At 67.4% G+C, this 57,671-nt stretch carries 46 protein-coding genes and 1 riboswitch (1 of these 47 running past the window's edge); of the genes, 25 read left to right on the top strand and 21 right to left on the bottom strand.

Features of this window, described 5'->3' with window-relative positions; translation table 11 throughout:
• On the bottom strand, window positions 1-1,590 hold the 5' end (the start) of the coding sequence (locus AB9O74_RS16720; RefSeq protein ID WP_369349965.1) for a GH92 family glycosyl hydrolase. 1,761 nt of this gene lie to the left of the window's left edge; only the first 1,590 of its 3,351 coding nucleotides appear in the window; it begins with the start codon at window positions 1,588-1,590; its stop codon lies off the left edge, out of view.
• 388 nt (window positions 1,591-1,978) lie between these two features.
• Between AB9O74_RS16720 and AB9O74_RS16715 the strand changes: the two genes are divergently transcribed.
• Genes AB9O74_RS16715 through AB9O74_RS16705 form a run of 3 tightly spaced genes read left to right on the top strand, consistent with a single transcriptional unit; the run spans window position 1,979 to window position 4,607 of the window.
• Window positions 1,979-2,176: a zinc-finger domain-containing protein gene (locus AB9O74_RS16715; RefSeq protein WP_019183790.1), complete on the top strand. Its 198-nt coding sequence runs from the start codon at window positions 1,979-1,981 to the stop codon at window positions 2,174-2,176.
• 15 nt (window positions 2,177-2,191) lie between these two features.
• The gene (locus tag AB9O74_RS16710; protein WP_369349964.1) at window positions 2,192-3,304 is read left to right on the top strand and encodes a glycosyltransferase; all 1,113 of its coding nucleotides are present in this window, start codon (window positions 2,192-2,194) and stop codon (window positions 3,302-3,304) included.
• On the top strand, window positions 3,285-4,607 hold the full coding sequence (locus AB9O74_RS16705; RefSeq protein WP_369349974.1) for an O-antigen ligase family protein: 1,323 nt from the start codon (window positions 3,285-3,287) through the stop codon (window positions 4,605-4,607). The genes AB9O74_RS16710 and AB9O74_RS16705 overlap by 20 nt, the downstream gene beginning before the upstream one ends.
• A 135-nt stretch (window positions 4,608-4,742) precedes the next feature.
• On the opposite strand, the gene AB9O74_RS16700 is transcribed toward AB9O74_RS16705, so the two are convergent.
• Window positions 4,743-5,663, bottom strand: a complete 921-nt coding sequence (locus AB9O74_RS16700; RefSeq protein ID WP_346478890.1) for an LpxL/LpxP family Kdo(2)-lipid IV(A) lauroyl/palmitoleoyl acyltransferase — start codon at window positions 5,661-5,663, stop codon at window positions 4,743-4,745.
• A 94-nt stretch (window positions 5,664-5,757) separates the two neighbouring features.
• Between AB9O74_RS16700 and waaA the strand changes: the two genes are divergently transcribed.
• Entirely contained in the window at window positions 5,758-7,056 is a 1,299-nt protein-coding gene (waaA, locus tag AB9O74_RS16695; protein ID WP_369349963.1) for a lipid IV(A) 3-deoxy-D-manno-octulosonic acid transferase, read from the top strand.
• 48 nt (window positions 7,057-7,104) lie between these two features.
• Here the strand turns inward: waaA and mgtE are convergent, their stop codons facing one another.
• The 5 genes from mgtE to AB9O74_RS16670 form a co-directional block, all read right to left on the bottom strand.
• Window positions 7,105-8,487 carry a magnesium transporter gene (mgtE, locus tag AB9O74_RS16690; RefSeq protein ID WP_369349962.1) on the bottom strand — a complete coding sequence of 461 codons (1,383 nt, stop codon included), beginning with the start codon at window positions 8,485-8,487 and terminating at the stop codon, window positions 7,105-7,107.
• A 95-nt stretch (window positions 8,488-8,582) separates the two neighbouring features.
• A complete protein-coding gene (locus AB9O74_RS16685; RefSeq protein ID WP_369349961.1) occupies window positions 8,583-9,251 on the bottom strand; it encodes a hypothetical protein in 669 nt (222 codons plus the stop codon).
• Window positions 9,252-9,713: 462 nt separating this feature from the next.
• Window positions 9,714-11,072, bottom strand: coding sequence for a TolC family outer membrane protein (locus tag AB9O74_RS16680; protein WP_176988260.1), 1,359 nt, complete (start codon window positions 11,070-11,072; stop codon window positions 9,714-9,716).
• A 16-nt stretch (window positions 11,073-11,088) separates the two neighbouring features.
• Complete coding sequence (locus AB9O74_RS16675) at window positions 11,089-11,736, bottom strand: protein-L-isoaspartate O-methyltransferase (protein WP_179460114.1); 648 nt, start codon at window positions 11,734-11,736, stop codon at window positions 11,089-11,091.
• A 131-nt stretch (window positions 11,737-11,867) separates the two neighbouring features.
• A complete protein-coding gene (locus AB9O74_RS16670; RefSeq protein ID WP_346491630.1) occupies window positions 11,868-12,533 on the bottom strand; it encodes a TetR/AcrR family transcriptional regulator in 666 nt (221 codons plus the stop codon).
• A gap of 122 nt (window positions 12,534-12,655) precedes the next feature.
• Between AB9O74_RS16670 and AB9O74_RS16665 the strand changes: the two genes are divergently transcribed.
• The 3 genes from AB9O74_RS16665 to AB9O74_RS16655 all read left to right on the top strand — a co-directional run bounded on the left by AB9O74_RS16665 (window position 12,656) and on the right by AB9O74_RS16655 (window position 18,125).
• Entirely contained in the window at window positions 12,656-13,792 is a 1,137-nt protein-coding gene (locus AB9O74_RS16665; protein WP_354274749.1) for an efflux RND transporter periplasmic adaptor subunit, read from the top strand.
• A 4-nt stretch (window positions 13,793-13,796) separates the two neighbouring features.
• Window positions 13,797-16,967 carry an efflux RND transporter permease subunit gene (locus AB9O74_RS16660; RefSeq protein WP_369349960.1) on the top strand — a complete coding sequence of 1,057 codons (3,171 nt, stop codon included), beginning with the start codon at window positions 13,797-13,799 and terminating at the stop codon, window positions 16,965-16,967.
• Between the two features lie 114 nt (window positions 16,968-17,081).
• Entirely contained in the window at window positions 17,082-18,125 is a 1,044-nt protein-coding gene (locus AB9O74_RS16655; protein ID WP_369349959.1) for a hypothetical protein, read from the top strand.
• 27 nt (window positions 18,126-18,152) lie between these two features.
• Here the strand turns inward: AB9O74_RS16655 and gdhA are convergent, their stop codons facing one another.
• From gdhA to ilvC, 9 genes are all read right to left on the bottom strand, one after another.
• Complete coding sequence (gene gdhA / locus AB9O74_RS16650; protein WP_369349958.1) at window positions 18,153-19,496, bottom strand: NADP-specific glutamate dehydrogenase; 1,344 nt, start codon at window positions 19,494-19,496, stop codon at window positions 18,153-18,155.
• Between the two features lie 108 nt (window positions 19,497-19,604).
• A complete protein-coding gene (gene leuB / locus AB9O74_RS16645; protein ID WP_369349957.1) occupies window positions 19,605-20,666 on the bottom strand; it encodes a 3-isopropylmalate dehydrogenase in 1,062 nt (353 codons plus the stop codon).
• Entirely contained in the window at window positions 20,656-21,234 is a 579-nt protein-coding gene (leuD, locus tag AB9O74_RS16640; RefSeq protein ID WP_369349956.1) for a 3-isopropylmalate dehydratase small subunit, read from the bottom strand. Before leuD ends, leuB begins: the two co-directional genes overlap by 11 nt.
• On the bottom strand, window positions 21,234-22,655 hold the full coding sequence (gene leuC, locus AB9O74_RS16635; protein ID WP_369349955.1) for a 3-isopropylmalate dehydratase large subunit: 1,422 nt from the start codon (window positions 22,653-22,655) through the stop codon (window positions 21,234-21,236). The genes leuD and leuC overlap by 1 nt, the downstream gene beginning before the upstream one ends.
• 39 nt (window positions 22,656-22,694) lie before the next feature.
• Window positions 22,695-24,242: a 2-isopropylmalate synthase gene (locus AB9O74_RS16630; protein ID WP_176988269.1), complete on the bottom strand. Its 1,548-nt coding sequence runs from the start codon at window positions 24,240-24,242 to the stop codon at window positions 22,695-22,697.
• 2 nt (window positions 24,243-24,244) lie between these two features.
• Window positions 24,245-25,342, bottom strand: a complete 1,098-nt coding sequence (locus AB9O74_RS16625) for a threonine dehydratase (protein WP_369349973.1) — start codon at window positions 25,340-25,342, stop codon at window positions 24,245-24,247.
• 114 nt (window positions 25,343-25,456) lie between these two features.
• The gene (locus AB9O74_RS16620) at window positions 25,457-25,711 is read right to left on the bottom strand and encodes an ACT domain-containing protein (protein WP_019183810.1); all 255 of its coding nucleotides are present in this window, start codon (window positions 25,709-25,711) and stop codon (window positions 25,457-25,459) included.
• Window positions 25,695-27,428, bottom strand: coding sequence for an acetolactate synthase 2 catalytic subunit (ilvG, locus tag AB9O74_RS16615; protein WP_176988270.1), 1,734 nt, complete (start codon window positions 27,426-27,428; stop codon window positions 25,695-25,697). Before ilvG ends, AB9O74_RS16620 begins: the two co-directional genes overlap by 17 nt.
• A 40-nt stretch (window positions 27,429-27,468) precedes the next feature.
• Window positions 27,469-28,443, bottom strand: coding sequence for a ketol-acid reductoisomerase (gene ilvC / locus AB9O74_RS16610; protein WP_070473592.1), 975 nt, complete (start codon window positions 28,441-28,443; stop codon window positions 27,469-27,471).
• Window positions 28,444-29,098: 655 nt separating this feature from the next.
• Between ilvC and ggt the strand changes: the two genes are divergently transcribed.
• On the top strand, window positions 29,099-30,817 hold the full coding sequence (gene ggt, locus AB9O74_RS16605; RefSeq protein ID WP_369349954.1) for a gamma-glutamyltransferase: 1,719 nt from the start codon (window positions 29,099-29,101) through the stop codon (window positions 30,815-30,817).
• Window positions 30,818-31,414: 597 nt separating this feature from the next.
• Here the strand turns inward: ggt and AB9O74_RS16600 are convergent.
• On the bottom strand, window positions 31,415-32,983 hold the full coding sequence (locus AB9O74_RS16600; protein WP_102788207.1) for a BCCT family transporter: 1,569 nt from the start codon (window positions 32,981-32,983) through the stop codon (window positions 31,415-31,417).
• Between the two features lie 292 nt (window positions 32,984-33,275).
• A riboswitch (TPP riboswitch) is annotated at window positions 33,276-33,377 on the top strand.
• A gap of 141 nt (window positions 33,378-33,518) precedes the next feature.
• On the opposite strand from AB9O74_RS16600, the gene thiC reads away from it, so the two are divergent.
• The 6 genes from thiC (at window position 33,519) to AB9O74_RS16570 (ending at window position 43,052) form a co-directional block, all read left to right on the top strand.
• Window positions 33,519-35,396, top strand: coding sequence for a phosphomethylpyrimidine synthase ThiC (gene thiC / locus AB9O74_RS16595; RefSeq protein ID WP_369349953.1), 1,878 nt, complete (start codon window positions 33,519-33,521; stop codon window positions 35,394-35,396).
• 97 nt (window positions 35,397-35,493) lie between these two features.
• Window positions 35,494-36,171 carry an ion channel gene (locus AB9O74_RS16590; protein ID WP_176988273.1) on the top strand — a complete coding sequence of 226 codons (678 nt, stop codon included), beginning with the start codon at window positions 35,494-35,496 and terminating at the stop codon, window positions 36,169-36,171.
• 250 nt (window positions 36,172-36,421) lie between these two features.
• The gene (locus AB9O74_RS16585) at window positions 36,422-38,755 is read left to right on the top strand and encodes a winged helix-turn-helix domain-containing protein (RefSeq protein ID WP_369349952.1); all 2,334 of its coding nucleotides are present in this window, start codon (window positions 36,422-36,424) and stop codon (window positions 38,753-38,755) included.
• A 114-nt stretch (window positions 38,756-38,869) separates the two neighbouring features.
• Entirely contained in the window at window positions 38,870-39,751 is an 882-nt protein-coding gene (locus tag AB9O74_RS16580) for a helix-turn-helix transcriptional regulator (protein ID WP_176988275.1), read from the top strand.
• A gap of 68 nt (window positions 39,752-39,819) precedes the next feature.
• A complete protein-coding gene (locus AB9O74_RS16575; protein WP_176988276.1) occupies window positions 39,820-42,672 on the top strand; it encodes a TonB-dependent siderophore receptor in 2,853 nt (950 codons plus the stop codon).
• Window positions 42,673-42,845: 173 nt separating this feature from the next.
• Window positions 42,846-43,052: a hypothetical protein gene (locus AB9O74_RS16570; RefSeq protein ID WP_176988277.1), complete on the top strand. Its 207-nt coding sequence runs from the start codon at window positions 42,846-42,848 to the stop codon at window positions 43,050-43,052.
• A 55-nt stretch (window positions 43,053-43,107) separates the two neighbouring features.
• Here the strand turns inward: AB9O74_RS16570 and AB9O74_RS16565 are convergent, their stop codons facing one another.
• Window positions 43,108-44,226, bottom strand: a complete 1,119-nt coding sequence (locus AB9O74_RS16565; RefSeq protein WP_176988278.1) for an HDOD domain-containing protein — start codon at window positions 44,224-44,226, stop codon at window positions 43,108-43,110.
• Between the two features lie 153 nt (window positions 44,227-44,379).
• The gene (gene ppa / locus AB9O74_RS16560; RefSeq protein WP_019183821.1) at window positions 44,380-44,916 is read right to left on the bottom strand and encodes an inorganic diphosphatase; all 537 of its coding nucleotides are present in this window, start codon (window positions 44,914-44,916) and stop codon (window positions 44,380-44,382) included.
• Between the two features lie 168 nt (window positions 44,917-45,084).
• Here ppa and AB9O74_RS16555 point away from each other — a divergent pair, with 168 nt between their 5' ends.
• From AB9O74_RS16555 to AB9O74_RS16535, 5 genes are all read left to right on the top strand, one after another.
• Entirely contained in the window at window positions 45,085-45,636 is a 552-nt protein-coding gene (locus AB9O74_RS16555; protein ID WP_369349951.1) for a hypothetical protein, read from the top strand.
• 42 nt (window positions 45,637-45,678) lie between these two features.
• Complete coding sequence (locus AB9O74_RS16550) at window positions 45,679-46,155, top strand: hypothetical protein (RefSeq protein ID WP_369349950.1); 477 nt, start codon at window positions 45,679-45,681, stop codon at window positions 46,153-46,155.
• A 99-nt stretch (window positions 46,156-46,254) separates the two neighbouring features.
• Window positions 46,255-46,755 carry an RNA polymerase sigma factor gene (locus AB9O74_RS16545; RefSeq protein ID WP_176988280.1) on the top strand — a complete coding sequence of 167 codons (501 nt, stop codon included), beginning with the start codon at window positions 46,255-46,257 and terminating at the stop codon, window positions 46,753-46,755.
• Between the two features lie 142 nt (window positions 46,756-46,897).
• On the top strand, window positions 46,898-47,854 hold the full coding sequence (locus AB9O74_RS16540; RefSeq protein WP_369349949.1) for a FecR domain-containing protein: 957 nt from the start codon (window positions 46,898-46,900) through the stop codon (window positions 47,852-47,854).
• Window positions 47,855-48,045: 191 nt separating this feature from the next.
• Entirely contained in the window at window positions 48,046-50,961 is a 2,916-nt protein-coding gene (locus AB9O74_RS16535) for a TonB-dependent receptor (RefSeq protein WP_369349948.1), read from the top strand.
• 93 nt (window positions 50,962-51,054) lie between these two features.
• Here the strand turns inward: AB9O74_RS16535 and AB9O74_RS16530 are convergent, their stop codons facing one another.
• Window positions 51,055-51,312, bottom strand: coding sequence for a DUF2789 domain-containing protein (locus tag AB9O74_RS16530; protein ID WP_369349947.1), 258 nt, complete (start codon window positions 51,310-51,312; stop codon window positions 51,055-51,057).
• A 163-nt stretch (window positions 51,313-51,475) separates the two neighbouring features.
• Here AB9O74_RS16530 and AB9O74_RS16525 point away from each other — a divergent pair, with 163 nt between their 5' ends.
• The 5 genes from AB9O74_RS16525 to AB9O74_RS16505 all read left to right on the top strand — a co-directional run bounded on the left by AB9O74_RS16525 (window position 51,476) and on the right by AB9O74_RS16505 (window position 54,521).
• Window positions 51,476-52,063, top strand: a complete 588-nt coding sequence (locus AB9O74_RS16525) for a biliverdin-producing heme oxygenase (RefSeq protein WP_176988284.1) — start codon at window positions 51,476-51,478, stop codon at window positions 52,061-52,063.
• Window positions 52,064-52,112: 49 nt separating this feature from the next.
• Complete coding sequence (locus AB9O74_RS16520; RefSeq protein ID WP_319208444.1) at window positions 52,113-52,505, top strand: YbaN family protein; 393 nt, start codon at window positions 52,113-52,115, stop codon at window positions 52,503-52,505.
• Between the two features lie 124 nt (window positions 52,506-52,629).
• The gene (gene exbB, locus AB9O74_RS16515) at window positions 52,630-53,361 is read left to right on the top strand and encodes a tonB-system energizer ExbB (RefSeq protein WP_369349946.1); all 732 of its coding nucleotides are present in this window, start codon (window positions 52,630-52,632) and stop codon (window positions 53,359-53,361) included.
• A 9-nt stretch (window positions 53,362-53,370) separates the two neighbouring features.
• Entirely contained in the window at window positions 53,371-53,796 is a 426-nt protein-coding gene (gene exbD / locus AB9O74_RS16510; protein ID WP_369349945.1) for a TonB system transport protein ExbD, read from the top strand.
• Entirely contained in the window at window positions 53,793-54,521 is a 729-nt protein-coding gene (locus tag AB9O74_RS16505; RefSeq protein WP_369349944.1) for an energy transducer TonB, read from the top strand. Before exbD ends, AB9O74_RS16505 begins: the two co-directional genes overlap by 4 nt.
• Window positions 54,522-54,584: 63 nt before the next feature.
• Here the strand turns inward: AB9O74_RS16505 and AB9O74_RS16500 are convergent, their stop codons facing one another.
• On the bottom strand, window positions 54,585-56,612 hold the full coding sequence (locus AB9O74_RS16500) for a sodium-translocating pyrophosphatase (RefSeq protein WP_346478920.1): 2,028 nt from the start codon (window positions 56,610-56,612) through the stop codon (window positions 54,585-54,587).
• 362 nt (window positions 56,613-56,974) lie between these two features.
• Here AB9O74_RS16500 and AB9O74_RS16495 point away from each other — a divergent pair, with 362 nt between their 5' ends.
• Window positions 56,975-57,478, top strand: coding sequence for a hypothetical protein (locus tag AB9O74_RS16495; protein ID WP_346478921.1), 504 nt, complete (start codon window positions 56,975-56,977; stop codon window positions 57,476-57,478).
• The last annotated feature ends 193 nt before the right edge of the window (window positions 57,479-57,671 follow it).

Raw genomic sequence — 57,671 nt, 5'->3', positions numbered from 1 at the left:
ATCCGAGGCGCTGGCCTGGCTGGCGTAGCGCCAGTCCGGCGCGGCCGCGGTACCGGCGTTCTCGTGCCCGGAGTTGGGGTAGAGGTAGAGGCGGTACAGGTTGGAGTACAGGGTGGTTTTCTGGTCGTCGGTGGCATCGCCCACGTCGAAGCGGGCCAGACGCTGGTCCCAGGCATCCTGGGCGCGCGCCGCCACGCGATCCACATCGTCGGCGGCGGCCAGTTCCAGCGCGAGGTTGTGGCGGGCCTGCTCGACCGAGATCAGCGAGGTGGCGATGCGCATGGCGACGCGGCGGTCGGTGCCGGCGTCGAACTTGATGTAGCCGGTCGGGCGGCCGGTCTTCACCGTCCCGCTGCTGCGCCACGGGCGGTCGAAGCTGGCCACCACGTACATGCGGGTGGCGCCGGTGGACAGGCCGCTGCGCGTGTCGGTGTAGCCGGAGAGCGTCTGCGTCGCCGCATCGAGGGTCAGCCCGCCGCGCGCGTCGACGTTGTCGAACAGCAGGTTGGCATCACCGCCTTCGGGGAACTCGAAGCGGAAGATCGCGGCGTGGTCGGTCGGTGCGATCGCGGCGGCGATGCCGTTGTCGAAGCGCACGTCATAGCGGTACGGGCGGGCGTGCTCGTTGTCGCGGGAAAACGTGAGGGCGCGTTTGCTGCGGCCGGCCTCGGGCACGCCCCGGCTCGCCGACGGCATCACCTGGAAGGTCTGGCGGTCGCCCATCCACGGACTGGGCTGGTGGCTCAGCGCCAGCGCCTGCAGGCGAGGGCGGTTGGCGGCATCGTTCTGTTCATTCCAGCGGTACAGCCAGGTCAGCGAGCCGGCATCGGTCACCGGCGTCCAGAAATTGAAGCCGTGCGGCACGGCCGTGGCCGGGAAGTTGTTGCCGCGCGAGAAGGTACCGTTGGCCTGCGTGCCGCGGGTGGTCAGCACCCAGTCCGAGGGCCGCTGTGGCGTGCTGCGCGGCTGCGCTTCCAGGCGGACATCGTCGATCCAGCCGGCCACCGGTGCGCCGTCGGCGCTGGCGACCTCCAGCTCCAGCGCGACCACGCGGCGACCGCGCAGGGCCGGGACATCGCCCAGACGGACGGCTTTGCGTGCCCATTGCTGCGGGTACAGCGTCTTCGAGTCGCCCTGTGCCCGCGCACCCAGCGCAACGCCGTGGTGGTCGCGCGCGGCACTGGCCGAGACGCGGGTGCCGTCATCGAGCACCAGGTCGAGCGAGACGTAGGTGGAGGCCACGGTGTCCTTGCCGACGATCTCGGGCAGCACCAGCCAGGAGAGGGTGGTATCGGCGTCGATGGTCAGGTCGGTCTGGAACAGCGCGCGCCGCGCCGCGCCACCGGCGCTGGCGTAGTGCAGCGCGTGCAGCCCGCTGTAACCGACGCCGGGCTTGGCGGCGTAGGGGGAGGTGGGGCCATTGCCGATCCGCACCTGCAGCGCGCCGTCGCTGGCGGCCGGAGCCGGTTGGCCCGGCTCGAAGGAGGTCTGCAGGCCCTGCGCGGCGGCCGGCAGGGCGATCGATGCGCAGGCCAGCGCCAGGGCGAGGGGAAGGGCGCGGCGGGCGGGGCGCAGGTCGGACAGGGTCATGCAAGGGTCTCCCGGGAAGGGCAGGCGGCAGGCAGGACCCGCATCGATGGCCACGGCGGACGGCGTCGCCCCAGCCATCGGCAGACGGCAGGAAAGAGGCGATGCATGTCCGGTGGGGGTCGGGCAGGCGATCGGGTCGATGATCGGTACCCGACTGATCCTGCATCACGACAACTGGCCCTGACAAGTGCAATTAGTTCGATCTAAATCCGGCAAATTCGTTTCATATCGAATTGTTGACAATGCATTTGGATCGATTTAAAAACAGCGGTGGTCCGTGTCGACGCTGCGTCCGGTCCTGCACCGTGGCATGCCGCGTCCGGCGGCCTTCCCCGGCCGCCAGATGCTAGAATCGGCGGTCTCGCAACCCCCTTTGTGTGTCCACGCCATGAGCCATACCGCCACCGCGCCCGCCAATGCCGAGAAGCGTTACACCGTGCACCGCAGCGACCTGCCGCTGAGCTGCCCGACGCCGGAAATGGCGCTGTGGAACTCGCACCCGCGCGTGTACCTGCCGATCGAAGACGAGCCGAACTGCGAGGCCGCGTGCCCGTACTGCGGCGCCGTGTTCGTGCTCGCCGACTGATCTGCGGACCACACTGTGCGCCGACTGACCGTGGTGCAGCTGCTGCCGGCGCTGCACTCCGGCGGGGTCGAACGCTCCACCCTTGAGATCGCCTCCGCCCTGGTTGCCGCCGGCCACCGGGCCATTGTCGTGTCCGCCGGTGGGCGCCTGGTCGAGCCCCTGCTCGCCAGTGGCGCCGAACACCTGACCCTGGACATCGGCCGCAAATCGCTGCTGACGCTGCGTCACGTGCTGACCCTGCGCAATCTGTTCAACGAGGTGGGCGCGGACATCGTGCATGCGCGTTCGCGGCTGCCGGCCTGGCTGGGGCTGTATGCCGTGCGCAACCTGCCGGTCGCCACCCGCCCGCACTGGGTCACCACCGTGCACGGGCTCAACTCGCCCGGCCGCTACAGTGCGGTGATGACCAGTGGCGAGCGCGTGATCTGCGTGTCCAACAGCGTGCGTGAGTTCGTGCAGACGCATTACCCCAGCGTTCCGGCCGAGCGCCTGCAGGTGATACCGCGCGGTGTCGATGTCGCACAGTTCCCGCGCGTGGGTCGGCAGGATCGGCGTGCGCGCCTGGCCGTGGCCGAGCAGCATCCCGCGCTGGCCGGCGACGCACCGTTGCTGTTGTTGCCTGGCCGTGGCACCCGCCTGAAGGGGCATCGCCACGCGCTGACGCTGCTCGCCGGGCTGCACGCTGCCGGTGTGCCGGCCAAGCTGTGGATGCCCGGCACGCGCGAGCCGGGCCGCGAATCCTATGTGGCCGAGCTGGAAGCGCAGGCGCGCACCCTTGGCGTGTTCGATGCGGTGCTGATGACCGCGCCGACCTCGCGCATCGCGCAGGCCTATGCGGCCAGCGATCTGGTGCTGCAGCTCTCGGACAAGGCCGAAGCGTTCGGCCGCACCGTGGTCGAAGCGCTGTCGGTGGGCCGCCCGGTGCTGGGCTGGAACCATGGCGGCGTCGGCGAGTTGTTGACTCAGCTGCAACCCTCCGGCGCGGTACCCTTGGGCGACGCCGATGCACTGCTGGCGCGCGCGCAGCAGTTGCTGCTGCAGCCGCCCTCACTGCCGACGCGGATCCCGTTTACCTTGCAGGCAATGCAGCGTGACACGCTCCAGCTCTATACCTCCCTCATCGGCTGAGCCCACCCTCGCACCGGGTTCGCCAGGCTCCCGCGCGGGCCGCTGGGCCCCGTGGTGGGTGATTGCGTTTGTCGCGTTGTGGCCGCTGCCCGGCATCGCCGAGGGCGTGCTCGTGCTTGGCGCGCTGTACGCGGCGGTACGCATGGTGCAGCTGCGCCTGCAGGGGAAACAGCGTCTGCTCAGCAGCCCTGCGTGGGCACTGACCAGCATCCTGTTCCTGGGCTACTGGCTGCCGCAGGCATTTTCCGCCTTCGATGCGATCGATCCCGGCACCGCATGGCGCAAAGCCGCCGCCGGCCTGCGCTATCTGCCCTTCATGTGGCTGGTCGCGATTGCCGTGGCGACGCCACAGCGACGCGCGCTGACACTGGGCGGCCTGGCGCTGATCACCGGGCTGTGGACAGTGGATGCGCTCGCCCAGGCAATCGTCGGCACCAGCCCCTTGTTCTGGTCGATGGACCAGCTCAAGTGGGCGTTCAGCGGGCACGGCCTGTGCGCGCCCGAAGAGATGGCGTTGGTGGATCGCCTCAGCGGCGTCCTCGGCCCGTGCAATCTCAAGTTCGGCCAGGTGCTGGCCAGTCTGTCGCCGTTCCTGCTGTTCGCCGCCTCACGCCGCGCCGGCATCCTCGGCTGGTCGCTGGTGGCGGCCGCGGTCGGTGTGGTGCTGGTATTGGCCGGCTCACGCGCGGCGTGGCTGACCTATGCGCTGGTGCTGGTGTTCTCCGGTTGGCGCCTGATCGGCGTACGCGGGCTGTTGGCCTGCCTCGCCGTCGGTGCGGTGGCGGCGGTCGTGCTCACCGTGAGCGTGCCGCAGGTCGGGGACCGCGTGGCGCGCACTGCCATGGCCTGGGAAGGCGAGAGCGATGGCGTCAACCAGGCCTTGTCTGGTCGCGCGCAGATCTGGTCGGCGGCCACCTGCATGATCGAGGCGCACCCGATCAACGGTGTCGGCGCGCGTGGGTTCCGCGATGCCTACCCGGGCTGCAACCCGGACCCGGCCGCGCAGGAAGTCTGGGGCGCGGGACCGGCATTGCATGCGCACCAGATCCTGCTCGAGATCCTCTCCGAAACCGGCATCCTCGGCCTGCTGCTGTGGTTGGCGGCCGTGGCCCAGGCCTGGCGCGCGTGGCGCTTCGCACCGCCCGAGGCCCGCGAACGTGCGCGCCCGGCGATGCTGGCGCTAGCGGTGACCGTATTCCCGCTCAACACCCATCTGGCGTTCTACTCCACCTTCTGGGGCGGCCTCACGCTGCTGCTGGCCGCGCTGTACGCGGGCAGTCTGTTGGCACGCGACGACGGGTAGAGCCACGCCATGCGTGGCTGCTTGTGGCCCGGGTATGGGGACATACCGACGCACATGCGCGCCATCCACCGATGGGCTCCACGCCCCGGCCAACGCACTCTCGTGCGAAAGCGTAGAGCCACCCATGGAGTGCCTTTACCGGTAGTAATCGCTCCGCCCACCGGGCTGGCGCTTGAACCGGCGGTGGATCCACAGGTACTGGTCAGGCGCCTCGCGCACCATCGCTTCGATGGCCTGGTTGACGCGCGCGGTGTCGGCCTCGACATCCTCGCTGGGGAAATTCTCCAGCGGTGCGCCGATCTTCAGGAAATACTTCCCGCCTTCGCGACGGTGGAAATACGGGATCACCGCACAGCCGGTCATCCGGGCCAGCTGGTGCGTGGCCGTGATGGTCGAAGCGGTGTGGCCGAAGAACGGCACGAACACGGTGTCCTTGCCGCGCATGTCCTGGTCCGGCGCATACCAGAGGAAGCCGCCCTTCTTGAGGTGCCGCACCGTCGCGCGGATGTCCTCGTTGGCGTACATCGCCTTGGCGTAGCGCAGACGGCCGAACTTCACCGCCCACTCGTACACCGGGTTGCGGTGCTTGCGGTACATGCCGGACAGCTCGACGTGGTCGCACAGCAGGCGGCCACACATCTCCAGCGTCATGAAGTGGCCGGACACCAGCAGGACGCCGCGGCCCTCGGCCTGCATGCGGTGCAGGTGCTCCAGCCCTTCGATCTGCACCTGCGGGCGGATGCTGTCGATGCTGCCCCACCAGGCCCGCGCGAACTCGAAGATGCCGACGCCCAGGGCGTCGAAGGAGTCGCGCAGCAGGCGCTGGCGCCAGGCGTCGTCCTTCTCCGGGAAGCACAGCTTCAGATTGACCTCGGCGGCGCGCCGGCGGCTGCTGGCCAGCCGGTAGGCGACCGTGCCGACACCCCGGCCGAGCGCGCGCTGCAGCATCCACGGCAGGCGGGCGATCGCGAAGGCGAACAGCATGAAGGCGAAGGTCGGCCAGTGGCGCGGGTTGCGCAGGGACGGCCGGGTGGCGGTGGAAGCGTTATCGGACATGCCTCGATTCTAATGGATGCGCCCGGATGCGTCCCGGCGGGCCCTCACGGCGGCGCGGCGTGTCTTCCCCGCGCCGCTCCCGTATCCTTTGCGCATGCGTAAAAGCCCTGTCGAATGGATCCTGCGCGGCCTGTACTCGGCCGTGCTGTACCTGCTGTTGCCGATCACCGTGTACCACCTGGTCTGGCGGGGCTTCCGGGTGCGCGAGTACTTCCAGCGCTGGGATGAGCGCTATGCCTCCTATCCGCACTCCAGCGGCCAGCCGCGGGTATGGCTGCACGCGGTCTCGGTGGGCGAGGTGAACGCCGCCGCGCCGCTGGTGAACGCCCTGCGCGCGCTGCGTCCCGACATCCGCTGGGTGATCACCACCATCACCCCGACCGGCTCCGAGCGCGTCCGCGCGCTGTGGGGCGATGCGGTCGACCACGTGTACCTGCCTTACGACGTGCCGGGCAGCGTCGGTCGTTTCCTGGGCCACTTCAAGCCCAGCCTGGCCCTGATCCTGGAAACCGAACTGTGGCCGAACCTGCTGTTCGGCTGCCGCGACCGCCGGATTCCGGTCTACATCCTCAACGCCCGGCTGTCGGCGCGTTCGCTGCGCGGCTATCGCCTGCTGCGGCCGTTGATCGGTCGCGCGCTGCGCACCGTGACCTGCGTGGCCGCGCAGTCGGCCGACGATGCCGATCGCTTCATCCAGCTCGGCGCCCGTCCGGATCAGGTGCAGCCGCTGGGCAATCTGAAATTCGATATCGCCACGCCGAACGTGCAGGAGTTCATCGCGCGCTTCCACGACCTGGTGCCCGCCGAGCGCCCGGTCTGGATTGCCGCCAGCACGCACGAGGGCGAGGAGCAGGCCACCATCGATCTGCATCGCCGCCTGCGCGAGGCGGTGCCGGGGCTGCTGCTGTTGTGGGCGCCACGGCATCCCGAGCGCTTCCCGCGGGTGGAGGCGCTGGCCCGCGAGCAGGGCTGGAAGGTCGCCACGCGCCGCCAGCAGCAGTGGCCGCAGGCCGATACCGATGTGTTCGTGATCGATACCCTCGGTGAGCTGATGTCGTTCTATGGCTGCGCACAGGTGGCCTTCGTCGGTGGCAGCCTGCAGGCCATCGGCGGGCACAACCTGCTGGAACCGGCGGCGATGGGCACCGCTGCGGTCACCGGGCCGCACCTGCACAACTTCGCCGAGATTTCCCGGCGCATGCGCGAAGCAGGGGCCGTGGTGATCGCGGAGGATGCCAACGGTGTCGGCGACGCGTTGCTGGCCCTGCTGCGCGATCCCCAGGCGCGCGAAGACATGGCCCGCGCCGGCTGTGCCCTGGTGAGCAACGGCCGCGGCGCGTTGAAGCGCACCGTGGCCCTGATCGCGCCGCAGCTGCCGCCGCCGGTGGCCTGACCGGCGCAGGCCTGATCGCCCTGCCGGGCGACCCCGCCTGACCACGCCTCAGCCCGCCGCGACGAGCAGATCGCCCAGGAAGGCGTACGCAAAGCCGAAGTAGATGAACACCCCGATCAGATCCATGACCGAGGTGATCATCGGTGCCGACAGCGTGGCCGGGTCCGCGCCGATGCGGCGTGCGGCGAATGGCAGCAGCGCGCCGATGATGCCGCCCAGCGCGGTGCACACCAGCATGCTCGAGCCCACCACCAGCAGAACGTCCATGCCCACGCCTTTGCTGAAGTACGCCAGGATCGCTTCGAGCAGGGCGATGGTGATGCCCAGCGCCGCGGCCACCGGCAGTTCGCGCTTGATGACGAAGCCCACATCGCGCCAGCGCAGTTTCAGCTCGCCCAGCGCCATGCTGCGGATCACCAGCGTGGCCGACTGGCTGCCGGTGTTGCCGCCCATGTCCACGATCGGGGCGATGAAGGCGGCGAGCACGATCACCTGCGACAGCAGTTCCTCCTGCGCGGCGACAAAGGTGCTGGTGACGATGCCGAAGCAGGTCAGGATCGCCAGCCAGAACACACGCACGCGGAACATCTGCTTCAGCGGCGTGCTGCGCACGTCCAGATCGTTGCCATGCGCACTTACCGTGCCGCCGAAGCGGGCCAGCTGCGAAGCATCCTGTTCCTTCTCGATGTCCATCGCATCGTCGACGGTGACGATGCCGATCATGCGATCGCCGCCGTTGGTCACCGGCAGGGCGAGCAGATCGTAGCGGCGGATCAGCTCGGCGGCCTGCAGCCGTGGCCAGTGCGCCTGCGCGGACACCGGCTGCTTCTGCATGATCGAGGCCACCGTACTGTTCTCGTTGGCCAGTACCAGGTCGCGCAGCGCCACGGTGCCGCGCAGGCGCAGCGTGCGGTCGAGCACGAACAGGGTGTTCACCGTTTCGCTGTGCAGCGCGGTGGCGCGGATATGCGTGAGAGCCTGCGCCACGGTCATTTCCGGAGATACCCAGACATAGTCGGAGGTGGTCGCCGAGCCGACCGTGCCTTCGGGATAGGACGCCATCTTGAGGATGTCATCGCGTTCCGCCTTGGTGAGCGCGGGCAGCAGTTTCTGCTTGGCGTCATCCCCCAGCCGGTTGAACAGATCGGCGCGATCATCCGATGGCATGTGCTCGAACAACTGCACCACCGCCTCGCGCGTCATCGCGGCCAGCAGCTGATCCTGGCGGATCTCGGCGAAGTGCGCGAACAGCTCGGCGCGTGCCTGGGGATCGAGCAGCATCAGCAATGGCAGTGTCTTCTCCACGCTCAGTGCATCGAATGCATCGACCAGATCGGAGGGGTGCGTGGTCGCGGCGATGCTGACGAAACCAGCCGCGTCGAGGGAGAGCGAGAGGGTGCGGATCGAGAACAGGAGGTCTTCGCGGTTCATGGTGGTGCTCCAACAGGCGGCGCAGTGCAGTAGCGATGCGCGGTAAACACGGATGCGGTTGTGTCAGTCGATGAGCTCAGCCGGCAGTCACGGCGTCACGGCGCAGCGGCGAGAGTGATGCCGAGCGTGATCCAGTGGCCGTCGCGCTGGTGATGGACGCGTCCAGCGAGCAGGTCCACGCTGGCACCCCGCCAGAGCGCATGGCGCACGCCGAACTGACTGCTGCGCTGGCGCGTGGCATCGCGCGCAGTTTCAGCCAGCAGCGACCACTGCGGGGCGGTGTTGATTTCCATGCCGATGCCCTCGGTGCGACCGCGTGCCGCGGCCGTGCGCGCCCAGCCCAGGTTGACGTGCAGCAGGGTGTGATCGCTGGCCCCGAGTGCGATGGTCAACGGTGCATTGATGCCCCAGTCGTCGCCACGCAGGCGGTGCCAGTCGTTGCCGACACCGGCACTGAGCGCCATGCCCCAGCGTCGCTGGTCGATGTCGCGCAGCACGCGCTTGGCACCCAGCGCCCATTGCGTGTCGGAGGCAGCGCGTTGATGGCTGACACCGAGCGACCATTCGGTATCGGCGAAGGTGCAGGCCGGTACGGCGGTCCACTCGGCCCCGGCATGGGTATGACGGCCCCAGCTTTCCAGCTGGCAACGACCGGCATCGGTGATGGAGGCGTCGTCCACCATCAGGCTGGCGGCGGCGCGGGTGTCGAACGGAAGCATCGCCACGGCCACGAGCGGCAGGGCGAACAGACGGGAAGCGTGCATGGGCAATCTCCAGGCAATCGGAAACGCCAGCGGCACCCCTCTCTTGGGGTCGGATGGAACTGCGGTGCGGATGATGCGAGGCGGGCGAGCGTGTCAGCTGCGCCGGAAGGCCCCGTCCTGTGCGGACGGAACCGACCTTGGGGTCAGTGGGTCCGTCGGCTCAGGAGCAGCAACGAGATCGACTATGACTGTCCAAGGAGGGAGCCTCTGGAGGGAAAGGGAAGGTGGTGCGGGGCGGACCATAGTCGTCCCCCGCCGAAGGGTCAAGCCATTTTCCACGGCAGGTGCCGGGCGGTGGACCGGTTCACGGCGGAGAGTGTGCACGGGCAGGTGTTGCACGCGGCATCCTGCGTGGCGTTGATCGCGTGTGCGCCGCGTGCGGTGTGTCGCGATCGGCATGTTGCACGCAAAAAAAAACCACCCGCACGCGGGTGGTTTTTCTGTCTCGCCGTGCGCCGTCGATCAGTTGACGGTGGTGCTCGGCGTGGCGGCCTTCTGCGTCAGCAGGCGGTTGATGTCCTGCAGTTCGGCGATGTCCAGCGTGCCGACGGCCTGGCCCAGCTGCAGGCGGTTCTGCAGGAAGGTGTAGCGGGCGTTGGCGTAGTCCAGCTGCGCGGAGAACAGGATGCGCTGGTTCTGGATCACGTCCAGCACGGTACGCGTACCGACTTCCAGGCCGACCTGCGAGGCGTCATAGGCGCTCTGCGCCGAGACCACCGCCAGGCGACGCGCTTCCACTTCGCTGATGCCCGCGACCAGGGTCTGGTAGGCATTGCGGGTGTTGCGGTCCAGGGCACGCTTCTGCTGCTCGTAACCGTCCTGGGCGATGTCGCGCTGGGCCAGGGCCTGGCGCACGCCGGACTGGGTGGCGCCACCGGAGAAGATCGGCACGTTCAAGGTCAGGCCGACGCTGTTGGTGCGACGGTCCGGGCTGAAGCTGTCAGCGCCGACCACATCACCCCAGCTGGCCGACTTGCCGGCGGTGGCACCGAGCGACAGCGTCGGGTAGTGCGCGCCGCGGGCGGCCGAGACGCCGGATTCGGCGGCGTTGACCTTCAGTTCCTGCGCCTTCAGCGCCGGGTTCTGCGCGACGGCTTCGGACACCAGCGTATCGATGGTGGCGTACTTGGCCGGCAGCTCCGGACGGAAATCGGCGGGCAGGGCGCGCAGGTCGGTGACCGGCTGGCCGGTCAGCTCGGTCAGCGCCTGGTAGGCGTCGGCCAGCGTGTTCTGCGCGATGATCGTGTTGGCGCGTGCCTGGTCGTACTGGGCGCGGGCTTCGTGCACGTCGGTGATCGGGGCCAGGCCCACTTCCAGGCGCTTGTCGGCGAAGTCGAACTGCTTCTTCGCCGCCGCTTCGTTGGTCTGCGCGGCCGACAGCGATTCGATGCCCACCAGCACGTTGAAGTACGCCGCCGAGGTGCGCACGATCAGGTCGTCGTTGGCCGAATCCAGGGTGAAGTCGGCCGCCTGGCTCAGCTCGCGCTGCGAACGCAGGTTGGCGAACTGGGTGAAGTTGAAGACCGTCTGGCTGCCGTTGATCGTGTAGTTCCGGCTCTTGGTGGTGAACGAGCTGGAGGTCAGATCATGGTTCGGGTTGGTGCGGGTGCGGTTGAGCGAGGCCTCGCCGTTGAGCTGCGGCAGCAGGGCGGCACGCGCCTGCACGGCGCCTTCCTTGTCGTACAGGCGGGTCGACTCGGCAGCCGAGAGCTGCGGATCGCCATTGCGCGCCATTTCGTAGACCTGCAGCAGGTCGGCGGCAGAGGCGGTCATCGGCAGCAGGGCGGCGGCCAGCGCAAGGGCGAGGGATCGGCGGATCATTGCGGCTTCCTTGGACTCAGAGTTGGAACTGGGGTGCCGGGGCGGCACCGCGCAGGTAATCGATATCGGTTTCGAACAGCGATTCAGTGGTGCCGTCCGCCTTGACCAGCACCGCTTCCATGACCGGCGACAGGCCACGGATCACGAACAGTCGACCGCCGGGACGCAGCCACTGGGTGAAACGTGACGGGATGACATCCACCGCGCCGGTGACGCAGATCGCATCGAAGCGTCGCTCGGTGTCCCAGGTCAGGGCGTCGGCGGTTTCGATGCGGACGTTGTTGCCCAGGCCGGCCGCGTCCAGGCGCGCGCGCGCGGTCGTGGCCAGGTCGGCATCGATTTCCAGGCTCAGCACTTCGCGGGCCAGCTCGCCCATGCAGGCGCTCAGGTAGCCGCTGCCGGTGCCGATTTCCAGCACTTCATCACCCGGCTGCAGATCCAGCGCCTGCAGGGTGCGGCCTTCGATGACCGGCTTCATCATCTTCTGGCCGTTGCCCAGCGGCAGCTCGATATCGGCGTAGGCCAGGGCCCGGTGCGATTCAGCGACGAACGCCTCCCGCGGCAAGCGTGCCAGTACATCGAGCACGCGGATTTCCAGCACATCCCAGGGGCGGATCTGCTGTTCGACCATCAGTTCGCGGGCGTGGGAGTAATCGATCGTCATGAGGTTCTATATCCAGCGCAGTGGGCCGGCCATTTTACCGGTGCCGGGAGCCGGCGGCGCGCTGAGAGCATCGCTGCCGTCGCGCCGGGGTCGCAGTGCCGGAAGTCACCGCGACCTCCGGTCCATTCAGTTTAGTGCCGCCGGGCATACGCCCGCAGGAAAAAGTCGACGCTGGCGCTCACGTGGGCGTCGGCATCGCACTCGGCCGGGGCCGGCCGCAACCCGCACATCATATGCGTATGCAGCTCGCCCTTGATCAAGGTCAGGAACTGGATCGCGGCGGTCGGGAAGTCGGTGATCTCCAGCTCGCCGCGGGCGGTACGGGCACGCAGGAACTCGGCCAGCGCATCGGTGGTCCGCTGCGGGCCGGCCAGCCAGAACATCTCGCGGATCCGGTCGTCGGTATCGGGCGACATCATCACCCGCTGCACGGCCACCGCCGCATCGGAGGTGATCAGGCCGAAAAAGGCGTGGCCAATGCCCATCAACTGGTCGCGCAGCGGGCCTTCGATGTCGGTGACGAACAGTTCGTCAGGCAGCATCTCGGCGCACTTGGACTGCACAGCTTCGGTGAACAAGGTCTCTTTGTCGCCGAAATGGCTGTAAACGGTCAGTTTGGAGACGCCAGCCTGGGCCGCGATGCTGTCCATGCTCACGCCGTTGTAGCCTTGGTCGACGAACAGGGATTTCGCTGCCTCGAGGATGGCCGCACGCTTGCCCAGATCCTTCGGGCGCCCCGGTCCGGCGGCCTTGGCGGCCGGCTTGGAGGGCGATGTGGAGGAGGTCGGATCAGTCATCCAATCAATACTAGACCAATCGGTTCGATATTTATACTATACCGGCTGGTTCAATATTGAAGCGTTTGGAACAGAGCGTTTCCAGCCGCTTTTCCCGGGTTACTTTTCAGGTCCAGGACCTCATGAACAACATGCGATGGATGGGTGGTGGGTTGCTGGCGATCGCGCTGGCAGCATGTGGCAAGCAGGACGCCGAGCCGGTGGCGCCGATCCCGGTGCTGGTGGTCCACCCCGGCACCGTGGCCGGACAGGAACTCGCCGCGTTTCCCGGTGAGATCCGGGCCCGCCAGGAGAGCCCGCTGTCGTTCCGGGTCGGGGGCAACCTGATCAAGCGTCATGTCGATGCCGGCCAGCGCGTGCGCAAGGGGCAGCTGCTGGCCGAGCTGGATGCCGCCGACTACGCCTCCCAGGCCAGTGCCTCGCAGGCCCAGCTCGCTGCCGCCGAAGCCGATCTGATCCGCGCCCGCGATGATCAGAAGCGTTACGCGACACTTGCCGAGCAGCAGCTGGTCAGCCAATCCGCGCTGGACAGCCAGACCGCCGCGTTCAAGGCCGCGCAGGGCCAGGCCAATGCCGCCCGCGCGAATCTGGCCGTGGCGCGCAACCAGGCCGAGTACGCGCAGCTGCGCGCGCCGGCCGACGGCGTGATCGCCAGCCGCCAGGCCGAAGCCGGGCAGGTGGTCAGTGCCGGGCAGACCGTGTTCACCCTGGCCGCCGATGGTGGACGCGAAGTCGTGATCGCCCTGCCGGAAAGCAACATCCGCGATTACCAGGTTGGCCAGCCTGTGCAGGTGGAACTGTGGAACCGCCCGGGCCAGCTGCTGGCCGGCACGATCCGTGAGATCGCCCCGGCCGCCGATGCGCAGGCGCGGACCTACGCCGCCCGCGTCAGCCTGGCGCCCGAAGCACTGACCGAAGTAGAGCTGGGCCAGAGCGCACGCGTGTTCGCCGCGGCCGGCCGCCAGGGCACGCTGCAGTTGCCGCTGGCGGCAGTACAGCGCGGCGCCGATGGACGCAGCAGTGTGTGGGTGGTCGATCCGGCCAAGCGCACGTTGAAGGCCACGCCGGTGACGGTCGGGGCGTATGCCGTGGAATCCGTTCCGGTGCTGAGCGGGGTGAACGCGAATGATTGGGTGGTGGCCGCCGGCGGCCACCTGCTGCGCGAGGGCCAGCCGGTGACGGCGGTGGACCGTCAGAACCGCCCGGTGCTGGCACCGGCCGCCAAGCCTGCCGCGCCTGCCGCCGGCAAGGGGAACTGATCCCGTGCGCCGCTTCAATCTCTCCGAATGGGCGCTGGGCAACCGGCCACTGGTGCTGTTTGCGATGCTGGCCTTCGCGATCATCGGCGCGTGGTCGTACAAGCACCTGGGCCAGTCCGAGGATCCACCGTTCACCTTCAAAGTGATGGTGGTGCGCACGAATTGGCCCGGCGCGACCGCCGAACAGGTCTCACGCCAGGTCACCGAACCGATCGAGAAGGCACTGCTGAACACCGGGCAGTACGAGTTCATCCGTTCCTACTCGCGCCCGGGCGAATCGCAGGTCATCTTCGTGGCGCGCGACAGCCTGCGTTCCAAGGCGATTCCCGACCTGTGGTACCAGGTGCGCAAACGCGTGGGCGACATCAAGCCGACCCTGCCGCGCGAAATCGTCGGGCCCTTCTTCAACGACGAGTTCGGCGACACCTTCGGCAACATCTACGCGCTGACCGGGCAGGGCTTCGACTACGCGGTGATGCGCGACTACGCCGATCGCATCCAGCTGGAACTGCAGCGCGTGCCCGACGTGGGCAAGATCGAGCTGGAAGGCCTGCAGGACGAGAAGGTCTGGATCGAGCTGTCCAACACCAAGCTGGCCACCCTGGGCGTGTCGCTGCAGCAGGTGCAACAGGCATTGGCCGACCAGAATGCCATTGCCGCCACCAGCTTCTTTGAAACCCCGACCGACCGGGTGCAGCTGCGCGTCACCGGCCAGTTCCAGAGCGTGGAGGAGATCCGCAGCTTCCCGATCCAGGCCGGCGACCGCACCGTGCACCTGGGCGACATCGCCGAGATCAAACGCGGTTTTGCCGATCCGGCGTCGCCGAAGATGCGCTTCATGGGTGAAGACGCGATCGGCATCGCCGTGGCGATGAAAGACGGCGGCGACATCCTCAAGCTGGGCAGTACCCTGGATGCCGAGTTCGAACGACTGCAGAAGACGCTGCCGGCCGGCATGCAGCTGCGCAAGGTCTCCGACCAGCCGCATGCGGTGGAGGAGTCCGTCGGCGAGTTCGTGCAGGTGCTGACCGAAGCGGTGGTGATCGTGCTGCTGGTGAGCTTCTTCTCGCTCGGCCTGCGCACCGGCCTGGTGGTGGGCGTGACCATTCCGCTGGTGCTGGCGATGACGTTCTTCGTCATGCATTACTTCGGCATCGGCCTGCACAAGATTTCCCTCGGCGCGCTGGTGCTGGCGCTGGGCCTGCTGGTGGACGATGCGATCATCGCGGTGGAGATGATGGCCACCAAGATGGAGCAGGGCTACGACCGCCTGCGCGCGGCCAGCTTCGCGTGGGAGTCGACCGCGTTCCCGATGCTGACCGGCACGCTGATCACCGCGGCCGGCTTCCTGCCGATCGCCACGGCCGCCTCCAGCACGGGCGAATACACCCGCTCGCTGTTCCAGGTGGTGACCATCGCGCTGGTGGTGTCGTGGATCGCCGCGGTGCTGTTCATCCCGTACCTGGGCGACAAGATGTTGCCGGACCTGTTCAACCCGCAGCCGCCCAAGCCGGACAGCCTGGCGGGGCGCTGGCATGCCCGTCGCCTGCGGTGGGCCGACCGCCATCCCGCGTTCGCGCGCTGGATCGCGCCGAAGGTGCATGCGCACGACCACGATCCGTACCAGCGACCTTTCTACGTGCGCTTCCGCGGTTTCCTCGATGTCTGCCTGCGCCATCGCTGGTGGGTGATCGCTGCGACGGCCGCCCTGTTCGTGTTCTCGTTGCTGATCTTCCGCTTCGTGCCCCAGCAGTTCTTCCCGGATTCGACCCGCCCGGAACTGATGGTGGACATCGAACTGGCCGAGGGTGCCTCGTTGCAGGCGACCCAGGCCCAGGCGGCCAAGCTGGAAAAGCTGCTCAAGGACCGCGAGGGCATCAGCAACTATGTGGCCTACGTCGGCACCGGCTCGCCGCGCTTCTACCTGCCGTTGGACCAGCAGCTGCCGGCCACCAACTTCTCGCAGTTCGTGGTGCTGACTGAAGATGCCAAAGCCCGCGAAGCGACCCGCGACTGGTTGCTCAAGGACGTGATTCCGCAGTTCCCGGACGTGCAGATGCGCGTGACCCGTCTGGAGAACGGCCCTCCGGTCGGCTACCCGGTGCAAATGCGCATCTCCGGCGAGCATATCGCGCAGGTGCAGGCCATTGCCCGGCAGGTGGAAGCCAAGGTGCGCGCAAACCCGCACGTGATGAACGTCAACCTGGACTGGAGCGAGCCGAGCAAAGTGGTACGGCTGGTGATCGACCAGGACCGTGCACGCGCACTGGGTGTGAGCAGCGCGCAGGTGAGCCAGTTGCTGGGCACCTCGTTGTCAGGCATGAGCGTGAGCACCTACCGGGAGGGCAACCGCCTGATCGAGATGCTGCTGCGTGGCCCGGACAACGAGCGTGTGCGGCTGGACATGCTGGGCAGCCTGGCCATTCCGACCGCCAGCGGCACCTCGGTGACGCTGTCGCAGGTGGCGCGCCTGGAGTACGTGTTCGAGGACGGCATCATCTGGCACCGCAACCGCCTGCCGACGGTGACCGTGCGCGCCGACATTGCCGACGCGAAGCAGCCGCTGGACGTGGTGCAGCAGATCCTGCCGACACTGGAGGGCATCCGTGCCGAGCTGCCGTCCGGCTACCTGCTTGAAACCGGCGGCACAGTGGAGGATTCCACCCGCGGCCAGGATTCGATCAAGGCCGGCATGCCGCTGTTCCTGATCGTGGTGGCCACGCTGCTGATGCTGCAGCTGCGCAGCTTCTCGCGTGCGGCGATGGTGCTGGTCACCGCGCCGCTGGGCATCATCGGCGCGACCCTGTTCCTGCTGCTGTTCCGCGCGCCGTTCGGCTTCGTGGCGCTGCTGGGGACGATCGCGCTGGCCGGCATGATCATGCGCAACTCGGTGATCCTGATCGATCAGATCCAGCAGGACATCGATGCCGGGCATGACCGCTGGCACGCAATCATCGATGCCACTGTGCGTCGCTTCCGCCCGATCGTACTGACCGCGCTCGCCGCGGTGCTGGCGATGATCCCGCTGTCGCGCAGCGCGTTCTACGGCTCGATGGCGATCTCGATCATGGGCGGTCTGATCGTCGGCACCGTGCTGACCCTGGTGTTCCTGCCGGCGCTGTACGCCGCGTGGTTCCGGGTGAAGCCGGACGAGGCGAAGACCAGCGAAGGCTGAGGGACGATGAAGCCGGCCGATGGCCGGCTTCATTCTTTCGGCGCGCCGGGACTGCCTGCCGTCTTCGCGATAGTGGCAAGCGTAAAATGCACATCGGATTCTCTTCGGTCGCGCATGATGCTGCTACGTTTTTTCTCTCCGCTCGCTGCTGCCGCGGCCGTCGCCATGTCGATGGCCGGTGCGCCGCCAGCGCAGGCGAACACCGCTGCCAGCTTCCAGCGCGATCTCATCGAGCTGCTCGAATGCCGCGCCTCACCGGCGGCAATGCAGGCGGTGACGACGGCGCTGCGTGGCGCACTGTACGGAACGCCGCGGGAGCGTCCGGCCCATCTGCAGGGCTGGGACTTCACGCGCAGCGGTGACGGGGACGACACGACGACTTTGATCGACATGCCGGACGCGTTGACGGTGCACGGCATCACAACGCACCGCGTGGTGGCCGATGATACGGGCTTCTCGATTCCCGTCGACGCCGGGCAGCGTGCGCGCATCGTCAGCGGGAACGGGCTGCGGCTGCGGTCGAGCAACCTGCGTGAGCCGTTCCAGGTCTGGTCGGCACCAGAGGCATCGGGCGATGCGTCATTGCCTGCCGCACTCGTGGTGCGCAGCGATGGGGAGGGCTATCGGGTGGGATGTGACTACCCCGGTCCGATGCGCGAGGCGCGTGTTCCATCGCGATTGCTCGAGACGGCCACGGCCAGTGATATTGGCGCGGCGCTCGAGTGTCGGGCGGACGACGCTGCCATGCAGCGCATCGCGAACACGTGGGAGCGTGTTTCGGAACTGTCGCCGCTGGCGTGGCCGGACAATGTCAGCGCGGTGGCCGAGCGTGAGTACGGTGTCGGCGGACAGACGATGTCCCTCCTCGCCGTCACGCTGGACCACCCTGTGATGCTGCAGGGGCTGCCCGTACAGTCGCTCGGCATCGCCCAAGGGGGCTATTTCGCGGCGGACATGGGCGATGCGCCGCTGAAGGCGGTGCTCGATGCCACGCGCCTGGGGGTGGCGGAGCGACAGGTAGAGGGGTATTGGATGCGCGAAGCAACGCGGGAGGCGTCCTCCGGATACACGCGCGTGCGGGCATTCAGCGTGATACCCACCGACAGCGGTGCCGTGCTGGCCGGCTGCATGACGAGCGAGGTCCGCTCGGCGGACTGATCGCTGCGCCCGTTCATCGGTCTGCCCTCAGTAAACACCCTGCGCCAGCATCGCGTCGGCCACCTTCACGAAACCGGCGATATTGGCGCCGTCCACGTAGTTCACGCTGCCGTCGGCGCGCTTGCCGTGGCGCACGCAGTTGGCGTGGATGTCCTTCATGATCCCGTGCAGGCGCTCGTCGACATCGGCGTGATGCCAGGACAGGCGCTGCGCGTTCTGGCTCATTTCCAGCCCCGAGGTGGCCACGCCGCCGGCATTGCTGGCCTTGCCCGGTGCGTACAGGGTGCCGGACGCGAGGAAGACGTCCACCGCCTCCAGCGTGGCGGGCATGTTGGCGCCTTCGGCCACGCACAGCACACCGTTGTCGACCAGGGCGCGGGCATCATCTTCGTCCAGTTCATTCTGGGTGGCGCAGGGCAGGGCGATCTCGGCCGGGATGTGCCAGGGACGCTTGCCCTCCAGGTACTCGAAGCGTTTGTCGTCGGCCAGCTCGGACAGGCAACCACGGCGCTCGTTGCGCAGTTCCACCACCTCCTGCAGCGCCGCTTCATCGTAGCCATCGCGGGCGTACAGCGTGCCGCCGGAATCGGAGAGCGTGAGCACTGTCGCGCCCAGCTCGATGGCCTTGATCGCGGCATGCTGGGCGACGTTGCCGGCGCCGGAAATCAACACCTTCGCACCATCGGTATCGCGACGGGCATGGTGCAGCATCTGCTCGACGAAGTAGACGGTGCCGAAGCCGGTCGCTTCCGGACGCATCAGGCTGCCACCGTAGGAGAGGCCCTTGCCGGTGAACACGCAGGAGGCATCGTTGGTGATCTTCTTCATCATGCCGGTCATGTAGCCGACCTCGCGCGCGCCGACGCCGATGTCGCCGGCCGGCACGTCAGTATCGGCACCGAGGTGACGGTGCAGTTCCAGCATCAAGGCCTGGCAGAAGCGCATCACTTCGGTGTCGCTGCGGCCCTTGGGATTGAAGTCCGAGCCGCCCTTGCCACCGCCCATCGGCAGGGTCGTCAGCGCGTTCTTCAGGGTCTGCTCGAAGGCAAGGAACTTCAGGATCGACTGGTTGACCGACGGATGGAAGCGCATGCCGCCCTTGAACGGGCCGATCGCCGAACTGTGCTGCACGCGCCAGCCGCGATTCACATGGGTCCTGCCGGCGTCATCAGCCCAGGCCACGCGGAACTGGATCACCCGCTCCGGCTCCACCAGCCGCTCCAGCAGCCCTTGTTCGAAGTAGCGGGGATGACGCTCCAGGAACGGCCACAGGCTCTGGATCACTTCTTTCACGGCCTGCAGGAATTCCGGCTGATGCGGATCGCGCTGGGCCACGTGGTTGAGAAATTCGGCAGCGGAACGAGAGTTCAAAGGCTTTCCTTGTTGGGGGCCAGCCGCTGGCAGCGACGTGGCCGACGGGACAGGGAGGCCGTGCGGGATGTACAGACAGGAACGCGGCCTCAGGCCGCGTTCGTAGGGTCATTGCAACTTGGCAAGGACCGCGTCGGTGGCTGCGGCGGTACTCACCGCAAAACCCTTGGCGGCGAGATCGGCGGTGAACACGCCGTCATCCAGCACGGCATATACCGCTGCCTCGACCGTAGCAGCCTCTTCGTCCAGCCCCAGTGAATGGCGCAGCAGCATCGCCGCGCTGAAGATGGTGGCGTAGGGATTGGCGATGCCCTTGCCGGCGATGTCCGGCGCGGATCCGTGGATCGGTTCGTAGATGCCGACCGCGCCGGGCTCGCCCAGCGAGGCCGAGGGCAGCAGGCCGAGCGAGCCGGCCAGCATCGAGGCTTCGTCGGTGAGGATGTCGCCGAACATGTTCTCGGTCACGATCACGTCGTACTCGCGCGGCTTGGCCAGCAGGTGCATGGCCATCGAATCGACCAGCTGGTGCTCCAGCGCGATCTCCGGGAATTCTTCGCGGCCGATCCGCGCGGCGACGTCGCGCCACAGGCGCGAGGTTTCCAGCACGTTGGCCTTGTCCACCGAGGTGAGCTTGCCGCGGCGGGTCTGTGCCAGCCGGAACGCGGTGCGCATGACGCGCTCGATCTCGTCCACGCTGTAGCTGCACAGGTCGCTGGCGGTGTCGGCGGTGCGGGTCTTCTCACCGAAATAGATGCCGCCGGTCAGTTCGCGTACGACGACGAAGTCCACGCCTTCCAGCAGTTCGGCCTTGATCGGCGAGGCGCCGAGCGCGGCCGCGTGCGTGCGCACCGGGCGCAGGTTGGCGTACAGCCCCAACGCCTTGCGGATCGCCAGCAGTCCTTGTTCCGGCCGGACCTTGGCGTTGGGATCGGACCACTTCGGCCCGCCCACCGCACCGAGCAGGATGGCGTCCGCCTTGCGGCAGGCCTCCAGCGTGGTGGCCGGCAGCGGCTCGCCGTGGCGATCGATGGCGATGCCACCGATGTCGTGTTCCTGGAACCCGAAGGTGTGCCCGAAACGGGTGGCGACGGCCTCCAGCACCGCCACGGCGGCGGCGGCGACTTCCGGACCGATGCCGTCACCCGGCAATACGACAATCTCAGCGTGCATGTTCACTCTCGTAACGTTCAATGTCAGGGGTACGGCCCAACAGATACCCCAATTGGTCCACGCCTTCCAGCAGGCAGGTCTGCGAGAAGCCATCCAGCGGGAAGACATACACGCGCCCATCGGGCGTGCGCAGTTCGCGCGCGGCCACATCGATGGTCAGTGCGTCATCCGGGCGCTGCATCAGCGTCTGCACATCGGCTTCGTCCAGCACGATCGGCAGCAGGCCGTTCTTCAGCGAATTGCCGCGGAAGATGTCGGCGATCTCGCTGCTGACGATGGCGCGCAGACCCAGGTCGGTCAGTGCCCACGGTGCATGCTCGCGCGAGGAGCCGCAGCCGAAGTTGCGCCCGGCCAGCAGGATGCTGCGGCCGGCGTTGTGCGGCTGGCTGAAGGCGAACGCCGGGTTCGGCACGCCCTCGCTCTGCCAGCGCCAATCATTGAAGGCGTACTTGCCCAGGCCGACGCGTTCGGTGGTGGACAGAAAGCGCGCCGGAATGATCTGGTCGGTATCGATGTTGGTCTCGCGCAGCACCACGCTGGTCGAGGTCAGGGTACGGAAGCCGCTCATCAGGCCACCTCCAGCGTGGCATACAGTTCGCGTGGGTCGGCCACGCGGCCGTTCACCGCCGCCCAGGCGGCCGTCATCGGCGAGGCCAGCAGGGTGCGAGAACCGGGCCCTTGGCGGCCTTCGAAATTGCGGTTGCTGGTGCTGACCGCCAGTTGGCCCGGCGCGACCAGATCGCCGTTCATGGCGATGCACATCGAGCAGCCCGGCTCGCGCCATTCGGCACCGGCCGCGCGCACGATCACATCGATGCCTTCGGCTTCGGCCTGGCGCTTGACGATTTCCGAGCCCGGCACCACCAGCATGCGTACGCTCAGGGCGACGCGGCGGCCCTGCAGCACCTGCGCCACTTCGCGCATGTCGCTCAGGCGGCCGTTGGTGCAGGAGCCGACGAAGACCACATCCACCGGCGTGCCGGCCAGGGTCTGCCCGGCGTGGAAGTGCATGTAGTCCAGGCCCTTCTGCGCGGCAGCGTCGTTGGACGCCGGGATCGGCTGGTCCACGGCGATGGCGGTACCGGGGTGGGTGCCCCAGGTCAGGGTCGGGCGGATGTCGGCGGCCTCGATGTGGACCTCCACGTCGAAGCGCGCACCGGCATCGCTGCGCAGCTGCGACCACGCGTTGACGGCGGCATCGAAGTCGGCGCCCTTGGGACCACGCGGGGTGGCGGCCACCCAGTCGAAGGTGATCTGGTCGGGGGCGACCATGCCGGCACGCGCGCCAGCTTCGATGGACATGTTGCACAACGTCATGCGCTGCTCCATGTCCATCGCTTCGATCGCGCTGCCGCGGAACTCCAGCACATGACCGGTGCCGCCGTTGACGCCGATCACGCCGATGATGTGCAGCACCACATCCTTGGCGCCGACGCCCTGGGCCAGCACGCCATCCACGGTGATCGCCATGGTCCTGGCTTTGCGTTGCAGCAGGCACTGGGTGGCCAGCACATGGCCGACCTCGCTGGTGCCGATACCGAAGGCCAGTGCGCCGAACGCCCCATGCGTGGACGTGTGGCTGTCGCCGCAGACGATGGTCATGCCCGGCTGGGTGAAGCCCTGCTCGGGGGCGATCACGTGCACGATGCCGCGGCTGGCCGACTGCAGGTCGAACAGTTCGATGCCATGTTCCGCGCAGTTGGCGGCCAGCATCGCCACCTGTGCTTCGGAGGCGGCGCTGGCGTAGGGCAGCTTGCCGTCGGCACCGGCCGGCAGGGTCGGGGTGGAGTGGTCCATCGTCGCCTTGGTCCGGTCCGGCCGGCGCGGGGAGAGGCCGCGCTCGCGCAGTTCGGTGAAGGCCTGCGGGGAGGTCACTTCATGGATCAGGTGCAGGTCGATGTACAGCACGGCGGGCGCGCTGTCGGTCTCGGGAACGACGACGTGGGCATCCCACAGTTTGTCGTACAGGGTGCGGGGAGCTGGGGTCATGGACTGGCCTTGCTGCGGTTCGGGGTGCTTCATGGGTGCTCAGGCCGCGGCGGTCGCCGCGGGCTGTTCGGTCGTCGCGTTGCGCTGGCGCAGCAGGCGGTTGGCCACTTCCAGCCACGCCAGCGCGGAGGCTTCGATGATGTCGCGGCTGGTGCCGGTGCCTTCGTACTCCACGCCCTCGTGGCGCACGCTCAGGTTGGCTTCGCCGCGCGCATCGGCGCCGATGCCCACACTGTGCACGTGGTAGCTGTCCAGCATCAACTGCACGCCGGTGGCGGCCGACAGTGCACCGAACAACGCATCGACCGGACCATCGCCCTGCGCCGTCTCGGCAACGCGGTTGCCCTCCGGGTCGGACAGCTCGACCAGCGCATTGGCGCGGCTGCCGACATCGCTGATCGTCATCGAGGCCAGGCGGTAGCCGTTCTGGGTGGCGCTACCCTGCATCAGGGTCTGCAGGTCGGCATCGGTCACCACGCGCTGCTGCTCGCACAGCGCCTTGAACTGCTCGAAGACCAGCTTCAGTTCTTCCTCTTCCAGCCAGAAGCCCAGCGCACGCAGGCGCTGGTCGACCGCGGCGCGGCCACTGTGGCGGCCCAGCACCATCTGCGAGGACTCCCAGCCCACGTCTTCCGGGCGCATGATTTCGTAGGTGCCACGGTGGCGCAGCATGCCGTGCTGGTGGATGCCCGACTCATGCGCGAAGGCGTTGGCGCCGACGATCGCCTTGTTGCGCTGGACCGGCATGCCGACCAGGCGCTGCAGCAGCTGCGAGGTGCCGACGATGCGCGGCGTATTGATCCGCGTGTCTTCTTCGTAGAAGGCGTTGCGTACCTTCAGCACCATGGCGATCTCTTCCAGCGAGCAGTTGCCCGCGCGCTCGCCGATGCCGTTGATGGTGCATTCGACCTGGCGCGCGCCGCCTTCGATGGCGGCCAGCGAGTTGGCCACGGCCAGGCCCAGATCGTTGTGGCAGTGTGCGCTGAAGATGATGCGGTCGCTGTCCGGCACGCCGGCGATCACGCGCTGGAACATCCCGCGGATCTCTTCCGGCGTGGTGAAGCCGACGGTGTCGGGCAGGTTGATGGTGGTCGCGCCGGCGGCCACGGCCACGCGGGCGACCTCGATCAGGAAGTCCTCCTCGGTGCGCGTGGCGTCTTCCGCGGAGAACTCGACGTCATCCACATAGCCACGGGCCAGGCTGACGTGCCTGTGCACCGATTCCAGCACCTGCTCGCGGCTCATGCGCAGCTTGTGCTCGCGATGCAGCGGGCTGGTCGACAGGAACACATGCAGGCGCGCGTTCGCCGCGGCCTCCAGCGCCTTGGCCGAGGTTTCGATGTCGGCGGCCAGGCAGCGCGACAGCACGGCCAGGGTCGGGCGGCGCACTTCGCGGGCGATCATCGCCATGGCTTCGCGGTCGGACTGGGAGCTGGCCGGGAAGCCGGTTTCCATAACATCCACGCCCAGTTCGTCCAGTGCGCGGGCCATCACCAGCTTCTGCTGCGGGCTCATGCTGCAGCCGGGCGATTGCTCGCCATCGCGCAGGGTGGTGTCGAAAATTCTAATTCGGGGGGAGTTGGGCATGGTCACCAGGAGGTCTCCTCGACAGCAATGTCGGATGGAATGGCAGAGGTAGGAATCGAAACGGATATCGGGGGTGTCGCGAGCACGGTTGGTAGGGGCGGGCGTGTTCGCTCGCTGGCGCGGCGGCGCGGTTTGCGCGGGGGACGGGGACGGATGTCGGCCAGCAGCTGGGCCAGTACCAGTGCATCGATGTTGCCGCCGGAGACCACCGCGCACTTGCGCTTGCCGGCGACGCGCCGGCCGGCGGCCAGCGCCAGTGCGCCAGCCCCTTCGGCGATCACGTGTTCTTCCAGCGCCAGCCGCACCAGGGTTTCGCGCAGCTCGGCTTCACGCACGATCACCACGTCGTCCAGCAGCGCACTGCAGAGCCGGCGGGTCAGGAAACCGGGGATCTTTACCTTGACGCCGTCGGCCAGGGTGGGGACCGGGGCGATCTCGCGTACGTCGCCGCGCATGGCGCGGGCCATCGAATCGACGCCCTCGACCTGCGCACCGACGATACGCACGCCCTGCGATTTCAGGGCCAGCGCCACGCCGGACGCCAATCCACCGCCGCCGATCGGCACGATCACCACGTCCGGTGCGTGCGGCGCCAGCTCGATGCCCAGGGTGCCCTGGCCGGCGATCACGTCGGGGTCGTCGAAGGCGGACAGGAAGCGGTAGCCATGCTGGTCGGCCAGCGCGCGGGCGAAGGCGTAAGCCTCGTCGTAGCTCTCGCCATGCTGGCGGACGGTGGCGCCCCAGTGCGCCACGCCGGCGATCTTGGTGGCCGGCGCGCCGTGCGGCATCACTGTGATCGCGGGGATGTTCAAGCGGTAGGCGGCCCAGGCCACGCCCTGGGCGTGGTTGCCGGCCGAGGCACAGATGACCGGGCGGTCATCGCCGCGTTCACGGCCGGCCAGCAGGGCATTCAGTGCGCCGCGTACCTTGTAGGAGCCGGTGCGCTGCAGGTTTTCCAGCTTCAGCCACACGCCGAAGCGCTCGGCGTAATGCAGCGGCGTGGGCGGCAGGAAGCGGCGCAGCCGTGCCTGCGCGGCCAGCACATCGGCGACGCTTACGTCGCCTACATCCGGTTCCTGCGGGGTACGGCTAGCCGGCATCACACACCCGGCCATGGCCATCGTCGCGGAGCGGCGCGCGCTGCCACGGCGCACGGTGCGACGCACGACCAAGAAGACACCTCCGTACCGGCACCGATGCAACGGTGCGGGCGTTCATGCGGATACTCCGGGTTCCAGCGCGCTGATGCGCACCGAAACACAGTCGTAGATCTTCTCGATCTGGCGGCGCAGCGTTTCCGGCGGACGCGTGCTGTCCACCACCAGCTGCAGGTGCCAGCGGCCGTCATCGGCGGCATTGGGCGCACCGGCGATCGCGCGCGGCGCGAAGCCGCGGCGTTCGGCCATGCCGATCACGCGCAGCAGGGCGCCTTCGGCGGGGGTCAGCACCAGGTCAAGCCGGTATTGCATTGGGGAACTCCTGGGACTGATGGGCGGGGTTGCTTTCCAGCATCGTGCTGTTGGCGTTGTTGGGCGGCACCAGCGGCCACACGTTGGCACGCGCATCGATGGCGACATGCAGCAGCGCCGGGCCGGGCTGGGCCAGCATCGCGGCCAGGCCACCTTCGACATCGTCACGCGCTTCGATGCGCGTGGCCGGAATGCCGAACACCTGGGCCAGCGCGGCGAAGTCCGGGTTGTCGGACAGATCGATCTCGCTGTAGCGCTCGGCGAAGAACAGCTCCTGCCACTGGCGGACCATGCCCAGCGAGCTGTTGTCCAGCAGCACGATCTTCACCGGCAGGCGGCAGCGGGCGATGGTGACCAGCTCCTGCACGTTCATCATGAAACTGCCGTCACCGGAGACCAGCACCACGGTGCGGTCGGGGCAGGCGAACTGCGCGCCCATCGCCGCCGGCAGGCCGAAGCCCATGGTGCCCAGCGCGCCGCTGGTCAGGTGGTTGCGCGGATGGTTGAAGCGGCAATGCTGGGCGACCCACATCTGATGCTGGCCGACATCGCAGGCGATGATCGCGTCGCTCGGCGCCAGCTCGCTCAGGCGCTTCAGCAGCGCCGGGGCGTAGATGTGCTTGCCCGGTGCGTCGTAGCGCGGGGCGAAGCGTTCACGATGACCCTGGCAGCGCTGGCGCCAGGCGTCCTGCGCGGCCGGTACCGTGGCGGCCGCCGTCAGCGCACGCAATGCGGTGCCGACGTTGCCGGGCACCGCGATGTCGGCGGTGCGCAGCTTGGAGATCTCGTAGGCATCGGCATCGATGTGCACGACGCGCGCGAACGGGGCGAACTCGTTCAACTTGCCGGTGGCGCGGTCATCGAACCGCGCGCCGACCACGACCAGCAGATCGCTTTCCTGCACGGCCATGTTGGCCGCGCGGGTGCCGTGCATGCCCAGCATGCCCAGGTAATGCGGATGCTGCGGCGGCAGCGCGCCCAGCCCACGCAGGGTCAGCACGGTCGGAATACGGGTCGCCTCGACGAAGGCACGGAAGTCCTCCACCGCATCGCCCAGCGCCACCCCACCACCGGCATAGATCACCGGCTTCTCTGCCTCGGCGATCGCGGCGATGGTCTGCGCGATGGCCTCGTCCTGCGGCGCCGGCGGTGCGACCACGGTGGACGGCACGTGGTCGGGCAGATGCGAAGCATCGGCCACCTGCACGTCCTTGGGCAGATCGATCAGCACCGGACCGGGACGGCCCTCACGGGCGATCCGGAACGCATCGGCGACCACCTGCGGCAGGTCTTCGACGCGGCGCACCAGCCAGCTGTGCTTGACGATCGGCAGGGTCAGCCCGAACACGTCCAGTTCCTGGAACGCGTCGGTGCCCAGCAGCGGGGTGGCGACCTGGCCGGTGATGCAGACCATCGGCACCGAATCCAGCATCGCGTCGGCGATGCCGGTGACCAGGTTGGAGGCGCCCGGGCCGGAGGTGGCGACGCAGACGCCGACCCGGCCACTGGCGCGGGCGAAGCCGTTGGCGGCCAGGGCCGCGCCCTGCTCGTGGCGGACCAGGATGTGCTTCAGCCCGGAATCCACCAGGGCGTCATAGAACGGCATGATGGTGCCGCCCGGATAGCCGAACAGCGTATGCACGCCCTCGGCTTCCAGGGCCTGCGTCAACCAGCGTGCGCCGTTGCGGGGCGCGGTGCTGTGGGCGGAGGTATTCATGCGGTGACCTTTACGAAAGCGGGTGGGGGAGCCGCGCGTTTTACGCGGCTTGACTTTGCAACCAGACCATCTTGGCGCGCAGTTCCTTGCCTACCTTCTCGATCGGGTGCTCCAGGTCGGCCTGCTTGAATTTGTTGTAGTTCGGCAGGCCCGCTTCGTACTCGGCGACCCAGTTCTTGGTGAAGGTGCCGTTCTGGATATCGGTCAGCACGTCCTTCATGCGCGCCTTGGTGCCGGCGTCGATCACGCGAGGGCCGCTGACGTAGTCGCCGTACTGCGCGGTCTCGGAGATGAATTCCAGCATGCGGGTGATGCCGCCTTCGTAGAACAGGTCCACGATCAGCTTCAGTTCGTGCAGCACTTCGTAGTACGCGATCTCCGGCTGGTAGCCGGCTTCGACCAGCGTTTCGAAACCGGCCTGCACCAGGGCCGAGGCACCGCCGCACAGTACGGCCTGTTCGCCGAACAGATCGGTTTCGGTCTCTTCCTTGAAGGTGGTCTGGATCAGGTTGGCGCGGGCGCCACCCAAGCCACCGGCGTAGGCCAGGGCGAACTCGGCGGCCTTGCCGCTCTTGTCCTGGTAGACCGCCCAGATGCACGGCACGCCGCGGCCGATCTCGTACTCGCGACGGACCAGCGCACCCGGGCCCTTCGGCGCGACCAGCACCACGTCCAGATCCTCGCGCGGTTTGATCATGTCGAAATGCACGTTCAGGCCATGCGCGAACAGCAGCACAGCGCCCTGTTTCATGTTCGGCGCGAGCACGTCTTCGTAGAGCTTCTTCTGCACCATGTCCGGGGTCAGCACGGCGACCAGGTCGGCGTCCTTGACCGCTTCGGCCGGGGCTTTGACGGTGAAGCCGTCGGCCTGGGCCTTGACCTCGGTCGGACCGCCCGGGCGCAGCCCGACGACGACATCGAAGCCGGATTCACGCAGATTCAGCGCGTGCGCGCGGCCCTGGCTGCCGTAGCCGACAACAGCGATCTTGATCTGGGGCAGGTCGTTGGTGCTCATGGGGGAGGTCCTTTGGAGGCAAGAAAAAAGAGGGCCGACGGTCAGCGACGCGTCGGCCCATCAGGGGAAGGGGGGGCGCCGGCCTGGCCGCGACCACACGCGAACGCACCCGCCGTGGGGGCGGTGGGCATCGGCTGGCTCGAGGTGGGCTGGCGGGTCATGGTGGAAGGCAACTCGGAGGGGAGGATGGAAATCGAAGGGTTCTGAAACGAAAAAACCCGCACCTGGTCGGGTGCGGGTTTTGATGGATACCTGGCAGTCTTGCTTACACGCCGGTCCGTCCCGCACCTGTTGGTTGGGTAATAAGTACGAGGACGAGAAGCGAATGGACGGAGGCCGCGCCGTGGTCGGCGTGCTCGGTGGATTCGCGGGTGGCTGTGCGCTGCAACATGAGATCGAGAAAACCACACGGGTTTTGGCGGTGTCAACCCTGGGAACGCAATTTTCATCAGTTTCGCCTGCATCCACCGCAAGGCCCCGTCCCGCAAGGATGGTTGCGACTGAAAGCGTTCGGGTGAACCGGAATTCAGCATTTTGGCGCGCCGTACTGCGCGGATTCGAGGCCTGGTTCCCTCGGTGCATGACCATGGTGGGATGTCATCCGGAGGCATCTGCCGCCACCATCGGGGGGCTACCACCCATCAGGAACCACCCCGTGTCCTCACGCCTTGCCCGCGGCCTGCTCGCCGCCGCCGTCCTGTGTACGCTGCCCGTCGCCGCGATCGCCGCCGACCGGATCACCGGCCACACCTTCGCCACCCGCTCGGAGGTGATCGCCCCGCACGCGATGGCCGCCACCTCCCAGCCCCTGGCCACCCAGATCGCGCTGGACGTGATGAAGTCCGGCGGCTCGGCGGTCGATGCCGCGATCGCCGCCAATGCCGCGCTCGGTTTGATGGAGCCGACCGGCAACGGCGTCGGCGGTGACCTGTTCGCGATCGTGTGGGACCCCAGGACGCAGAAGCTCTACGGTTACAACGGCTCGGGCCGCTCGCCGAAGTCGCTGACCCTGGCCGAGTTCCAGCGCCGCGGGCTCAAGGAGATCCCGGCCACGGGTCCGCTGCCGGTCTCGGTGCCCGGCGCGGTCGACGGCTGGTTCGCCCTGCACGAACGCTTCGGCCGCAAGCCGATGGCCGACAATCTCGCCCCGGCGATCCGCTACGCCCGCGAAGGCCACCCGGTCGCCGAGGTCATCGCCTACTACTGGGACCGCTCGGTCCCGCGGCTGTCCAAGTATCCCGGCTTCACCGAGCAGTTCACGATCGATGGCCATGCCCCGCGCAAGGGCGAGCTGTGGAAGAACCCGAACCTGGCGCACACCCTCGAGCAGATTGCCCAGGGCGGCCGCGACGCCTTCTACAAGGGTGACATTGCCCGCACCATCGGTACCTACTTCAAGGCCAACGGCGGCTACCTGAGCTACGACGACCTGGCCAGCCATCATGGCGAGTGGGTCGAGCCGGTGAGCAGCAATTACCGCGGCTACGATGTGTGGGAGCTGCCGCCGAACAGCCAGGGCATCGCCGCGCTGCAGATCCTCAACGTGCTGGAAGGCTACGACTTCTCGAAGATTCCCTTCGGTTCACCCGAACATGTGCATCTGTTCGTGGAGGCCAAGAAGCTGGCCTTCGCCGACCGTGCGCGCTTCTACACCGACCCGGCCTTCCATCCGGCGCCGGTCGACAGACTGATTTCCAAAGGTTACGCCGCCGAGCGCCGCAAACTGATTTCGATGGACAAGGCCCTGAGCGAAGTGGAGCCGGGCACGCCGAAGCAGCTGAAGGAGGGCGACACGATCTACCTGACCGTCGCCGATGCGGACGGCATGATGGTCTCGCTGATCCAGTCCAATTACCGCGGCATGGGCAGCGGCATGGCGCCGCCGGGCCTGGGCTTCATCCTGCAGGACCGCGGCGAGATGTTCGTGCTGCAGAAGGATCACCCGAATGGGTACGCTCCGGGCAAGCGGCCGTTCCAGACGATCATCCCGGGTTTCGTCACCAAGGATGGCAAGCCGTGGATGAGCTTCGGGGTGATGGGTGGTGCGATGCAGCCGCAGGGGCATGCGCAGATCGTGATGAACATGGTCGACTTCGGGATGAATCTGCAGGAAGCGGGTGATGCGCCGCGCATCCAGCACGAGGGGTCGACGGAGCCGACCGGGCAGGCGACGGCGATGAGCGACGGAGGCGAGGTGAATCTGGAAACCGGCTTCCCGTATGAGACGGTGCGCGCGCTGATGCGCAAGGGCCACCGGGTGGTGTTCGCGGATGGTCCGTACGGTGGGTATCAGGCGATCCTGCGTGATCCGGAGACCGGGGTGTACTACGGCGCTTCGGAGAGCCGCAAGGATGGGCAGGCTGCGGGGTACTGATTTCTTGTGCTCCGTAGAGCCGGCCGCTGGTCGGCAGGAGCACAGGGCAGTGCTCAGGGCAGAAGCGTAGAGCAGGGCGCGTTCGGGGGTGGGGGTAGTGGGGGGGGGGGGGGGGGGGGGGGGGGGGGAGGGGGGCCGGCCGGGGGGGGTTTGCGGGACACGCCGTGAATCCATCCATGGAGGCTCATGTCGCCGCATCCATGCGGCTCATGGTCCCGCCAACCCACCCAGGCCGACCCACCCACAATGGGTCGGTGCGCATGGCAAAAGCGCACACCGCCGAAGCGGTAGAGCCACGCCATGCGTGGCTGCTCTTCCCAGGCAATTATCCGACGTAGAGCCACGCCATGCGTGGCTGCTTTGCCTCAACCAGGATCCAAGCGTCAGATGCACGCTGCTGCGCCGAGCTTCGCCCGGCGGCTCTCCCCGACACCACCTTGAATCTGTGAGCGGGACGGGGCGGGTGGGTTGTCGGGACCATGAGCGCCATGGATGGCGCGACATGAGCCTCCAAGGACGGATTCACGGCGTGTCCCGCCCACCCCCCCCGGCCCGCCCACCGATAGCCCGGAAGGCGGGACGCTCTAGGCGTTCCGCTCAGGGCGCTCGAGCCGCCTCGTCGCGCGTCTCTTCCTGCGCCGCGATCTCCCGCTCGATCCACTCGTCCATCAACCGTCGCGCACGCTGCGCACGGCGCCGCTGCAGTGCATGCTCCATGTCCAGCACCCGGTACAACGACCACATCACCGCCAGCATCAACAACGCGAACGGCAAGGCCGCGATCGTGATCATCCCCTGCAGCGCATTGAGTCCGCCGGCCAACAACAGCACGCCCGCGATCAACGCAATCGCCACGCCCCACACCATCCGGCGCGCCAGCGGCGGATCGCCGGCCTCCTCCGTCGACATCGTCGCCAGCACCAGCACCGCCGAATCGGCCGAGGTCACGAAGAAGATCATCAGCAATACCAGCGCGATCACCGACAACACGGTCGGCATCGGCAGGCTGTCGAACATCGTGAACAACACCGTCTCGTAGCCATTGCCCAGCGCCTGCGCCAGGTCCACGTGGCCGAAGATCTGCGACCACAGCGCCGTGCCGCCGAACACCGAGAACCACAGGAAGCCCAGCACGCTCGGTGCGATCACCACGCCCAGCACGAACTCGCGGATGCTGCGCCCTCGCGACACGCGCGCGATGAACGAGCCCACGAACGGCGCCCACGCGATCCACCAGGCCCAGTAGAAGATCGTCCAGTCGGCCACCCACGTGCTGCCCGAGAACGGCGACATGCGCAGGCTCATCGTCACCAGCGAATTGAGGTACGAACCGATGGTCGTGGTGAAGGTATCGAAGATGAAGCCGGTCGGTCCCAGCACCAGGATCAGCGCCAGCAGCAATGCCGCCAGGCCGAGATTGAAGTTGGACAACCACTTGATGCCGCGGTGGACACCGCTGGTGGTGGAGGCCATGTACAGCACGAACGCCACCGCGATGATGGTCAGCTGCACCGGCACCGAGGCCTGGATGCCGAACACGCGCTCGAGACCGGCCGCGATCTGGATCGTGCCGAAGCCCAGCGTCGTTGCCACACCGATCGCCGTGGCGACCACCGCAGCGACGTTGACGACCGTGCCCATCCAGCCACGGTGATGCGCACCGATGATCGGCTGCAGCAGATCGCTGATCAGACCGCGGCCATTGCGGTTGAACTGGAACCACGCCATCGCCAGGCCGATCAACGCATAGATCGCCCACGGATGCAGGCCCCAATGGAAGAACGCATATCGCATCGATGCGCGCGCCGCTTCCATGCTCTGCGGTGCCAGTCCTTCCGGCGGTTTCACGAAGTGCGAGATCGGTTCGGCCGCGCCCCAGAACACCAGGCCGATGCCCATGCCCGCGGCGAACAACATCGACATCCAGCTCGCATTGGAAAAATCGGGCTCGGCATCTTCGCCGCCGATGCGCAGTGAACCGAAGCGGCCGAAGGCCAGGTACATCAGGAACGAGAGGGTGATGAACACCACCAGCAGGTACAGCCAGCCGGTGCTGCGGATGATGGTGGACAGGCCGCTCTGGACGACCTCGTTGAAGGGGCCCGGCGCGAGGCCGGCGATCAGCACCAGCAGTGCGACCAGTGCGATGGAAATGCGGAACACCATGAAGGCGTGTCTCCGATCAGTAGGGGCGAGCCGAGGCTTGCAATCTCCAGCGGCACAGCGGCAACGACTGGGGCGGATCAAGCCGGTCGAGGCCGGTCAGTACGGACGTCAATGGCGTCGAGCAGAGCGCGGTGCGCGCACGATCCGGGGCTTTCACCCCTGTATCGCACCGCATACCGCGCCGCAGCATGGTAGTGCATCGGGTGTCGGCGCTTTGTTCACATCCACCCCGCACCCGCCAGCACGCGCCTTCGCCCGTGTGCCCCGCGCGCTTGCCTTTGTGGTCTAATTCGCCCCGAAGCGGGGGTACCGCGGCCCAGTGGCCAAGGTTGAGACAGTCCCTTCGAACCTGATCCGGTTGATACCGGCGTAGGGAAGCTTCGCATCTGCAGATGCATTGCGCCGTAGGGCCACCGCGCCCGGAGACCGCCCGCAATCCGTCCGTCGAGCGCCGCCGTTTCGTCCCTCCCATGCGAATCCCTCGCATAGAACCGCACAGTCCCTGTGCGGGGATTGAACCTAGGACGATGCCTCGATGAACGCACAGCTCTCCGCCCTGCAGCAACAGGCCCAGCAACTCTCCGAATCGGTCACCCGGCCGATTCCCGGCTCGCACAAGATCCACGTGCAGGGCTCGCGCAGCGATCTGCAGGTGCCGATGCGCGAGATCACGCTGACCCGCACGCCCACCTTGTTCGGCGGCGAAGAGAATGCGCCGGTCACCGTCTACGACACCTCCGGCCCGTACACCGACCCGGGTGTCGCTATCGACCTCTCCGCCGGCCTGCCTGCGCTGCGGGCCGCCTGGGTAGCCGAACGTGGCGATACCGAGGTGCTGGATGGCCTGAGCTCCGCGTTCGGCCGCTCGCGCGAAACCGATGCCCGGCTCGATGCGGTGCGCTTCCCGTCGCGCCTGCAACCGCGACGCGCGTTGGCCGGCGCCAACGTCACCCAGATGCACTACGCACGCCGCGGCATCATCACGCCGGAGATGGAGTTCGTGGCCATCCGCGAGAACCAGCGCCTGGACGCGATCCGCGATGCCGCGCTGCTGAAGCAGCACCCCGGCGAGTCCTTCGGCGCCTCGATCCCGAGGATCATCACGCCCGAGTTCGTCCGTGACGAAATCGCCCGCGGCCGCGCGGTGCTGCCCAACAACATCAACCACTCGGAAAGCGAGCCGATGATCATCGGCCGCAACTTCCTCACCAAGATCAACGCCAACATCGGCAACAGCGCGGTGTCCTCCGGCATCGCCGAGGAAGTGGAAAAGCTGGTCTGGGCGATCCGCTGGGGCGGCGACACCGTGATGGACCTGTCCACCGGCAAGCACATCCATGAAACGCGCGAATGGATCCTGCGCAACTCGCCGGTGGCGATCGGCACCGTGCCGATCTACCAGGCCCTGGAGAAGGTCGATGGCCGCGCCGAAGAACTGAACTGGGCGATCTTCCGCGACACCCTGATCGAGCAGGCCGAGCAGGGCGTGGATTACTTCACCATCCACGCCGGCGTGCTGCTGCGTTACGTGCCGCTGACCGCCAAGCGCGTGACCGGCATCGTCTCGCGCGGTGGCTCGATCATGGCCAAGTGGTGCCTGGCGCACCACAAGGAGAACTTCCTCTACACGCACTTCGAGGACATCTGCGAGATCATGAAGGCCTACGACGTGACCTTCTCGCTGGGCGACGGCCTGCGCCCGGGCTGCATCGCCGACGCCAACGATGCCGCGCAGTTCGGCGAACTGGAAACCTTGGGCGAGCTGACCAAGATCGCGTGGAAACACGACGTGCAGACCATGATCGAGGGGCCCGGCCACGTGCCGATGCAGCTGATCAAGGAGAACATGGACAAACAGCTGCGCGAGTGCGGTGAAGCGCCGTTCTACACCCTCGGCCCGCTGACCACGGATATCGCGCCGGGCTACGACCACATCACCAGCGCGATCGGCGCGGCGATGATCGGCTGGTACGGCACTGCCATGCTCTGCTATGTGACGCCGAAGGAACACCTCGGCCTGCCCAACCGCCAGGACGTGCGCGACGGCATCATGGCCTACCGCATTGCCGCGCACGCCTCGGATCTGGCCAAGGGCCATCCCGGCGCGCAGGTGCGCGACAACGCATTGAGCAAGGCGCGTTTCGAGTTCCGCTGGGAGGACCAGTTCCACCTTGGGCTGGATCCGGAGAAGGCCAAGGAATTCCACGACGAGACGCTGCCCAAGGACGCGCACAAGCTCGCCCACTTCTGCTCGATGTGCGGCCCGCACTTCTGCTCGATGAAGATCACCCAGGACGTGCGCGACTACGCGGCGGGGCAGGGGTTGGATACGCAGCAGGCGCTGGAAGCCGGCATGGCGGAGAAGTCCGCACAGTTCCGCGATCTGGGCGCCGAGGTGTATCGCCAGGAGTGAGGCAGCGGCCGGGGCGGTGCGCGCCGCCCCGGCCATCATCCAGTGCCCGCGCGATTCCGGCTAAGCTCGGCGCGACCAGGCAGGGGTGGGGACAATGATGGCGATAGCACGCAGCACCAAATGGTTGGCGATCGCGCGCCGGCATCCCTCGGCGTGGCTGCTGGCGGTGCAGCTGCTGGGCGTGCTGCTGTACCCGGCGATGGACGAGGCCGGCGCAAGCCGCGCGCTGTTCGGTGCGTTCGGGATCGCGGTGCTCGGCCTGGCCCTGTGGGTGGTACGCCGCAGCCCGTTGGGAATGTGGGTGGCGCTGGTGCTGGCGATCCCCTCGGTGGTGTTCTCGATCTCGGGCGCGCTGCTGGGACGTCCGGCGCTGGTCACCACCGCCCAGCTGCTCGAATGCCTGCTGTACTTCTATACCGCCGGCAGCCTGATCGCCTACATGCTGCAGGACCACAAGGTCACCCGTGACGAGCTGTTCGCCGCGGGGGCCACCTTCACGCTGTTGGCCTGGGCATTCGCCTTCGCATTCGCGGTGTGCCAGCAGTGGTACCCGGGGAGTTTCGTGGCCACCAGCGAGAGCGAACTGCGCACCTGGATGGAGTTGCTTTATCTGAGCTTCAGCTTGCTGTCCGGGGTTGGACTGAGCGATGTGGTGCCCATCCATGCGCAGGCACGGGCGCTGGTGATGCTGGAACAGTTCGCCGGCGTGATGTACGTAGCGCTGGTAGTCTCGCGCCTGGTCGGGCTCACGATGATTCGTCGCATACAAAGCTGAATCGCGCATAAAAAATTCGCGCCCGAAGGCGCGAATGCTGAATCAATTTATGTGGATTCGTCGGCGAGAGAGAGCCTGGTGTTGGCCACACGCACAGGTGCGGTTAACCCACATAGGCTAGTATTCGCGCGCTTCAGTGTTTTTGCGCTTTGCGCTGATGCCTTGTGCGGAATCTGGCGGTTCGTTCGGTCGTTGTCGATTGTGATGAATGCTGCGTTCCAGTAGTCCTGCATTCACTCGTGTCACCGGAATGATCATCAACGACAGTGAGCGAACGTCAGCCGATGTAGTTCGAATCGGCGATTGCACCGTCATTCTTTCCTCGCGGGAAGTGATGGTGGTGGGCGTGCGTCGCCCGCGTCGATTGACGCCCAAGGCGCTGGGCGTACTGAGGGCATTGATGCGCTCGCCGGGCGCCGTGGTGACCCGCGACGAACTGTTCGCCGAGGTCTGGCCGGATACGCTGCCCACCAACGACGTGCTGACCCAGGCCGTCACCCAGCTGCGCAAGGCCTTCGCCACCGACGAAGAGGCCGGTACCGCCTATATCGAAACCATCGCCAAGACCGGCTATCGCCTGCTCGTGCCCGTGAGTGCGGTCGAGGACGTGCGGGGCCTGGCGGCGATGGACGGCGTCGACCCCGATGCGCTGGACGCCACCACGGTGCTGCCCCCGGCCACCGCGCCGTCGCGCAGGCGCGTTGACGGGCCGCTGCGTCGGCAGTGGCGCCGCACCCGGCGTTACATCCTGCTCGCCATCGGCGTGGCGATGTTGATCGCCCTGCTGGTCATGGCGGCCCTGCTGGTACAGCGCGAACGGCCCGCCACGGCGGTGGACGCCGCGATTGAGGACGGCACCCGGGTGATCGGCAGCCCGCAGCGGCCGTACCGGCTGATCACCGCCACCTCGGGCTTCGAGACGTATCCCACGCTGTCGCCGGATGGCTCGCAGGTCGCCTACGAGGCCGATACGCCGGCACGCCAGGGCAGTGTCATCAAGGTGCAGACCTCCGGCAACGCGCCGGCACGCGTCCTGATGGATACGCCGGCCACGTATTCCGACCGGTTCCCGAACTGGTCGCCCAACGGGCGCGACATCGCCTTCGCGCGGTTCGGTCCGGATGGCAGCTGCGAGGTCATCATCGCCAGCGCCACCGGCGGTGCCCTGCGTCATGTCACCCGCTGCGATGGCACCGAGCTGCTCAGCTTCGACTGGACCCCGGACGGTCGCGGCCTGCTGTTCGGCTCACTGTCGGGCAAGTACGCGCATCGCGGCATCCGTACCCTGAACATCGCCAGCGGCAGCTGGACCGCGCTCGACTACACGATCGATGCGGACAGCTTCGAGTACGCGCCGCGCTATTCGCCCGACGGGCGCTGGATCGTGTTCGTGCGCAATCCGCAGGTCGGCGACCTGTGGCGGATCCCGGCAGAGGGCGGTACGCCGGAACAGCTCACCAACGATTCCGCTGAAATCCGCGGCTGGGCCTGGCGCAGCGACAGCCGCCACATCGTGTTCGGCCGCCGCGTGGACAGCGAAGCGCGCCTGTATGAACTGGACACGCGCACGCGCACGCTGCGCGACCTGGGGCTCGACGATGCGCAGGCGCCGGCGTTGTCGCGCAGCAACAACATGCTGGCCTTCATGCACCGCCGGGCGCAGTTCGGGCTGTTCAAAGTGCCGATCAACGCCGACGGCCCGGGCGCGCCCGAACGCCTGTTCGCCTCGGGCGGGCGCGATGCACAACCCATGATCGCGCCGGACGGCCGGCAGCTGGTCTTCAGCTCCAACCGCTCCGGCAGCTATGCGCTGTGGTGGGCGGACCTGCAGCGGCCTGAATCGCTGCGGCCGATCGAAGGCCTGCGCCCGGAGACCCGCCAGATTCCGGACTGGTCGCGCGACGCCCGCCATCTGCTGGTGCTGGGGCGTGATGAACACGCCAATCCGGCCATCTTCGAAGTCTCCCCGCGCGACGAGCAGACCGTGCGCCTGGCGGTGCCGGTGGCGCAGCCGCTGCAGGCCCTGTATGGGCAGCGGCCGGAACAGCTGCTGGTGGTCGAGCGCGATCGCGACGAACGCATGCGTCTGTCGCTGTTCGATCGCACCGCCACGCCCTGGCGCCTGCTCGGCAGTATCGAAGGCGTCTCCCAGGCACGCTATGACGTGGCGGGCGAACGCGTGCTGTTCACCCGCTTGTCGGCCAGTGGCCTGTGGTCGGCCGATGCCGCGCTGACGCCACAGAGCATCCGCCAGGTCCGCAGCGATCAGCCCTCGCGGTGGCGGTACCGCGCATGGACGGTCTCCGGCAACGGGCAGATCGATTACCTCTCCAACCGCGCCGACTGCGCCACCGTGTTTGCCCGCCTCAGCGCGACCTCGGGCGACGGCGCGCACTGCCTGGACGCGGATCGGCTGGGCACCGGCAATGGATTCAGCGCAAGTCCGGACGGTAGTGCGGTCTATGTGGCCCTTGCCGTGGCCGATGGGTCCGACATCGGGGTCATGAGTCTGCCTGAAGCGACCTCGTCATTCTTCCCGGCCTTCTCCAACCTGCTGTTTATGAAGGGAAAAGACCCTTCGTAAGTTCTTCGTGAGGTTGTCGTGGCGAATTCGGATCAATCTCGCCAAGACGTCCTGAGGGCAGTCGCCTGATTTGGCAAAACTGCACGCCAGCAAAGGCAAACTCACGGTGCAGTCATGCGTCAGCTCTCCCTGGCCGATCGCGGTCAATCTCTTTCCCTGGACAAGGCCATCGACGATGGCGCGTTGCCGAACTGCCTGGGCGTTGCCCGGTTGGGCAGCCTGCAGACCGCCGGCACGACGTTCACGGTCTGGATGCAGGTGCGTGGCAGCGCATGGGTGGAATCCAAGGAGGGCAAGTTCCGTCTGCGCCAGCGTGAGTGGATCGCCTTCGAGAAGGACTCCAAGCCGATGGTGCAGGCCGGACGTGATGGCCTGTGCATCGGGTTGAGCCTGTCGCCGGACGCGCTGCGCGCGCTGGGCGAACTGGCCGACTGCAATCTCTACGCGGGCCGCGGCACGATGACCCGCGGCGAAATGCGCGTGGCGATGCGCCTGTGGCGTGACGCACTGACCAGCGACCGGCCGATGCAGGGCCTGCGCCCGGCGTTGCTGCACCTGGCTGCGCTGCAGCAGGGCATGGCCACCGGCGTGCAGCGTTGCCCGGGCCGTTCGCGCAGCCGCAAGCGCCAGGTGTTCGGGCGCATGCAGCGTGCGCGCCTCTATCTGGAAGGCAACAGCCACCGCGTGGTGCGCATCGGTGAACTGGCCGAGCTCACCAACTTCTCCAGCTGGTACCTGTCCAAGACCTTCCAGAGCCTGTACGCGGAGAGCCCGCAGTCGCTCTCGGCGCGCCTGCGCCTGGAGCGTGCGGCCGATCTTCTGCGTGATACCGACATGATGGTGGGCGAGGTGGCCGCGGCCAGCGGGTTTGACAACTGCTGCAGCTTCGCACGGGCGTTTCGGGCCCGTTTCGGGTTGTCCGCGTCACGCTACCGTGAGGCAGGTGCGAACCTGTCGCCAGAGTCGGCAAAGTCTTTGGTTGCATCACGCAAATAATTAGCTGCAACGCAATCGTAACTTTCCGAGGCGGTTTAACACGCTACTAACGTACCTCGGAGAGATAAATGAATTTTCGTACTCCTGCAGTGCGGCTGGGCCTTCTGCCCGCCGGCATTGCGCTCGCGCTCGTGCCGAGCTTTGCCTCGGCGCAGGAAGCTGCTGCCGGCACCACTGACCTGGACCGTATTTCGGTCACCGGCTCGCGCATCCGCGGCGCCAACATGGAGACCCAGCAGCCGATCCTGACGATGACCCGTGAAGCCCTGGAAAAGCAGGGTTTCTCGAGCGTCGCGGACGTGCTGAACAACCTGACCTCGGCCGGTTCCCCGGCCATCTCGCGTTCGGATTCGCTGTCCTCCGGCGAGAACGTGGGCGGCTACTACGTCGACATCCGTAACCTGGGCGCCCAGCGCACGCTGGTGCTGATGAACGGCAAGCGCCTTGGCGCGTCCACCTCCGGCCTGCAGGATCTGAGCCAGATCCCGATGTCGGCTGTCGAGCGCATCGAGATCCTGAAGGACGGCGCGTCCTCGATCTACGGTTCGGACGCCATCGCCGGCGTGGTCAACGTGATCACCCGCAAGAACATCGACGGCGGCGAAGCCAGCGTCCGTGTTGGCCAGTTCGGCAACGGCGACGGTGACGAGCAGCAGTACTCGATGACCCTCGGTGCAAAGGGCGAGCGCGGCAGCCTGACGCTGTCTGCCGAGTACTCCAAGCAGGATCCGGTGTGGGCCAAGGACCGCTGGTACAGCCGTGACGGCTCGCTGGGTCCGAACTCGACCAGCGAAGACTGGAGCCCGATCAGCCAGAATGGCAGCTGGTGCAACCCGACCCTGTTCGACTGCACCAAGGGCACTGCCGTGTGGCAGACCCTGAACGCGGGCGGCAACCCGAAGAACGCCGGCGATTACCACGAGCTGACCTCCGACGAATTCGCCAACGCCAATGAGCAGATGACCCTGCTGACCGGCGTCAAGCGCAAGTCGGTGTACATCAACGGCACCTACGACTTCACTGATTCCATCAGCCTGAACACCGACCTGCTCTACAACGAGCGTCAGACGTTCCAGCAGATTGCCGGTTACCCGTACCAGTCCGCTGCATCGAACATCAACACCCCGCTGTCCGGTTCCAGTGCGTTCAACCCGCTGAGCCAGGACATCAGCTTCCGCCGTCGCCTGTGGGAAATGCCGCGTACCAGCGAAAGCCAGCTGAAGACCCTGCGCTTCGCGCCGACCGTCAGCGGCTACTTCGAGCTGGCCGGCAAGACCTTTGACTGGGACGTGGGTGCCCTGTGGAACCGCAACGAGTCGATCGTGACCCAGCGCGGCGACATGAGCCTGATCGCTTCCCAGCAGGCCCTCGGCCCGTCGTTCGTCGACGCCGGTGGTGTTGCCCGTTGCGGCACCGCCGCCAACCCGATCCTGGGCGATTGCCGCCCGTGGAATCCGCTGCTGCCGTACGGCGTTGCGGGCCAGGGTTCGCTGGCTGACCAGGAACTGCAGGAATTCCTGTTCCCGACCTTCACCACCCGTGGCGTGACCAAGACCACCAGCTTCACCGCCAACCTGGCCGGTTCCATCGTGACCCTGCCGGCCGGCGACCTGGGCTTCGCCATGGGCGTGGAGCACCGCAAGGAAGAAGGCAACTATGTGCCGGACGCCTTCGCGCAGTCGGGCAAGTCCACCGGCCTGGGCCAGAAGCCGACCCAGGGTGAGTACGATCTGAACGAGGTCTACCTCGAACTGAACGTGCCGATCCTGGCCGACATGGCGTTTGCCAAGGAACTGACCTTCAACGTTGCCAGCCGTTATTCGGACTACAGCAACTTCGGTGGCACCACCAACAGCAAGTTCGGCCTGACGTGGCGTCCGATGGACGAGCTGCTGGTCCGCGGTACCTATGCGGAAGGCTTCCGCGCTCCGACCATCTCCGATCTGTACGGTGGCCTGAGCTCGAGCTTCGAGTCGTACATCGATCCGTGCGGCGTCACCGCGCCGGGCAGCGTTGCCGGCAACGGCCCGTGCTCGGCCGCTGGCGTTCCGGCCAACTACACCCAGATCGGCCAGGGCAACAAGGTCTGCTCGACCCTGCCGTGCCAGTCGGGTGACCAGTTCGTTTCGGGTGCCAACCCGAACCTGACCCCGGAAACCTCCAAGAGCAAGACCGTCGGTCTGGTCTGGAGCCCGCGTTGGGTGCAGGGCCTGGACGTCTCGCTGGATTGGTACCGCTACGAGATCAGCGACATGATCATCGAAGACAGCGTCGACCGCATCCTGCGTGACTGCTACGTGCTGGGCAACTCGGCCCGCTGCGAAGGCGTCGTTCGTGCACCGGACGGCCACGTGAGCGCGCTGACCTACGGCACCGCCAACCTCGGCAAGATGGAAACCGAAGGTTACGACCTGGGCATCAAGTACCGCCTGCCGGAGCTGGCCATCGGCCAGTTCAACATCGATTGGCAGACCAGCTACCTGTCCAAGTACGACGAAGCCGGTGAAAACAGCAACGGCGACCCGATCATGATCGGCATGGTCGGCCAGTCGGGTGACACCACGCTGTTCCGCGTGCGCTCGAACCTGGGCGTCAACTGGGCGATGGGTGACTTCGGTGTCAACTACACCGCGCGTTACTACTCGGGCCTGAGCGAGTCGTGCATCTCGATCGGCTGCACCGACCCGAACCGCTTCGCCAACGGTGAAGCCGCTCCGCTGCGCAAGACTGGCTCCAACACCTTCCACGACCTGCAGGTCAGCTGGCAGGCTCCGTGGGATGCCACCATCGCAGTGGGCGCCAACAACGTGTTCGACCACAAGGGTCCGCTGATGTACTCGGCACCGAACTCGAGCTTCGCCTACTACGGCGGTTTCGATATCGGCCGCTTCCTGTACATGAAGTACACCCAGCGCTTCTGATCCATCGAAGCAGTGGTGCAAAACAAAGGAGGGCGGACCGCAAGGTCCGCCCTCTTTTCATTGTGGGGTAAGGAAATTCTGAGTTTTAGCGGATGGTGATCTGCTTCACATTATTGGGTGAATTTCAGTTGATACCGTCAATCGGTCCAATGACGGACGATGGAGGGCTCGATATGAAAATGACGTTCGCTCAGAAACTCGCCGGCGTGTTCCTTGGCACACTGGCTGTGGCGGGAAGTGCATCGGCCGGCCTCATTGTCTGCAAGGGAGGCCGTTACTGCGACACGCTGCGCATCGAGTGCGTCAACTCTGGCGAACTGCCCGCCGCCTGCGAGCAGATGTGGCGCCTGTGCGTGCTGGACGCCTGTCCGCAGCGCTGAAACGACGATGGCGCGCCATGACGGCGCGCCATCCTTTTTACATACCCTCGCGCGCTCAGGCGTCGCTGGCAACCAACCCCATCAATCCATTGGCGTGATCGCGCCACTGCGGCAGCTTGTTGAGCACGCCGGCGCGCTGCAGGTACTCCTCGTCGACCGGGTCGCCATTGATCAGCGCCAGCGCCACGTGCACCGCGCCGGTCACCCAGAAGCTGCGGGTGTTCGAGCGTTGCGGCTGCAGGTGGAAAGCCACGGCCTCGATGATCGGCATCGGCAGGCCCCACAGTCCCAGTAGATAGGCACCCGCCTCGGCGTGGCCCGGGCGATCGTCGGCCGCGTCGTCCGGCGTGCGCTCGTTGCGCACGCCCGGCAGCAGCAGGCCGATGTCCGCCAGCAGGGCGGCGGTGGCGCCGAGTTCCGCGCTGGAGTCGGGCAGCAGCTTGGCGGCCAGGCGCGAAGCCAGCAGCGCGCGCTGCTGCAGTGAGTTGCGCTCGGCCCCGGACAGTGGCTGGGCGGAAAACACTTCGCTGGCCAGTACCAGGTCGCGCAGCGTCGACAGCCCCAGGCGGGTCACCGCCGTGCGCAGGTCGGAGATGATCCGGCCATTGTTGAAGAAGGCGGAGTTGGACAACTGCAGCACCTTGGCCGCGATGGCCGGATCGGCCGCGACCAGCTTGGCCACGTCGGCGGTATTGGTGTCGTCGTCGTGCTCCAGCGCCTGGGTGAGGGTCAGGTACAGATGCGGCGGGGAGGGCAGCTTCTCGATCCGGCCGATGGCGCTGCGCAGGCGCGCGCTGTCGAGCAGTTCGCGCAGCTCTTCCAGGCTGGTCAGGGCCTCGAGCAGTACTTCCGGGGCCAGCGGCATCGGGAGGAAGCGATGGGCCACGCCGATCAGGCGTGCCGGCGGCGGGCGGTTGCCGTGCTCGGCATCCACCAGCGCGATGCGGATGGTCTCAGGGCGCAGCGTGCGGATCTGGCCGAGCAGCGTGGTGGCGTTGAGATCGGGCAACTGGGGGCACACGATCACCGCATCCACGGGCGAACCGGCGACGATGCCCATGGCGCTCTGGCCATCGGTAGCGGTCAGTGGTTGCCACTCTTCCCCAAGATCGGCAATGAATTCCAACAGCTCAGCCGACAGGCTGGCTTCGTCCCCAACAAGCAGAATGCGCACGACACGGTCCCCTGGCTGACCACGGTGAAACGCACCGTGGACGGTGTGAAGAGACGCAATGTACCCAATCCGGCACGAATAGTGATGTGCCGCATTGAAAAAACGTGATGCGCATCGCTCCGGCAGCGCTGTGCCGGAGCGACGGGGTCACTCTCAGGCGATATTGCCGAGGTAGCGCTGGTGCGCTTCGACCAGGATCTTCTTGGCTTCGGCGGCGCCGCCCCAGCCGTCAAGCTTGACCCACTTGCCCTTTTCCAGGTCCTTGTAGTGCTCGAAGAAGTGGCCGATGCGCTCCAGCCAATGGCTGGACACCTGCTCGATGTCCTCGACGTGGGCATAGCCACTGAACACCTTGGAGATCGGCACGGCCAGGATCTTCTCGTCGCTGCCGGCTTCATCGCTCATCTTGAGCACGCCGACCGGACGGCAACGCACCACCGAGCCCGGGACCAGCGGCAGCGGCAGCACCACCAGCACGTCGGCCGGATCGCCGTCGCCACACAGGGTGCTCGGCACGTAGCCGTAGTTGCACGGGTAGCGCATCGGGGTGGAGAGGATGCGGTCGACGAAGATCGCGCCGGTTTCCTTGTCCACTTCGTACTTCACCGGCTCGGAATCCTTCGGGATCTCGATGATGACGTTGATTTCTTCCGGCGGGTTCTTGCCCGGCGAAACGAGTTCCAGACCCATGGGTGTGCTCCAGCTGAGAGGGGGTAGGGCGCAAAGTCCGCCATTTTATGCCTTTGCCGGCCGCCGTGCAGCGGCCGGCGGCGCAAAGGGTGTTTCACCGACCCTGCCGCGGGCGGGAGAGCCGGCACCACTGCCTGAAATCCCCACCCAGCGGCGCGGCTGGCGCCGATGTCCCCGCCCGGCGCGGCCGCCGATCATGGCAGCCAACCCGTCTGGAGCCTGGTGATGATGCTGATGAACCCGCTGGCGACCGTATCGCTGGCCTTGGGACTGCTGCTGGCAACCGGCGCCAGTGGCGCCTCCGGCCGGCAGGACGCCTATGTCGACCTGGTCGACTTCCCGCACCAGGAGGCCAACTGGGATCGCTTCTACGCCCTCGAAGACCACCTGATTCGCGCATTCCACGATATCTGTGGCGACACCTACTGCGAGGGCGAGTACAGCAACCACATCGCGCTGCAGTTCCGCTGCTCGGTCCATGCGGGCAGCGGCACGGTCCACGCCTGCAGCCTGGTGATCGGCGCCGGCAACCTCGAGGTGGACGGCGGCACCGGCCAGGTGGTCCCTGACAGCCGGACCTGGGCCTGCGCCACGCCATTGGGGGCCAACACGCCGGTGGAGGCGCTGCATGCGGTCCTGGCGCTGGGCGACCCGTTGCGCAGACCGTTGCCCGGGTCGGGCCGATCCATGCACGACGCCCTGATCGACTGCCTCAACTGACCGGTTGGGGCGTCCCTCTCACTTCGTACAGGAATACTGCCGATGAAGAGCTTCATTCCGCGCGTGCTGCTGGTGCTTGCCAGCTGTACTGCCGTCGCCACCGGCCATGCTGCCGGGCCCTACGTCGATGCCCGGGTGTACCCGACCCAGTCCGAAGGCTGGGAACGCTTCCGTGCGGTGGAAGCGCGGCTGGTGCGCGGCTTCGATGACATCTGTGGCGACACCTTCTGCGAAGGCGAATACCACAACCTGCAGGCGTTGCGTTTCCGCTGTTCGGTGGAGGCCGACACGGGGCGGGTGGGGGAATGCCTTTGGACGTTTACCGGCAGCACCGCACGCGTGGACACCGCCACCGGCCGCATCGCGGTCGACGCACGGACCTGGGCCTGCCGGGCACCGCTGCAGGACGACACGCTGCTCCCGGTTCTGCTGCAGACCCTTGAGGCGGGCGACGCACTGCATGTCGCGTTGCCGGGAACCTCGGACAGCATCTATGACGGGCTGACCGAGTGCCTGTAGTGCCGCGCGCTCAAACGTGACTCATTCTCATTTGGGGAGTAACATGCCGCGCCTTACGGATGGCCGCCCTCCGGCGGTCCCGCTTCGTGCATCGGCCCCATGTCCTCCAACGCCACCACCCTCACCGAGCTGTTGATCCGCGAGCGCCCGGCGCTGCTGCGTCTGGTCCAGCGCATCCTGGGCAGTGACGGCGGCGCAGAGGATGTGATCCAGTCGATCTGGTTCAAGGCCCGCAGCGTGGACGGCGGCCAGTCGATCAGCAATCCCCGGGCCTACCTGTATCGGTTGGCGGCGAACCTGGCGACCGATCATGGCCGTGAGCGGACCCGGCGCTCGCGGCTGTTGGCCGACCACTATCTGTGGGGGCCGGATGAGGTGCTCTCGACCGAAGAGCAGGCGATGGCGCAGGACGAACTGCAACGCGTGCTGGAGGCGGCCGAGCATCTTCCCGAACCCACCCGTACCATCTTCCGTCTCAACCGGTTGCAGGGCATGACCCAGGTCGAGGTCGCCAGACGCCAGGGCGTGTCGGTGACAACCGTCGAGAACCACGTGCGCAGCGCGCTGCAGCGGCTGGCCTGGGCGCGCAGCGGGCGCTGAGCGTCATGCACGCGGGCTTGGGGAAGCCCGTTTCCCATCCGTCTTGATCATAATGCCGTCCCTTCCGGCCTCTTCCCTCTTCCCTCGTCCGCGCGCGACCGCGCGACTCCCGCCAGCCATGAGCCCGCACGAACCGCCTTCGATGTCCCGACCCTTGCCGCCGTCCGATCCTGCTGCCGTCCAGGCCCGTGCCTGGATTGCCTGGCTGGCCTCCGGAGCGGTCGAACCGACGCAGATGCAGGCGTTCGAGCAGTGGCTGGCCGAGCCGGACAACCGCCGTACCTTCGAATACGAGCGCCAGCTGTGGCGCAGCCTCGGGCCGCGTCCGGCATCGGCCCCGGCCGGGGCACGGTCGCGGCATCGCGCACGCTGGCCCGTCGCCGCGGCCGCCACCGCGGCGCTGCTCGCACTGACCTGGGTGGCACCGGAGGCGTGGCTGCGGCTGCAGGCGGATCACCGCAGCGGGACGGGCATCCAGTCCGTGGCGCTGCCCGATGGCAGCCGCGCCGTGCTCGATGCCGACAGCGCGATCGCGGTCCGCTACGACGGCCAGGTGCGCCGCATCGCGCTGCTGCGCGGGCAGGCCTGGTTCCAGGTGACGCCTGATCCGGCACGTCCGTTCCAGGTGGATGCGCAGGGTGGCGTGATCGAAGACATCTCCACGGCGTTCGCGGTTGCGCGCGAAGACGATCACGTGGAGACGATCGTCGAACAGGGACGGGTCCGCGTCGCGGCGTCCGATCGCACTGGCTGGACCTACCTGGATGCCGGCCAGCGCGCGCGTTTCGCCGCGGGCGAGCGGGTGACGCGGCAGGAGGACGTGGCGCTGGACCGGATCGCGGCCTGGCGTGAGGGTGAACTGCTGATCGAGGCGGCCGGTGTCGAGGATGCGGTCCGGCGCATCGCGCGCTATCGGCCCGGCGCTACGTTCGTGCGCGGGGATCTTTCGACCCTGCCGTCGGTCAATGCGGCCTTCCGCATCGACCGGCCAGAGCAGGCCCTGGACGCGCTGGCGGTGAGCGCTGGACTGACCGTCACCCGGCTGCCGATGGGCGTGGCGATCGTCGCACCGGCCACGACCCCGATTACGACGGAGTAATACCGCACGCGGTGCCGTCATGGCATCTGCGCGCCAGGCAAGTCACGCACGCGCATTGGTCTTGGGGCTGCGCCCCGTTCGTTCGTCTTATCCGGCATAACGTACCCGCCGCCGCCACGTACGTCCGCTGCATCCGCACCTGCGTGCGGGTGACCCGCCTCTGCGGCACTGATCCTCTGACAGGTTTTTCCATGCGCATTTCCACCCGCGCGGGCCATCGTCCGCGCCCGTCACGTCTCTGCATCGCCCTGCTCACTGCCGGCCTGGCGGCCGCGCCCGCACTCCCGGCCCTGGCCCAGTCCGGCCCGACGTCCGCTGCGGCGACCCTGCGTTTCGACATCCCCGCCCAGCCGCTGTCCGATGCCCTGCGCACCTACATGCGCCAGTCCGGGGTGCAGGTCGCCTATCCGGCCGCGCTGGCCGAGGGCGTGATCTCCAGCCCGGTGACCGGGCAGATGGACGCGCCGGCGGCGTTGCTGCGCCTGCTGCAGGGCAGTGGGCTGAGCATGCGCCCGGTGGGCCCCGACGCGGTGACCCTGGAGCGCGCGGCGGTGGCGGCCAGTGACGATGGCCTGATCGTCACCGACGCGCTGAGCGTGGCCGGTGACCGCATCGACGGCGGCAGCGATACCGAGCGCGCGCTGGGTGTGTACCGCACCGCCGGCTCCAGCGCCTACATCGCGCGCGCCACCATCGAACGCTTCCGCGGCAGCTCCACTGCGGACATCGTCAAGGGCGTCGCCGGCGTCACTGCGGGTGACCCGCGTACCGCCAACGCGCTGGACGTGAACATCCGCGGCATCCAGGGCCAGAGCCGCATCCCGGTGATCATCGATGGCGGGCAGTCGACCATGGACACCTACCGCGGTTACGCGGGCCAGTCGCAACGCACGTATCTCGATCCGGACCTGATCTCCAACATCACCATCACCAAGGGCCCGAGCCTGGGCGTCAACGCCTCCGGAGGCATCGGTGGCGTGGTCGAGATGGAAACGCTGAAAATCGAGGACGTGCTGCGCGACGGCCGCGATGCCGGCCTGCGCGTGCGCACCGGCATGGCCAATGCCAGCGCCAACAACGTACCCGCCTACGACGCCGCACCGCGTACCGACCGCAGCGCGCTGGGCAGCCAGTTCTTCAACATCGCCACCGCCAAGCACTGGGATCGTTTCGACCTCGTGGCGGCCTACGCATGGCGCGAGAACGGCAACTATTTCTCGGGCAAGCACGGCTACGACGATTTCCCGCAGACCCGGCGCACTCTGGCGCCGTTGAATCCGCCTGACACCGAAGTGTTCAACACCTCCTCGCGCTCGGAGTCGTTCCTGCTGAAGGGCACCTGGCGCATCGACGACAACCAGACGCTGGAAGCCGGCTATCGCCGCTATGAAGGCACCGCCGGCGAGATCATGGCCTCGCAGATCATCCGCGTGGACCGCGACCGCGTGCCGCAGTGGGATCCGGGCCATGTCGACATGGATGCCTACAACCTGCGCTACCGCTTCAACCCGGACAACGAGCTGATCGATCTGAAGGCCAACCTCTGGTACACCGACGCCGACAGCCTGATGTACAACGGCCTGACCGGGATCACGCCGTGGTACTTCGATCGCCGCACCGAGTGGTACGACGGTCCGTCGTTCAACACCGATCCGGGTTACAAAGATGCTTACCGCAACGAGCTGACCCAGACCCGGCTCGGCTTCGACGTGGGCAACACCACGCACCTGGATTCCGGTGCCGGCCTGTTCACGCTGGACTACGGCCTGTCCTTCAGCGACGAGGACGTCGGCCCCGGCCCGCACTCGCCGGTGATGCACGACGATCTGGTCAACAACCGCTTCCTGCGCAACGCCGAGCGCAAGGAATACAGCGCGGTGGCCTCGGTCAAATGGCTACCGGACGAGCATTGGGAAGTGGTGCTCGGCGGGCGCTACAACCGCGTCAACGTGCATGACCGCAACCGCCTGGCCACGCCGGATAGCTACGGCGTGATCGGTCAGTACCGCTACACCCAGCTGCTGGATGGCAACCCGAACCTGCCGGCATGGCGGGCCAAGCGCATCGCCATGCTGAACTGGTATCCGGATGCCAATGGCCAGTTCACCGAGGCCTCGCTGCTGGCCTCGCCGTACGAGAAGGGCACGGTCGGCGACATCACCGGCTGGAACTTCTACGATGCGGATGACGCCGAAGATCTGCGCGTGCCGGTCAGCTGGACCTGGTCGCAGCCGATCCGGCGCCGCGACAGTGCCTTCATGCCCAGCGCCAGCGTTGCCTACCGCTTCGATGAAGACACGATGGTGTACGTGAAGTACGCCGAAGGCGTGAAGCTGCCCAGCCTGTTCGAAACCACGCTGGGCCTGTTCACCGCGGCCAAGCCGACCGGTGAGCTCAAGCCGGAGCGGGCAGGGACCTGGGAAATCGGCGCGAGCACGGTGCGGCACGGCCTGTTCACCGAGGGCGACCAGGCCGGGTTCAAGCTGGCCTACTTCAATACGCGCATCGATGATCTGATCACCCGCGACTACCGCACCCTGTCGGCCGGCCTGATCCGCAACGTGGACCGCTTCAAGGTGTCCGGCGTGGAGTTGCAGTCCAGCTATGACAGCGGCACGGTGTTCGCCGATCTGTCCGCGCATTACTACATCGAGGCCAAGACCTGTGCGCCGGACATCGCCGCCGAGCGCCGCGCCTACGGTATCCAGCGGAAGATCGAGGAACTGAAGAACACGCCGGACTGTGTCGATGGTGGCTTCGAAGGGTCGTACAGCAACACCCAGAACCCGCCGCGCTACAACGTCAACCTGACCCTGGGTTCGCGGCTGTTCGACCAGCGCCTGAGCTTTGGCACCCGGGTGATCCACAACGCCGGCCCGATCAGCAGGCTGGACAAGGAATGGAACGTCGGCCTGTCGGCGATCCAGCAGCTGTACCGCCCGGCGACCATCGTCGACCTGTTCGCCAGCTGGCAGGCCAGCGAGCAGTTCGCGGTGGACCTCAACGTGGACAACCTCACCGATCGCTACTATCTCGATCCGCTGGCGCTGGGTGTGATGCCCGCACCGGGCCGGACCGTGCGGCTGGCGCTGACCTACCGCTACTGATGCCCGGACACGACAGGGGCCGGCATTGCCGGCCCCTGCGTGCATCCGACCGGCACACACCGTGCCCGGCCGCTGTCAGCATCGCGCGACCGATCAGCCGGCGTTGGCCTGCTGGGTCGCATCGGCGTGCAGGGCTTCGCTGAGCTCATCGACCACGATCGCCCATTCCGCATCCGAGCGCAGCTGCTCGGTGAGGAACTGGCGCTGACCGTCGTTCCAGTACGGCGCTTCGATCAGGCGGATGTCGTTGGGGAGCTGGTGGTCGCGGATGAAGGCCGCGATCGCCGCCTCGCTGGCGTCCAGCCCGAGCTGCAGGAACAGGTTGGTCATGCGCGGTTCGGTCGTGATCATCGTGTCATTCCAGTGGCAGGGCGTGGTCCGTATTATCGGGGCAACGCCGTGACGGTGGCATGTGACGGACGCAACACGGGTCCACGCGACACGGGCTTGGGGTTGCACCCGTGCCAGACGTCTTCAACAGAGAACCGCGCCCACTTCCCCTGCAAGCACTGCCATGATCGTCATCGATACTCCCGAAGCCACCCGCAGCCAACGCCTCAAGGCCGCCACCCGCGACAGCCATGGCGCGCTGGACAAGCGCATCATGGCCGGCGACATCTTCGCCAGCCGCGACCTGTTCGCAAAATTCCTGCGCGTGCAGTACCGCTTCCACCGCGATATCGATGCGCTCTACGGCAACCCCGCGCTGGACGCGCTGCTGCCCGATCTGGATGAGCGCCGCCGTCTGCCGCTGATCGCCCGCGATCTGGCCGACCTGGAACAGACCCTGCCGCTGCCGGCGTCGACGCGCCTGGATGGCGATCTGCCGCTGCCGGCCGCGCTGGGCTGGCTGTACGTGGCCGAAGGCTCCAACCTCGGTGGCACCGTGCTGTACAAGATGGCGGCCAGGCTTGGTCTGGACAGCGATTTTGGCGCGCGCCATCTGGCCGCGCATCCGGATGGCGCGGCCCGCCACTGGCGCGAGTTCACCGCCGCACTGGATGGTGTGGCGCTGACCGCCGCGCAGGAGCAGCAGGTGATCGATGCGGCCGATGCAGCCTTCCGCAGCGTGCACGGTCATGTCGAGGAAGAATTCGCATGATCGCCGCCCGCGCCACGCCCGCGGTGCCGGACACCCACGGCCGCCCGTGATGCGCTGGCTCTGGTTCGGTCTGGGCTGGATCATGGTGGCGCTGGGCGTCATCGGCGCCCTGCTGCCGGTGATGCCGACCACGATCTTCCTGATCCTGGCTGTCGGCTGTTTCGCGCGCAGCTCGCCGAAGTTCGAACGCCGGCTGCTCGAGCATCCCCGTTACGGGCCCCCGCTGCGCCTGTGGCGCGAGCAGGGCGCGATCAGCCGCAAGGGCAAGGCCTTCGCCGGGGCCGGCATGGCGTTCGGCTTCGTCATGTTCTGCTGGGGCGCGCATCCGTCCTGGCCGCTGCTGCTTGGCGTCGGGGTGTTCTTCGCGGCCAGTGCGGCATATGTGCTGTCGCGGCCCGCGCCGCGGCCGCCCGGCGTGCCGGTTCCCCCGTCGGAGCGCTGAACGCGGTGCCCCGCCTGCGCGGATCCACACCGCATCACCCCGATACTTCTCCGCCTCCCTCTTGCCTCCCTCTTGCCTCCGGTGCTGCCCCGCGCCGCGACGCCCCTGACAGACGACCCTGCTGATGACCCTGCCGATCGATGTTCCTGCCGCCGTGGCGGCATTGCCGCATGACCTGACCCCTTGGGGCATGTACCAGGCCGCCGATGGCGTGGTTCAGACCGTGATGATCGGGCTGGCACTCGCCTCGATCGCCACCTGGACGGTGCTGGTCGCCAAGACCTGGGAGCTGGGCCGGCAGCGCACGCGGTTGCGCCAGGCCCGCGCGCTGCTGCTGCAGTCGGCGCACCTGCCGGCGCCCCGGACGCATGCGCTGCTCGACGAGGGCGCGGCCCACGCGCTGATCGACGCGGCCCGCACCGAGCTGCGCCTGTCGCAGGACGCGCACGATCCGGTCGGCATCAAGGAGCGCGTCGCCTCGCGGCTGGAACGCATCGAACTGGCGCATGCGCGGCAGCTGCGCACCGGGGTCGGCCTGCTCGCCAGCATCGGCGCGATCGCGCCGTTCGTCGGCCTGTTCGGCACGGTGTGGGGGATCATGAACAGTTTCATCGGCATCGCCCACGCCAACACCACCAACCTGGCCGTGGTCGCCCCGGGCATCGCCGAGGCGCTGCTCGCGACCGCCCTGGGCCTGGTCGCGGCGATTCCCGCCGTGGTGATCTACAACCACTTCACCCGCGTGCTGGCCGGCATCCGCGGCCTGCTGGGCGATCTGTCCGCCGGGGTGCAGCAACTGGTCTCGCGCGATCTGGACCGGCGCGGCAACGCCTCTGCCGTGCGCGACGCGCGCTGAGGAGCGGCCATGGCCATCAAGACCGCCCGCCACGACGACGACGCGCTGGAAGAAAGCCACGAGATCAACGTCACCCCCTTCATCGATGTGATGCTGGTGCTGCTGATCATCTTCATGGTCGCCGCGCCGCTGGCCACGGTGGATACGCCGGTGGACCTGCCGGCCAGCACCGCAAAGCCGCAGCCGCGCGATGGGGAACCGGTGTTCCTCTCGGTGCAGGCCGATCTGTCGCTGAGCATCAATGACGTGCCGGTCGGCACGGACGGGCTGAAAGCCACGCTGGAACGGCTGACCGCCGGTGATCACGAGCAGCGCATCTACCTGCGCGCCGACCAGGCCGTGCCCTATGGCGAGCTGATGCAGACCATGAACGCGCTGCGCGCCGCGGGGTATCGCCGGATCGCACTGGTTGGCGTGGAGCAGCGCAGCGAATGAGCCGCGACACTCCTGCATCGCTGCGTTGGGCGGGCAGCCTGGCCCTGGTGCTGGCCGCGCATGCGCTGCTGATCGGCGGCGCGGTGTGGTGGCAGCAGCGCGCGCCGGTGCTGGTCAGTGATATGCCGGTGGAAGCGGTGATGGTGGAGCTGGCGCCGGTCCCGGAGGCGCCGACCGCGCCACCGAAGGAGATGCCGCCCGGGCCGTTGCAGCAGGAGCAGCATCGGCCCGAGCCCACGCCGGTGCCCAAGGTCGATCTCCCGCCGGACGACACGCCGGACGCGCAGGACGTCCTGCGTCGCGAGACACCCCGCGAAGAAGAACCGACCGACCAGCGCAACGTGGAGCAGACGCTGGCACCGCCGGATGTGTCGGCGCGACCGTCCGAGCGCTACGCCGCCACGCAGACCGTTGCCGGCCGCCAGGGCCCTGCGGCCGTCACCTGGCAGGGCCTGCTGCTGGGCCATCTGGAACAGTTCCGCCGCTACCCGCGCCAGGCCGAGCGCCTGCGCCAGCAGGGCGTTGCCTATGTGCGCTTCTCGGTGGACCGGCAGGGCAACGCCTCCAACATCCGGCTGGGACAGAGCAGCGGCCATGCGCTGCTGGATGAGGAGACCCTGGCCACGGTGCGGCGCGGCAGCCCGTTGCCACCGCCGCCCGCGGAGATCACCGGCGACCCGGTGGAGGTGATGGTGCCGGTGACGTTCTTCCTCCGGCGGCGTTGAGGCGTGGCGCCCCGCACGCGCTGCACGGACGCGCTGGCATGAGGCCAGCGCGTCCGTCATTCCTCAGAGCAGCGGCACCAGCAGCAGGGCCACGATGTTGATGATCTTGATCAGCGGATTGATCGCCGGACCGGCGGTGTCCTTGTAAGGATCGCCGACGGTATCGCCGGTCACCGCGGCCTTGTGCGCCTCGCTGCCCTTGCCGCCGAAGTGGCCATCCTCGATGTACTTCTTGGCGTTGTCCCACGCGCCGCCGCCGGTGGTCATCGAGATCGCCACGAACAGGCCGGTGACGATGGTGCCGATCAGCAGGCCGCCGAGCGCACGCGGCCCGAGCAGCAGGCCGACCACCACCGGCACCGCGACCGGCAGCAATGACGGGATGATCATTTCGCGGATCGCCGAGCGGGTGAGCAGGTCCACCGCACGGTCGTACTGCGGCTTGCCGGTGCCGTCCATGATCCCGGGAATCTCGCGGAACTGGCGGCGCACTTCCTCCACCACCGCACCCGCCGCGCGACCCACCGCCTCCATCGCCATTGCGCCGAACAGATAGGGAATCAGGCCGCCGATCAGCAGGCCGATGATCACCTCATGGTTGGACAGGTCGAAGGCGAAGACCTCGCCGGGATTGGCGGCCTGCAGGTTGTGCGTGTAATCGGCGAACAGCACCAGCGCGGCCAGGGCGGCCGAGCCGATCGCATAGCCCTTGGTCACCGCCTTGGTGGTGTTGCCGACCGCATCCAGCGGATCGGTGATGTCGCGGATTTCCGGCGGCAGTTCGGCCATCTCGGCGATGCCACCGGCGTTGTCGGTGATCGGGCCGTAGGCATCCAGCGCCACGATCATGCCGGCCATCGAGAGCATCGCGGTCGCGGCGATGGCGATGCCGTACAGGCCACCGAAATAGTGCGCCAGCCAGATCGCCACGCACACCGCGATCACCGGCAGGGCAGTGGACTTCATCGAGACACCGAGGCCGGCGATGATGTTGGTGCCGTGCCCGGTGGTGGAGGCCTGCGCCACGTGCTGCACCGGCTTGTACTGGGTGCCGGTGTAGTACTCGGTGATCCACACGATCAGCCCGGTCAGCACCAGCCCGATCAAGGCGCAGAAGTACAGGTTCAGCGCACCGTGCGCGTTGTCCGGCATCAACTGCGTGGTGATCGGGTAGAACGCGATCGCCGCCAGCACGCCGGACACGATCACGCCCTTGTACAGCGCGCCCATGATCGAGCCGCCGGGCTTCACCTTGACGAACAGCGCGCCGATGATCGAGGCGATGATCGACACCCCGCCCAGCACCAGCGGATACAGCACCGCATTGGCACCGGCCTCGGCGATCATCAGGTTGCCAAGCAGCATCGTCGCGATCACCGTGACCGCATAGGTTTCGAACAGGTCGGCGGCCATGCCGGCGCAGTCGCCGACGTTGTCGCCCACGTTGTCGGCGATCACCGCCGGGTTGCGCGGATCATCCTCGGGAATGCCGGCCTCGACCTTGCCCACCAGGTCCGCGCCGACGTCAGCGCCCTTGGTGAAGATGCCGCCCCCCAGTCGCGCGAAGATGGAAATCAGCGATGAGCCGAACGCCAGCCCGACCAGCGCATGCAGCGTCTGCGCCACATCCAGGCCCAGCTTCAGCAGCAGCGCGTAATACCCGGCCACGCCCAGCAGGCCCAGGCCGACCACCAGCATGCCGGTGATCGCACCGCCGCGGAAGGCGACGTCCATGGCCGCGCTCAGGCCGTTGCGGGCGGCTTCGGCCGTGCGCACGTTGGCGCGCACGGACACGTTCATGCCGATGTAGCCGGCCGCGCCGGAGAGCACGGCCCCGATCGCGAAGCCGATCGCGGTGTACCAGCTGAGGAAGAAGCCGACCAGCACGAACAGCACGGCACCGGCGATGGCGATGGTCAGGTATTGACGGTTGAGATAGGCGCGCGCGCCTTCCTGGATGGCGGCGGCGATTTCCTGCATGCGGGCATTGCCAGCCGGTTGCCGGAGGATCCAGCGTGCCGACACGATGCCGTAGAGAATCGCGAGAATGGCGCAGAACAGCGCCAGAGAAAGCCCGTAACGTTCCAGCATGTCCCCTCCCGGGTGATGGAATGACATCCAGTGAACGGATGAACTTCTCCACGCGGGGGCACAACGGGCTGCAACCATGAACCAACCCGTTCAGACCGTGCCCGGTCTTCAAGCGTGTGGCGGTGTTCAGCAATCCCTGGTGACCCGAGTATGCGGGCAAATCCTCGATGCATGCCAGCAAGGATTACAAACCGCATGCGCGTGCCCGGATCGCCACCGACGGAAGTAGTGCCGGCCGCTGGCATCGGTAGTGCCGGCCGCTGGCCGGCAACCACGCCGATCCGGACGACGGGCCGCCTTTGCCACGCCGTTCAGCCACCCACTGGCAGCCTCGGCCCATCCCCAGCCGTTGGAGCCCTGCCATGTCCCCCCGTCATCTGTTGTGGCTGGCCCTGTTGCCCGCCGTGTCCTCCTTCGCCGCCGAGACCCCCGAACTGCAGCGCGCCGCGGGCACCCCGCAGGCGGTGGGCGCGGCCCACACCCTGCGCCAGATTCCCGAAGCCTGCGCGCGGCTGGAAGGCGTGTTCACCGGCGAAGCGGCCCAGCCATACAAATTCGCCGTGGTGCGCACCAGCGAGCAGTGCCAGCCGCGTGCCCGTTTCGTCGATTACGACAAGGCGCAGCCCAGCGAAGCCAAGGGCTGGAAACTCAACGATGTGATCCGCGTGCCGAATGCGTCGTGCCCGGCGCAGCAGGCCGTCGTCCGTGTGTGGCGCATGCCGGTCACCACCAAGCCCGAGCTGGATGGCCAGGGCCAGTCGCGCATCTATCTGGAAGACGCCAAGAAGCAGGCCGCGGCCGGCAAGATCGCCCAGGTGCCGATGTTCGCCGCGCAGATGAAGGTCGAAGGCAAGGCCTGCAACTGACTTGACCACACACCGGTAGTGCCGGCCGCTGGCCGGCTCCACGCGGACCGTCAGATCCCCGATGAAACCGGCCACTGGCCGGCTCCCAGGACTCTGCCGCACACCGCGCTGCCGGCCAGCGGCCGGCACTACCTGAGCGCCGGACAGCCCCAAGGTGCCGGCCAGCGGCCGGCACTACCCGAACGCCGGACAG

The sequence above is a fragment of the Stenotrophomonas sp. JAG2 genome (assembly GCF_041080745.1).
Classification (GTDB): domain Bacteria; phylum Pseudomonadota; class Gammaproteobacteria; order Xanthomonadales; family Xanthomonadaceae; genus Stenotrophomonas; species Stenotrophomonas maltophilia_AA.
The sequence above is the reverse complement of the archived record's forward strand: the minus strand, read 5'-3'. Positions and strand labels throughout refer to the sequence as shown.

Coding starts and splice junctions, on each gene's coding strand:
- AB9O74_RS16715 (WP_019183790.1), top strand. CDS start 1,979: ATGAGCCATACCGCCACCGCGCCCGCCAATGCCGAGAAGCGTTACACC.
- AB9O74_RS16700 (WP_346478890.1), bottom strand. CDS start 5,663: ATGTCCGATAACGCTTCCACCGCCACCCGGCCGTCCCTGCGCAACCCG.
- waaA (WP_369349963.1), top strand. CDS start 5,758: ATGCGTAAAAGCCCTGTCGAATGGATCCTGCGCGGCCTGTACTCGGCC.
- mgtE (WP_369349962.1), bottom strand. CDS start 8,487: ATGAACCGCGAAGACCTCCTGTTCTCGATCCGCACCCTCTCGCTCTCC.
- AB9O74_RS16685 (WP_369349961.1), bottom strand. CDS start 9,251: ATGCACGCTTCCCGTCTGTTCGCCCTGCCGCTCGTGGCCGTGGCGATG.
- AB9O74_RS16680 (WP_176988260.1), bottom strand. CDS start 11,072: ATGATCCGCCGATCCCTCGCCCTTGCGCTGGCCGCCGCCCTGCTGCCG.
- AB9O74_RS16675 (WP_179460114.1), bottom strand. CDS start 11,736: ATGACGATCGATTACTCCCACGCCCGCGAACTGATGGTCGAACAGCAG.
- AB9O74_RS16670 (WP_346491630.1), bottom strand. CDS start 12,533: ATGACTGATCCGACCTCCTCCACATCGCCCTCCAAGCCGGCCGCCAAG.
- AB9O74_RS16665 (WP_354274749.1), top strand. CDS start 12,656: ATGAACAACATGCGATGGATGGGTGGTGGGTTGCTGGCGATCGCGCTG.
- AB9O74_RS16655 (WP_369349959.1), top strand. CDS start 17,082: ATGATGCTGCTACGTTTTTTCTCTCCGCTCGCTGCTGCCGCGGCCGTC.
- leuB (WP_369349957.1), bottom strand. CDS start 20,666: ATGCACGCTGAGATTGTCGTATTGCCGGGTGACGGCATCGGTCCGGAA.
- leuD (WP_369349956.1), bottom strand. CDS start 21,234: ATGAGCGGCTTCCGTACCCTGACCTCGACCAGCGTGGTGCTGCGCGAG.
- leuC (WP_369349955.1), bottom strand. CDS start 22,655: ATGACCCCAGCTCCCCGCACCCTGTACGACAAACTGTGGGATGCCCAC.
- AB9O74_RS16630 (WP_176988269.1), bottom strand. CDS start 24,242: ATGCCCAACTCCCCCCGAATTAGAATTTTCGACACCACCCTGCGCGAT.
- AB9O74_RS16625 (WP_369349973.1), bottom strand. CDS start 25,342: ATGCCGGCTAGCCGTACCCCGCAGGAACCGGATGTAGGCGACGTAAGC.
- AB9O74_RS16620 (WP_019183810.1), bottom strand. CDS start 25,711: ATGCAATACCGGCTTGACCTGGTGCTGACCCCCGCCGAAGGCGCCCTG.
- ilvG (WP_176988270.1), bottom strand. CDS start 27,428: ATGAATACCTCCGCCCACAGCACCGCGCCCCGCAACGGCGCACGCTGG.
- ilvC (WP_070473592.1), bottom strand. CDS start 28,443: ATGAGCACCAACGACCTGCCCCAGATCAAGATCGCTGTTGTCGGCTAC.
- AB9O74_RS16600 (WP_102788207.1), bottom strand. CDS start 32,983: ATGGTGTTCCGCATTTCCATCGCACTGGTCGCACTGCTGGTGCTGATC.
- thiC (WP_369349953.1), top strand. CDS start 33,519: ATGAACGCACAGCTCTCCGCCCTGCAGCAACAGGCCCAGCAACTCTCC.
- AB9O74_RS16590 (WP_176988273.1), top strand. CDS start 35,494: ATGGCGATAGCACGCAGCACCAAATGGTTGGCGATCGCGCGCCGGCAT.
- AB9O74_RS16585 (WP_369349952.1), top strand. CDS start 36,422: ATGATCATCAACGACAGTGAGCGAACGTCAGCCGATGTAGTTCGAATC.
- AB9O74_RS16580 (WP_176988275.1), top strand. CDS start 38,870: ATGCGTCAGCTCTCCCTGGCCGATCGCGGTCAATCTCTTTCCCTGGAC.
- AB9O74_RS16575 (WP_176988276.1), top strand. CDS start 39,820: ATGAATTTTCGTACTCCTGCAGTGCGGCTGGGCCTTCTGCCCGCCGGC.
- AB9O74_RS16570 (WP_176988277.1), top strand. CDS start 42,846: ATGAAAATGACGTTCGCTCAGAAACTCGCCGGCGTGTTCCTTGGCACA.
- ppa (WP_019183821.1), bottom strand. CDS start 44,916: ATGGGTCTGGAACTCGTTTCGCCGGGCAAGAACCCGCCGGAAGAAATC.
- AB9O74_RS16555 (WP_369349951.1), top strand. CDS start 45,085: ATGTCCCCGCCCGGCGCGGCCGCCGATCATGGCAGCCAACCCGTCTGG.
- AB9O74_RS16550 (WP_369349950.1), top strand. CDS start 45,679: ATGAAGAGCTTCATTCCGCGCGTGCTGCTGGTGCTTGCCAGCTGTACT.
- AB9O74_RS16545 (WP_176988280.1), top strand. CDS start 46,255: ATGTCCTCCAACGCCACCACCCTCACCGAGCTGTTGATCCGCGAGCGC.
- AB9O74_RS16540 (WP_369349949.1), top strand. CDS start 46,898: ATGTCCCGACCCTTGCCGCCGTCCGATCCTGCTGCCGTCCAGGCCCGT.
- AB9O74_RS16535 (WP_369349948.1), top strand. CDS start 48,046: ATGCGCATTTCCACCCGCGCGGGCCATCGTCCGCGCCCGTCACGTCTC.
- AB9O74_RS16530 (WP_369349947.1), bottom strand. CDS start 51,312: ATGATCACGACCGAACCGCGCATGACCAACCTGTTCCTGCAGCTCGGG.
- AB9O74_RS16525 (WP_176988284.1), top strand. CDS start 51,476: ATGATCGTCATCGATACTCCCGAAGCCACCCGCAGCCAACGCCTCAAG.
- AB9O74_RS16520 (WP_319208444.1), top strand. CDS start 52,113: ATGCGCTGGCTCTGGTTCGGTCTGGGCTGGATCATGGTGGCGCTGGGC.
- exbB (WP_369349946.1), top strand. CDS start 52,630: ATGACCCTGCCGATCGATGTTCCTGCCGCCGTGGCGGCATTGCCGCAT.
- exbD (WP_369349945.1), top strand. CDS start 53,371: ATGGCCATCAAGACCGCCCGCCACGACGACGACGCGCTGGAAGAAAGC.
- AB9O74_RS16505 (WP_369349944.1), top strand. CDS start 53,793: ATGAGCCGCGACACTCCTGCATCGCTGCGTTGGGCGGGCAGCCTGGCC.
- AB9O74_RS16500 (WP_346478920.1), bottom strand. CDS start 56,612: ATGCTGGAACGTTACGGGCTTTCTCTGGCGCTGTTCTGCGCCATTCTC.
- AB9O74_RS16495 (WP_346478921.1), top strand. CDS start 56,975: ATGTCCCCCCGTCATCTGTTGTGGCTGGCCCTGTTGCCCGCCGTGTCC.